We start from the raw sequence: 49,636 nt of genomic DNA on the forward strand, positions 1-49,636 counted from the left end.
CATTTTTAACATCATTAAGTTTATTTTTATATTTATTGTTTGTCACAGGTTTATTCTGAATTATCTTCTGATTATCTATTTCACTTTCATGGTTAAAACTTGTGAATTTAATCCGTTTTACAACTTCATCTTTAAAAAAAGCATTCATTCTATTCATAATTTTTTTTTTTGAATATTCTAACTCAACTTCATGACCTCTTTGTACCATTATTAAGAGAGTGCTTACACTGAACTTGTTAGTATTCTTAAAAGATTTTGGATAACAAACTTTAAATAATTTTTCACCAGCAATGAATTTCCAATTATTGAGTGTTTCGGAATAAATATGACCTCTTTTATTAATAAACTTTTTGATATTTTTTGGCAAAGTGTCATTGAAAGACCTTAATCCTTGAATGCTACCAGTTCTCTGCTTAATATATTTTTTATATTGCATATGAAAGATCAATTTGTAACAAAAAAAATTCTTAATTGGTACGATTTAAATAAAAGATCATTACCATGGCGAAAAAATGTTTCACCCACTAAAAAGCAATATTTTACATTAGTAAGTGAATTTATGTTACAACAAACTCAGGTTGCAACAGTTATTCCTTATTTTAATCGCTTCATTAAAACCATTCCAAATCTCAGTTCACTTGCTAAAACTAGTGACAAAAAACTATATAAACTCTGGGAAGGTCTTGGATATTATTCTAGAGTAAAAAATTTAAGAAAAACTGCTCAAGTTGTTAAAAAAAATTTTCAAGGGAAATTGCCAGATACTTTTGATGATTTAATTTCTTTACCAGGAATTGGAAATTATACCGCAAGTGCAATTTTGGCGATTGCATTTAATAAGTCTTTTATACCGCTAGATGGAAATGTCGAGAGAGTTTTAAAAAGATATCTTTTTCTTAAAAAAGAAAAAGAAATTACCAAGGAAAATCTTCACAAAAAAAAATCAATATTAGGAACATCTCCAAGGTCTAGCGATTATGCGCAGGCTTTGATGGAATTAGGGGCTTTGATTTGTAAACCTACAAATCCCAACTGTTTAAAATGTCCAATTTCAAAAAAATGTAAATCATTTCGTAAAAAAGATTTCAAACTTGTAAAGAATAGTAAAAAAAATATAGATAAGTACTTTATTTTAAATGTTTATAAAAAAAATAAAAAATATCTATTGGTCAAAAATACAAAATTTAAATTTCTCAAAAACTTAAGAATATTTCCAATGCAGGAATTATCTAAACCCAAAAAATTTAATAAAACGATAAATTTTAAAATGTCCAACATGAATATGAATATTAAAATTCAATATCCAAAAAATGTTAGAGAAATATCCACTTCCTGTTGGGTTGATCAAAAAACAATTGGTAATTCTATGCTGCCAACATTTACAAAAAAAGTTGTTAAGTATTTAGAGGGCAACTTATGAAAAAAATAGCCATTATCGGAGCTGGTATTTCGGGATTATTTATTGCTAATTTATTCAAGAAAAACTCAGATTATCAAGTGGTAATTTATGAGAAAAGTAATTCGATTAATCTTGAGGAAGGTTATGGCATTCAATTATCCGTCAATAGTGTGAAGCTTTTAAATGAAATTGGATTTAATAAATTTGAAAATGCAAGAAAGTTTAATCCAAAAAAGATTATTTTTTTTTCATCTAAAAACTCCAAAAAGATATGTGATTTGAATATCTCTGATTTTAATTCAGAGAATTGTCAGTACACTACTTTGAAAAGATCTGATTTAATAAATTTTTTGAAAAAGGATATAGAAAATTTAATTAAATTTAATCATAATGTTTCGAGTATAAATAAAGAAAATCAGAAAATTCAACTTAATTTTGAAAACAATGAAATTTTCAAATGTGATTATTTAATTATTTCAGATGGAGTTTTTTCAAAAAGTAGAAGTTTGATTTCTAACAATAAAAATCAACCAAAATACAACAACACACTAGCGATTAGAGGAAACATAACAAATTCTTCCGAAATCGATAATGAAAATATTTCATTATTTTTAGGCTCTGATTTTCATCAGGTAATTTATCCAGTAAATCAAAATGGAGACCTAAATTTTATAGCAATTATGAAGTATGAACTTACTTTAGAACAACAAAAAAATTATTCTTTATTCAAAGAAAATTCCTTCATTAGAAAAGTTTTAGAAAAGGTTCCAAAAGAAAATAAAGAATTTTTTGATAAAATTAAGGAATTAAAAATATTCCCAGTATTTGTTAGTAAAGACTTTTTTAAAACAAATAATGATAACATTAATTTTATAGGTGATGCTTTTTTTGCTTTTCCTCCTTCATTTGCCCAGGGGGCATCTCAGTCCATAGAAGGTGCTTATGAATTATATAAAAGTATAGAAAATAACTCAGAAGGGAATTTCTTTAAAAATAGAGTTATTAAAACTAAAATGGTCAATAAAAGATCTAAACTAAATCAATTCGCATTTCATTTATCTAATCCTGTAGCTGTTTTTTTTAGAAATATTTTTTTGAAAAAATTTATTAAAAACAAAAAGTTTTTAGACTCTTATTTAGGTAAAATTTATAATAATTAATTTTTTGAAATTAATCTTTGTCTTAAATTATCTATTGGTACTATTTGCCCATTAAGATTATAATGCCAATAAGTCCAACCATTACAACTTTCTGCTCCCAATATTGATGCAGCTACCTTGTGAATAGAGCCTTCTTTTTTTGCATGTTTTATACTTCCATCAGCCATAATTTTTGCACTGATTTTCTTTTTATTATCAAAAATAGTGGTGCCTGGTTTAATTATTCCTAATTCAACCAATGACCCAAAAGGTATTCTTGGCTTAGATCTACCATTTTGCAAAGTATCTAAATAATCATCTTCTATAGGTTTTGTATTTTTTAGTCGTTGTTCAGCTGCCTTATAATAGGTTTTTTCTTTTTCAATTCCGTAATAATTTCTACCCAATTTTTTTGCAACTGTTGCTGTTGTTCCTGATCCTAAAAAAGGATCTAAAACTAAATCATTTTTATTTGAGGTTGCTAACAAAATTCTGTGAAGTAGAGCCTCAGGTTTTTGAGTAGAATGCACTTTTTTACCATTCTTTTTAAGTCTTTCAGAACCATTACAAATCGGCAACTCCCAGTTCGATCTCATTTGAAGATCATCATTTAAACATTTTAAAGATTGATAATTAAAAGTGTATTTTGATTTCTCTGATTTTGATGCCCAAATCAACGTTTCATGTGCATTAGTAAAACGTGTCCCTCTGAAATTTGGCATAGGATTTTTTTTATTCCAGATGACGTCATTTAAAATCCAAAAACCTAAATTTTGAATAGCGGTGCCAACTCTAAAAATGTTATGGTAACTGCCAATCACCCAAATAGCTCCATTTTTTTTCAAAATTCTTTTACATTCTGTTAACCACGAGTAGGTAAATTCATCATACTTTTTCAAATTTTCAAATTGATCCCATTTATCATTGACTGCATTTACCTTAGATCTATCAGGTCTTATAAGCTCATTTTTTAATTGTAAGTTGTAAGGAGGGTCAGCAAAAATTAAATCAAAAGTCTCACTAGGGATTTTTTTAAGTTTCCTTAAACTATCTCCATTTATTAATTTGTTTTTAAAGTCCAAATTCATTTTATAAAAATAAATTAGACTCCAAAAAGATTCTTGGGTCAACCTAGGATTGAATTATTTGGATTCCATTTGTATGATGGTGGTTCGCAACAACTACATCTGGTGTTTCTACGTGAAACCTATTTTAACTTGCTGATCGGTGAAAAGGTTTTTCTATGGTGAGAAGTAATCCCAAATTTTTTTATAGCTTTAAGATGTTGTTTAGTTCCATATCCATAATTTTTACTCCAGTAATAATTTTTAAATTTCTTCCCTAACTTAGAGATCATTTTATCACGTGTAACTTTTGCTATGATAGATGCTGCAGAAATTGATGGTATTTTTTGATCACCTTTAATGACTGATTGAAGTTTATAATTTTTTAAATTTGGTGTTTTATTTCCATCGACTAAAATCAGTTTTGGTTTTTTTTTGAGTTTTTTAATCGCTCTTTCCATAGCTAATAGGCTTGCATGAAGAATATTTATTTTTTCAATTTCTGAGACAGAAGCTTTACCTGTAGCCCAAATAGAGTTTTTTTTAATGTATTTAGCTAAAAATTCTCGCTTATCTTTTTTTAAACTTTTTGAGTCTTTCAATAACTTTTTATTGATGGACTTGTTCAATATTACGGCTGCTGCATAAACAGGTCCAATTAAGCTACCTCTGCCAACTTCATCAACTCCAGCAATAGTTTTCATTAAATCCTAATATTTAAATCTTGAATTTTTTGTTTAATTTTTTTTAGATCTTCCCAAGAAAATTTTTTATTTTCTGGAAATCTAATTAGATAGGAGGGGCTAAAAGAAATCATGATAGGAATAGTTTTGTTTTTTAAAATAATTTCTTTCCACTTACCTCTTTCATTAGATATTTTGCTTAATCCTGTAATTGCCTCCATTGCCGTGCTGCCCATTAAAATTAAAATTTTTGGATTTATAATTGCAATGTGTTCTTTTAAAAATATTGCATAACGTTTTATCTCATGTGTAGTGGGTTTTCTGTCTTCCGGTGGTCTGAAATTAATTGAGTAGGTAGTGTAAATATTTTCTCTTTTTATATTGATTGCTAGTAACATTTTGTTTAAGAGATTACCCACTTCTCCTTGAAAGCATAAACCTGTTTTATCTTCTATTTCGCCTGGGGTTTCTCCAATTAACATCACATCAGCATGAATGTTGCCTTCGCCCAGGACTAAATTCTTAGAATTATTTTTTAAATTACAATTTTCAATTGAATTAATCTTTGTTTTAAGATCATTCAGCAATTTATTTTTTTTTATTGAGGTGTTGTTATTTTCAGTTGAGTCGACTTTAAATCTATTGATTGGTTTATCGCTAAAAATAAAATCAGTTTCAATTGATTTCATGAATTCTTGAGCATATTTAGCATTTTGATTTAAAGTCTTTTTAATCATACAATGTAGTAATGGTTCTTAAAAATATAAAATTTATACTTATTATATTATTATTTTATCAGAACACTTTGTTAACGAAAAGTAATTCTTTTGAAAAAATTGATTCTAAAAATTTATCAAAATATTTTTCAGGTATAGTTGCCTTTGGTAATAAAAAAAATTCTGAAGCTTTAGATTTTTTTAATTCATCTAAAATTTTGATTAATGCTCATGATCCATTTTTAAAAAGGTATGTATCTTCATTAGTATTGGAGAATAAAGTATTGCAAGCAATTCAAATTATTAAACAAAATTATGAAAATGAAAATATAGATTTTTTCGACTCTTATTTATTATTAATAATTGATAGTTTAAAAAAAAATGAGTTAGATATTGCCTATGAATATATTTCTATTGCAAATAATTTTGCAGAACAGGATAGGTTTAATTTAGCAATTTTAGAGAGCTTAAAACAATATGTTTATCTTTTTAAAGAAAAAAAATTTTTAGACGATAAGAAGAACTTTGGAAGATTATCTTATATTTCAGAAACATTTCAAAAGTGTTATTTAGATGATCCTAAAACAGGAAGATATTTCTCAAAATTGATAAATGATCCTGAGTCAGATTTTACTAGATATATTTATTTTTATATAAGTTATCTAGTTGAAAACGATAACTTAAATGAAGCAAAAGTAATTACCGATGAAATAGAATTTTTAAATTCAACATTGCTACTATCACAAGGTAAAAGTTGGATTGACAATGGAAACTTACAAAAATTTCAAGAGGTCTTTTCATGTAAAAATCATAATGATTTAATTGCTGAATTTTTGTTTTTAATATCAAATCTGTATTCTGCACAAGACAATTACGAGATGTCAAATTTTTACTTAAACTTATCAAATTTTCTTAATCCAAGATTTGTATTTAATTTATCACTAGTTGCGGAAAATCATTATTTTAATAAAGATTATGAAAAGGCAAAAAAGGTTCTTAAAAAATTTAAAAAGGATGATGATTTTTACTATTGGTTTAGATTAAAAAAAGAAGCGCAAATAATTTCAGCGCAGAGAAATAATCAAGAGTCTCTTAACTTTATTAAATTTAATTTTGATAAAATTGAAAATCCAAATGAAAAAATATTATTTGATGTTGCTAATTTTTATAAAAAAGCAAAAAATTACGAAGAGGCAATAAGATATTACTCTAAAATTATTGAAAATTTGGATGATAATTCGGATATCAAGTCAGATATTCTTTATCGAAGAGGAGGTACATATGAACGAATTAAAAATTATGAAAAAGCCGATAAAGATTTAATTGATGCACTTCAAATTACACCTGACGATGCTTATATACTAAATTACCTTGCTTATTCATGGCTTGAGAGGGATTATAAAATTAATGAAGCAATCAAAATGCTTGAAACAGCCTATGAACTTGAGAGTGATGATCCATATATAATAGATTCTATTGGTTGGGCTTATTATTTAACTGATGATTATCCAAGAGCTGAAAAATTTTTGAAAAGAGCCGTAGAATTAATGCCGGATGATCCGATAGTGAATGATCATTACGGCGATATTTTGTGGAAACTCAATAGAAAAATTCAGGCTAGATATTTTTGGACCAATGTATTGAAAATGAAAGATACTGAAAAAGAATTAATTGAAAAAATTAATATTAAGATGATCGAAGGTCTTAAAAGCTCTTAAATGTCTTTTTCCAGAATAAAATCACACGCGAAATTAAATTTGGCACTAAATGTTATAAGCAAAAGTAAATCTTTGCACAATATAGAGAGCATAATAAGCTTCGTAGATTTACACGACATAATTTTGATCAAAAAAATTAAATCAAAAAATCATTTAATTTCATTCAATGGAAAATTTTCTCGAAGGATAGGTAAGAAAAATACTGTTTCTAAATTATTTGAGATCTTAGAAAAAAAAAAAATTTTGAAAAACCAAAGATTTCAAATCAAAATCAAAAAATCTATTCCTGATAAAGCTGGTCTTGGCGGTGGCTCAATGAATGCAGCAAGTATACTTAGATATTTGGCTCATAAGAGAATAATTAATATCAAAAATAAGGAAATGTTAAAAATTTCTAAGTTAATTGGCTCAGATGTGATGTTAGGCTTAAATCATAAAAGTAAGATTTTAAATTCAAGAAATAAAATAAAGTATTTCAATAATGTAAAAAAAATTTACCCATTAATCGTAAAACCAAATTTTGGTTGTTCGACTAAGGATATTTATTCAAAGGTTAGAAAGTTTGATAAAGCAAAATTTGGAAAGGGAGCCAAAAAAATGTTTGATATCAATTTTTTAAAAAATATGAAAAATTCCTTAGAAACAATAGCTTTTTTAAAATACCCGAGATTAAAAAATATGAAACTTTATTTAGAGAATTCTCTAAACCCAGTTTTTGTAAGAATGACAGGATCGGGATCAGCTTTAGTTGCATATTTTCAAACAAAAAAAAGATGTGAACGTGCGAAAAAAAGGTTTATTCAAAAATACAAAAATATCTGGTGTATAGCCTCAAAAACTATATAAATTTGATTTTTTTGTGTTATACGAACTTAATATTGGGGCGTAGCCAAGCGGTAAGGCACGGGTTTTTGGTACCTGCATCCTAGGTTCGAATCCTAGCGCCCCAGCCAAGTATGAAAAATTTTTTAGATACAATTTTTTTTAGATCAAATAATTTAAATTATATAAGTCAAAGTATTCGAGATTTAACAAAAAATACTCCAGCAAATAAAATATTTAAAGCCATAAATTCTTATTCATCAGATAGTGAAGTAAGATTTGTAGGAGGTTGCATAAGAAAAATCATTAATAAAGAAATAGTAAATGATATTGATATGGCTACAAATCTTGATCCTCAAAAGGTTTGTGAAGTTTTGAAAGAAAATAAAATTGATTATTACGAAACTGGTATTGAACATGGAACAATTACAGCATTTATAGAAGGGTACAAATTTGAGATTACCTCATTGAGAGAAGATATTTTAACAGATGGAAGACATGCAAAAGTGAAATTTTCAAAAAATTGGAAAGAGGATGCATTAAGAAGGGATTTTACCATCAATTCCATTTACGCGGATGAAGATGGAAACTTGTTTGATCCTTTTGAGGGTAAAAAAGACTTAGAAAACGGTTTCGTAAATTTTATAGGAGACGCTGATAAAAGAATTAAAGAAGATTATTTGAGAATTTTAAGATATTTAAGATTTTTCGCCCATTACTCAAAGCATCCGCATAATCCAGAATTAATCAGAAAACTTAAAATTAATATCGGTGGTATCTCAAAATTATCTAAAGAGAGACTATTAGATGAGTTGAAAAAAATAACTCACTTAGAAATATTAGAAAAATTAGCTGATGATAAATTGAGCTCAGAATTATTTTTAATTGTTTTTCCTGAATTAAATAATTTAAAAACTTTTTCAAAATTAAACTCAAAAAAAAAACAAATAATTAATAAGGCTGATTTTGTCTTTCTATTATCTTTAATGATTATTGATGAAACAGATAATGCGGATTATTTTATGTACAAATTTAATATTTCTAAAAAAGATAAAAAAAGAATTAAAATTATTGATAATTTTTTTAAGGAAAAAATTGGATCAAAAACTTTTAGAGAGGAAAACTTTAATGGGATTTTTTATTATAATGGAAAACAAGCTGTAACTGATATTCTCAATTATTATTTAATAAAATCAAAAAAAAATTCTGAAAATATTCAAAGATTAATTGATTTCTACAAAGATAAAACAATCCCAAAAATGCCTGTGGGTGCGGAATTTTTAATGGAAAAATTCAATATTCCTGAGGGTAAACAATTGGGTGCAAAATTAAAAATAATTGAGGAAGAATGGGTGAAAAATAATTTTCAAATTTCAGATAAACAAGTAAGTCAAATTGTTAACAATTAGATATATTTTACGTCTTTAATTTCAAAATTTTTGACCCCGGCAGGAGTTTTTATTTCAACTAAATCATTTTTATTTTTTCCTATTAAACCTTTACCTATAGGCGATTGAAAATAAATTAATTTTTGTTTGAGGTCAGCTTCATCTTTTCCTACAATTTTATAATTTATTTTTTCTCCAGTATCTAAATTTTCTAAAAACACAGTCGAGCCGAAGATGACTTTTCCATCATTATTTAATTTCGTAACATCAATGACATTTGCTCTAGCAATGATATCATTAATTTCAGTAATCCTTCCCTCATTATGAGACTGCTCTTCTTTTGCTGCGTGGTACTCTGCATTTTCTTTTAGATCACCATGTGACCTCGCTTCAGCAATCGCCGCTACAATCTCAGGTCTTTTTTTTTCTTTCAAAAATATTAATTCATCTTTGAGTTTATTTAAGCCATTTAAAGTAATTGGTTCTTTGTCCATGTTATTTCCATTTTGCTAAAGGAGGTAATGACATTAAAATACCTTCAACATTTCCACCAGTTTGTAAACCAAATTTTGTTCCCCGGTCATAGAGTAAGTTAAATTCTGTATAACGACCTCTTTTTATGAATTGTAATTCTTTATGTTTTTTAGTCCACTTTTTCTTAATTTTTTTTCTAATCATTTTTTCAAAAATGAATTGAAAAGTAATCCCCACATCCCTTACAAATTTAAAATCTTTTTCAAAATTATCTTTTTTATAATCAAAAAAAATTCCACCAATACCTCTCGGTTCTTTTCTATGAGGTAAGTAAAAATATTCATCACACCATTTCTTATATTTTGTATAATATTTCTTATTGTGATGATCACACATTTTTTTTAGGGTTTTATGAAATTCTTTTTTTTCCTTATCATCTTTTATTGACGGGGTTACATCCATACCACCACCAAACCAGTCCTGAGTTGTGCAGATATATCTTGTATTAAAATGCATAGCAGGGATCATGGGATTTTTCATATGCATCACAACGGAAATACCAGAAGCCCAAAAACTGGGATTTTTTTTTGCACCTAAAATATTTTTTTGAAATTGTTTTGGGAATTTTCCATGAACTTTAGAAAAATTAACTCCAACTTTATCAAATATTTTTCCATTTTCTAAAATTCTAAATTCTCCACCTCCTTCATCTCTTTTTTTACTTCTGTTCCAAACAGTGGTTTTGATATCCGCATCTTTTCTTTCAAGGTTAGTTATAGTATGCCAAATAGCTTCTTGTAGCATTTTGAACCAATTACTTGTAATGTCTTTTTTAATTTCTAAATCCATATTAGATTAATTTAGTTTGTTTTAAACTTTCTGCCAATATGATTGCAACAGAAGATGCAATATTAAGTGAGCGTTTATTGTTTTTCATAGGAATTTTGAGTCTATCTTTAATTTTTTTGTGAACCTCATTTGGCACTCCGGCACTTTCTCTGCCAAAAAGAATAGTGTCATTTTTATTAAACTTAAATTTTGTGTAAGAAACAGACGCTTTTGTGGTCATAAGAACTATTCTTTGATCTTTTTTTGATTTAAAAAAATCATCTGAGCTTTGATGGAATTTTATGTCTTTCTCATTCATATAATCCATAACGACTCGCTTAAATCTTCTGTCACTTAGCATAAACCCGCAAGGCTCTATTATTTCAAGTTTTGCACCCAGGCACGCACAGGTTCTGATTATTGCTGCTGTATTTTGAGGTATGTCTGGTTCAAATAAAGCAATTTTAGGGCCATGATTTATCAAATTCTGTGTCATTCTTTCAGTAGTAAATTTATCATTTTATATTATATGAAATCATATATTTAAGTAGAAAAAAGCAATATTGAGTATATTTAACTATTATTGATGTCAGAAAAAAAAACTAATAGACGAGATTTCTTATTCACAGCAACTTATGCAGTTGGTGCGGTTGGTGTGGGTGCAACGATATGGCCAATGATTGATCAGATGAACCCAGATGCGTCAGTCAAAGCTTTAGCGAGCACTGAGGTTGATGTAAGCGCTGTTAATCCAGGTAAAACAATTACAGTTTTATGGAGAGGTAAACCAGTTTTTATTCGTAGAAGAACACAAGATGAGATAGCTGAAGCAAGATCTGTAAAGTTAGAAGATTTAAAACATCCAGAAAAAGATGAGGATCGTGCAGCGAACCCCGAGTGGTTAGTCATGCTTGGAGTGTGCACTCACTTAGGCTGTGTTCCTTTAGATCAAAAAGGTGAATACAATGGATGGTTTTGTCCTTGTCATGGTTCTCACTATGATATCTCTGGAAGAATTAGAAAGGGACCAGCTCCGACTAATATGGAGATCCCTAAATATGAATTTGTTAATGCTAATACAATTAAAATTGGATAATTATTATGAGTGATCACGAATACACACCGAAATCAAAATTTGGAAAATGGTTTAACGATCGTTTACCATTATTAACTCTTGCAAATCACTTAACTGATTATCCAACACCTAAAAATTTAAATTATTGGTGGACGTTTGGTGGAATATTAACTTTTTGTTTGATTACTCAAATTGTAACGGGTTTAGTTCTTGCAATGCATTATATTGCTCATGCTGATATGGCTTTTGATAGTGTCGAGCATATTATGAGAGATGTTAACTATGGTTGGTTAATTAGATACATTCATGCAAATGGTGCTTCAATGTTTTTTTTGGCTGTTTATATTCATATATTTAGATCATTATTTTATGGTTCTTACAAAGCTCCTAGAGAAATAATTTGGATAATAGGTATCATCATTTATTTATTAATGATGGCAGCTGCATTTTTGGGTTATGTACTTCCATGGGGCCAAATGAGTTTCTGGGGTGCAACTGTGATTACAAATCTATTTAGCGCAATTCCATTAGTAGGTGAGGGTATTGTTACTTGGTTATGGGGAGGTTACTCAGTTGATAATCCTACTTTAACAAGATTTTTTACACTTCACTATTTAATACCTTTTTTAATTTTAGGTTTAGTTGTTCTTCACATATGGGCACTTCATGTTCCTGGAAATAATAATCCAGTTGGAATTGACATTAAAAAACCTTCAAAAGATACAGTTCCATTCCATCCATACATTGTAATAAAAGATGGTTTTGCTTTACTAATGTTTATGATTGTTTTTGCATTTTTTGTTTTTTACACACCAAATATTTTAGGTCATGCAGATAATTATATTGAAGCTAATCCATTAGTTACTCCGGCACATATTGTTCCAGAGTGGTATTTATTACCATTCTATGCAATTTTAAGATCAGTCCCAGATAAACTTTTAGGAGTAGTTGCAATGTTATCTGCCATTTTAATTTTAGCAGCTCTTCCATGGCTTGATACTTCAAAAATTAGATCAGCAGTATTTAGACCTTTATATAGACAATTTTATTGGATCCTTGTCGCTGATGTTTTGATCCTGGGATATGTAGGTGCTATGCCAGCAGAGGGATTATATCTGTTAGTTGCTAGAGTAGCTACAGCATATTATTTCTTACATTTTTTAGTGATACTTCCAGTTTTAGGTTGGAAAGAAAAAACCCTTCCAATTCCATTAAGTATTACCGAACCGATACTAGGTGGTTCACCTAATTTAGCCACAGCAAAGAACAAGGAAAGTTTAAATAAATAAGTGAAAAATTTTTTTAAAATATTTTCATTTATTATCTTATTTTCTGGACTTTCATTGAGCACTCAAGCTGCAGAAAAAATTGAATATTTAAAAACCGATTGGAGCTTTAAAGGTCTCTTTGGAAAGTTTGATCGAGCTGCACTTCAAAGGGGTTATCAAGTCTACACAGAGGTATGTTCTTCTTGTCACTCGATGAAATATTTAAGTTATAGAAACTTAGCTGAAAAAGGGGGACCAGAATTTTCTATAGAGCAAGCAAAAGCTATTGCTGCATCTTTTGAGGTCAAAGATGGACCTAATTCAGATGGTGATATGTTTACCCGTCCAGGCAGATTATCAGATAAGTTTGTAATGCCATATGATAACGTTCAAGCTGCTCAAGCAGCAAATGGAGGTGCTTATCCACCAGATATGTCTGTATTAGTTAAAGCAAGAGGAGGTGGGGTAGATTATATTTACTCATTGCTTCAAGGATATGAAGACCCACCAGCTGGTGTTACTTTAGATGATGGTGTGTATTATAATAAATATATGTACGGGAATAAAATAAAAATGGCTAATCAGTTATCAGATGGATTAGTAGAATACTCTGATGGCACAATAGCTTCTGTTGAGCAAATGTCAAAAGATGTGACAACATTCTTGATGTGGTCAGCTGAACCCCATTTAGAGTCAAGACATCAAATGGGTTTTAAAGCTATTGTGTATTTAATTATTTTAACAATCCTAGTTTATTTTAGTATGAAAAGAATATGGTCACGTATTGAAACGGAAGTTTAGAACGTCTCCATCTTTAACTATATAATCTTTCCCCTCTAATCTCATTTTTCCGTTATTTTTTGAATTTACCCAACCATCATTGGATATGAAATCATGGTAAGAAATAGTTTCAGCCCGAATAAATCCTTTTTCAAAATCAGTATGAATTTCACCTGCAGCTTTTGGTGCAGTACAATTTTTTTCAATTGTCCATGCTCGAGTTTCTTCGGGCCCAGATGTAAAGTATGTATCTAGATCAAGAATTTCGTAACCTTTCTTAATTAATTTATTCAATCCTGTTTCTTTTAATCCAATCATTTCCATATAATTTTTTTTCTCATTACTATCCAATTCATTTATTTGATTTTCTATGTCTGCAGAGACTATTAAAGTATTATTGTTTCCATACTTATCAATAAATGATTGAGTGTAATTATTTCCACTCTGAACACTTTGTTCATCAACGTTACAAACAAAAATTTTAGGTTTAAGGGATAATAATCCGGATTGATTAAGTTGTTTTTTATTAAATTGGGTTCTTAAATCGTCAAAACTTTTATTATTATTTATACAATCCATAGCTATTTCAAGAATTTTGATTTGATCCTCATCAACATTTTTTTTATTATTTTTCTCTAACCTTTTTTGAATAGATTCAAGATCTGCAAGCATCATCTCTGTTTCTATAATTTCTATATCTCTAACCGGGTCAACAGAAGGATTTACATTTTGAATATCATTAGAGTCAAAGCACCTGATCATGTGAATAATTGCATCGACTTCTCTAATATGAGAAAGAAATTTATTACCCAAACCTTCACCTTTGGATGCACCTTTTACCAATCCGGCAATATCAACAAAAGAGATAGTGGTATTGATTATTTTTTTTGATTTTGAAATTTTAGCTAAATTGTTTAATCTTTCATCAGGAACTATTACAACTCCAATATTTGGATCAATTGTACAAAAAGGAAAATTAGCAGCTTGTGCCTTACTGGAATTAGTTAGAGCATTGAAAAGAGTTGATTTACCAACATTAGGTAATCCAACGATCCCACATTTAAAACTCATTATTTATTATTAACTGTGCTTGAAAATAAATCTAATTTTTTTTCTACAAGTATCGAAAGTGATTCAGTTATATTTTTGGATATTTTTTCTACACCCAAAATTTCTTCATCATCAAAATTTTGCAAAACATAATCAGATACTTCAATGGGTCCTTTTGGTTTTCCTATACCTATTCTTACTCTTGAGTAATCTTTGCCAATAAATTTATCTATAGAAGATATTCCATTGTGGCCAGCACTTGATCCACCAAATTTCGCTTTTATTTTTCCAAATTCGACATCAAGGTCATCATGAAAAACAATTACATTTTCAGGTTCGATTTTAAAGTATTCAATTAGTTCTCTAATACATATTCCAGAGTTATTCATAAAAGTTAAAGGTTTGATGGCATAAACTTTTTTACTTTCAATATTACCAGTTGTTAACAAACCTTTGAATTTTGGTTTTTGTTTTGTAAGCCCGAACTTTTTATTGATGGAGTCTATAATTTTAAACCCAACATTATGTCTATTATTTTCACTATTTGGAGTTGGATTACCTAAACCTACGAATAAAAGCATAAACTATTAGTATTTCAAATTAAGTGAATTATTTTTTTTCTTCTGGAGCTTTTTTGTCTGCAGGTTTTTTATCGTCACCCTCTTTTTTATCGCCCTCTGCAGCTGGTTTATCTCCTTCAGCTGCTGCTGCTTCTGCTCCTTCAGCACCTTCTTCACCCTCTGCAGCTTCTGCTTCTGCTGGTTTTTCTGGTTCTTTCATTACCGTCGGTGCTGCTAAGGTTGCAATTACGAAATCTCTTCCTTGAATAGTTGGTGTTACTTCTGCATCTAGTTTTACTGAAGAAATTTTAAAACTTGACCCGATATCGATACCATCTAAATCTAAAGTAATACTTTCAGGTATTTTTTCACTTGGACATTTTAATTCGACTTTTCTTCTTACAATGTTAAGTACTCCACCTCTTTTTAGACCTGGAGATTTTTCATGATTAATAAAGTTTACTGGAACTTCAATCTTAATTTTTACTCCAGGAAGAACTCTTAGAAAATCTACATGGGTAGGTTCATCACTTATGATGTGATATTTTACTTCCCTAGGTAATACATTTTGAGATTTTCCATCCACATTTAAAGTAATAATGTTTGATAAAAAGTTTTCTTTCTCAATCAAGGTTTTTAATAATTTCTTTGATATAGAAACTTTTTGATTTTGGTCTTTACCTCCATAGATAATCCCTGGAACACCGCCATCATTCCTGATGGCATTAAGTTGACCTTTAGTCTTGTTATCCCTGATCTTTGCTTCTAAAGAATTCATAAAACACAGGTTTTTAACTCATGTTCATAAATAATCAAGGTAATTATTTGAATAAATCTGAAACTGATGTCGAATTAGAAATTCTTTTTATAGCTTCTCCCATAAGGGCGGAAATTGGTAAAACTTCTATGTTTTTAACATTTTTGGTTTTTTCGTTGTTATCTATTGTGTCTGTTATAACTAAATTTTTAATTACTGAATTTTTAATTTTTTTAACTGCATCCCCACTCAATACCCCATGAGTAATATAAACATAAACCTCTTTTGCACCTCTTTGTTTTAATGCCTTTGCAGCGTTAACAATGGTGCCGCCAGAGTCAATTATATCATCAACCAAGATACATGTTTTGCCTTTCACATCTCCGATAATATTCATTACTTGTGATTGTCCAGGTTTTGGTCTTCTTTTATCAACAATAGCTAAACCAATGTTTAAAATTTTACCAAGTGCTCTCGCTCGTTCCGTACCACCGACATCTGGGGCAACACAGATTATATTTTTACTTTTAATCTTTTTTTTAATGTGTCTTGCAAAGATCGGAGTTGCAAAAAGGTTATCAACAGGAATATCAAAAAAACCTTGAATTTGACCAGCGTGAAGATCAACTGTCACAACTCTATCTGCCCCAGCTTGAGTGATTAAATTTGAAACAAGCTTTGCTGATATAGATGTTCTTGGTACAACTTTTCTATCTTGTCTCGCATAACCAAAATAAGGAATTACAGCAGTTATATTTTTTGCTGATGATCTTTTTAAAGCATCAATACATAATAATAATTCCATTAAATTGTCATTAGCTGGTGAAGAAATAGATTGAATTATAAAAATGCTATTCCCTCTTATATTTTCATTTATTTCAATGTAAATTTCACCATCTGCAAATTTTCTTATACTAGAATTGACAAGTTTAGATTTTAAATATTTAGCGATATTTTTACTTAAGATTTTATTACTATTTCCAGTTAATAATTTCATGAAAAGTTTAATTAATCATAATTATTGAAATATTTCTACCATAATCATTTAGATTTAATTTTAATGATCTTCTTGCACTAAAAAAATTATTTTTTTTATCGAATGTATCAATTTTGATCATATCAATTTTATTGATTTTTTGTGATTTAAGCTGAGATTTTACATAATTTGGTAAATCAAAATAAATTAATTCGTTTTTATTTTTAAAGAAAATTTTGTTTTTTTTGTGTTTTTTAATAAATTTCTTTTTAAAGTCAGCTTTTACCTCGTAGTTTTTTTGAGTAATTGACGGACCAATTGCTCCTATAATATTTTTTGGATTACATCCCTTTTTATGCATAAAATTAATAACATTTTTGATTATCCCTCTATACGCCCCTTTCCAACCAGCATGGATAGCCGCGATAATTTTTTTTTCATAGTCATATAATAAAACTGGTACGCAATCAGCGGTCAATACAGCTATCGGCAGTTTTTTTTGATTAGTTATAATTGCGTCAGCTTTAATTTTTTTTTTTAATTTAGAGTTTTTATTTAGAAAAACCAACTTATTGCTATGTACTTGATGTACTAAATAAATATTTTTTGTTTTTTTCCCTATTTTATCTTTGACAATCTTTAAATTTTTTAAAATGTTGTTTTTGTTATCATGAGAACCGGGACCACAATTTAGACTTTTATATATCCCTTTTGATTTACCTCCATTTTTATTAAAAAAACCATGACTTATATTTTTGTTTTTTAATAATTTTCGAGAGGTGATCAGATCAAAATCCTAAATTAAATTTATTTTTTTGATTTTTTATTAACATAACTTTAAACAATTTTCCCATTTGTTTATCATCTGTTAGCCTTTTTAATCTGTAATAAATATCTGCTTTTTTTAAAAAGTTTTGATTTTTTGCAATCATCTCAGCTCTATCGTGGATACCCATTTTTGTGAGAAATTCTTTTTGTGTTGTTAAACTATGCTTTAATCCACCCAGTTTTTTGATTATTTTTTCAAATAATCGGAAATTAATATTATGTGTGATGTCTGAATTGCCAATTTTAGCTAAAACATCTGAATATTCGTGTTTATATAATGCTTGTAAAGTATTTTTCATTTTATCTTCATTATATCCATAATCTATGATTAAAATTCCTCCAGATCTTACTTTGATTATTTTTGAAATTTGTTTCAGATAATTAATACCAAGCTCTGAATATTCTATAAAACTCTGGTTTTTAGATATTCTAAAATTAATCTTTTTTTCATAATTTTTCATATTAATCTTTTTTTCTGAGAAAGAGGTTATTTTTTTGTTTAAACTAACAAACTTTTCAAACCAAAGATTTCCTTTTTTTTCAAATTGTTTTATTGCAAGTGCATCAAAAAACTCATTTGCAACAAATATACTAGGGATTTTTTCAATTTTTTTTAAGTCGTTTATCCAATTTACATCTGAATTTGATAATTCTTTTTTTTGTATTTTCTTTAAAGTAGGACTAATCTCATAAATTACCAACCTGCAGGATTTGAAAAACGATGGAAATTTTTTAAAACTTTCTATAAGAATTTTCATCATTGCAGCATTTCCTGCTCCAAGTTCGATTAAGTTAAATTCTTTTGGTGACCCTATACTTTTCCAAAAACTTACAACCCAAATAGCAATCATTTCAGAAAATAATCTTGATACGTTAGGAGCTGTAATAAAATCTCCTTTTTTGCCGAATGGATTTTTTTTTATGTAATACCCAGACTTTTTATTATATAGAGAGATATTGATAAACTTGTCTAAGGGTAAATTAACTATTTTGTCTGTTTTCATATTTAGAGATTAATAAATAACATCCGATTATTAAAAAAAAGATACTTATAAGTTGTCCCATAGTTAAATTAAATAATAAATAGCCTAGTTGCTCATCAGGAACTCTTAAAAACTCAATTGCAAATCTAAAAATTGAGTAAAAAACTAAAAATATACCCGAGATAAAACCAGGTCTTTTGGAGAAACTCTTATTTTTTAAATATAATAGAACTAAAAATAGAACTATACCCTCAAAAAATGCTTCATATAACTGAGTAGGATGTCGATATAAATTATCTATTTGTGTAAATCGGACTGCCCAACCTACATTTGTTTCGACACCATAAAGTTCTGAATTTATAAAATTGGCTATTCTGCCAAAAAAAATACCTATGGGTGCAACAAAAGACACAATATCCAAATAACTAAAAGAACTTTGTGAATTTCTTTTCGCGAAAAAGTAACTCACAATTATGATACCTATAACTCCCCCATGAAATGACATACCACCCTGCCAAATTTTAAAGATATCTGATAAATTATTGATGTAAAATTCAAAGTTATAAAATACAACATACCCTAATCTGCCACCAATAATTAAACCTAAAATTACATAAGTTAAGTAATCGTCAAATTTTTCCCTTACTTTCAGATCAGAAATAAAAAATTTTTTACTTAAAAACCACCCTAATAAAATACCAACAATATAAGCTAAAGAATACCATCTAATCTCAAATGAAAAAATTTGAAATGCGACTGGGTCAAAATTATTAATGAACATTTTAATTTTTAAATATAAGTTATAATTATAATAAGTTATTAGATAAATATATGAAAAACTCAAAGTTTGTAATTGAAAAACTTGCTAAATTATTTGAACAAGGCTTAGTATCATCAAAAGATATAGCTAATGAAATTGTGACTATTTTAAAATCTAAAAGAGATGAAATAGTTTTTAAAATGAAGTTAACAAGTAAAGATGAGTTTGAAGTTCTTTCAAAAAGAGTTGAAAATTTAGAAAATAAAATTGAACAATTAAAGTCTACAAAAAAAAAGAAAATTAAAAAGGCAAAAAGATCTTAGCCTCTAAACCACCCATTGGTGACTTAGCTAACTTGATATTTCCCCCGTGTGATCTGATAATGTCAGAAGCTATAGATAATCCAAGTCCAACGCTTGATTTTGTTTCAGCTCGACCTTTATCAATTTTGTAAAAAGGTTTGAAAACATTATCATATTCTGCTTCAGGTATACCTGGTCCGTTGTCTTCAATTTTAATGAATAAGTTGTTACTACTTTTAGTAATATCTACATTTACTTTTTCCGCGTATTTAATTGCATTATCTATTAGATTATTAACACATCTTTTGATTAAGTTTTTTCTACCACTTATATAAATTCTAGGAGTAATTTTGGATGATATATTTTCATTTTCATATTTTTTAACTATTTCATCAACTAATTCGCTAATATTAAATTCTTCATCTTTTTCAAGGTATGACGAGCTCGTAAATTGCAAATATTCATTGAGCATTTTTTCCATTTCATTAATGTCTTCTGATAATTTTTTACTTAATTCTTTATCTTTTATAAATGCTATTTGTAATTTCATTCTTGTTAAAGGAGTTCTTAAGTCGTGGCTAATACCAGATAACATTTCTGATCTTTGATTAAGATGTCTTAAAATTCTTTTTCTCATTCTATCAAATTCATAACCAGCTTGTCTGATTTCTGCTGCACCAGAAGGTTTAAATTCATCAATTTCTTCTCCCCGACCAAATTTTTCAGCTGCTTTTGCAAGATTAGTTATTGGTCTCGTTTGATTTTTTAGAAAAATTAATGAAATTAAAATCATTATGATTGCAGGAACTGTTATCCATAGTGCAAAGATACGAGCTGAGGAAGTCGTCAATCTATCTCTTGGAACTAAAAACTTAAAATAACCAGACTGATATTTTATTCTAATATCAATTAACTCTTTGTATGACGTTGTATCAAACCAATAATTTCCATTCCCAAACTTTGACTTAAGTTCCCTTCTTAAAGTTCTATCTATTGGGCTAAACCATCTTTCATCAACAATATAAGTAAATTTTTTATTATCTATAAAATCTATATTTAAATCTTGGTAAACTGAAAAAACGTTTTTTATTTCATCTTTTTTATAAATTTCATCAGAATAAACTTCTATGAAAGTATTAATTTCATTTACTAATGCTTTAGTCATACCTTTGTTTGTCTTGATCCAAAGGCTATCAAAAAAAACAATAGTAATTACCAATTGTAAAACTATGACTGGAACAGCAACAATTAATAAAGCTCTGTAAAATAATCTTTTAGGAAGTATATTTTTAAAAAATTTACTCAATCCATAGAACATATCCAGCTCCCCTTATTGTTTGTAAAAACTTTGGATTTTTTGGATCAATTTCAATCTTTTTTCTAAGTCTTGTGATGATAACATCTATTGATCTCTCTTTATCAAGCTCAGTTAAAATACCAATATCTTCACGTGAAAAAGTTTTGCCAGGATTATTAATCATTTTTTCTAAAATTTTTTTCTCTGTGTTATTAATTTTGTACTCTGTATTTTTCTTAATTATTAGTTGTTTATTTAAATCAATTTTAATATTCTCAAATTGTATTACTCTTTTTTGATCACTTTTTTTTGTTTTTTGAATTATATTTTGAATCCTCAATATTAGCTCCTTAGGTTCGAAAGGTTTTGGAAGATAGTCATCAGCACCAACTTCTAAACCCTCAACTCTTTCATTTGCCTCACCTTTCGCGGTTAATAAAATCACAGGTGTATCCAATTTTTTTTGATTTTCTTTGAGAAATTCTAAGCCACTTTTTCCAGGCATCATAATATCTAGTATGATAAGATCAAATTTGATTATTTGTATCTTTTCAAAAGCATCTTCTGCACTATTTGCAGTTGTAACCAGGTAATTATTTTCATTTAAATATTTTTTAACAAGAGTTCTGATACCTTCATCATCATCAACAACTAAAATATGAGCTACAAAATTATCCATTAATTATTTTTTTTAAAACGTTGTCAAAGTTAATGACTTCTTCTGAGCTTGAGTTAAGTAACGCGCTATGAATTCTTTTTTTTTGAATTTCAAAAATTTCATTAAATATTTTTTTTCCTTTATCATTAAGAAATACATGTTTTATTCTTGTATCCTGCTCATCTTTTTTAAAAATTATTATGTCTAGTTTAATTAGATCTTTTAAAACTCTATTAAGGCTTTGCTTGGTTACTTTAAGTTTTTTGAGCAATTCTGATATAGTGATCCCTTCATACATGGATAACAAATGAATAACTTTTTGGTGTGCTAGGCCAATTTTATACTTATTTAATATCTTTTTTGAGTCCGAAAATGTTTCTCTGTAACCTATAAAAAGCTTTTCGATCAAATCTTTTAATTGATCATCTTTTAGATATAAAAGTTGTTTCATTATTGGTAAGTTATATTGACATATTACAGATACAAAGATATTTTTTCAGTAAGAATTTTTTATTTCATGATGATACCCTACGATAAAAGATCAGGTAAAATATGGTACAATGGCGAATTAGTTGATTGGTCTGATGTTAAGGTTCATGTTCTCAGCCATGGATTACATTATGCGAGCTGTGTTTTCGAGGGAGAACGTGTGTATGATGGTTCAATTTTTAAATTAGAAGAACATACTTCAAGATTATTTTACTCCGCAAAGAGAATGGGAATTGAAATACCATATAGCGAGGATGAAATTAATAAAGCGAGCAATAAAGTAATTTCTACTCAAAAAGTTGAGAATGGATATGTCAGACCTGTAGTTTGGAGAGGTAGTGAAATGATGGCTATTTCAGCTCAGCAAACAAAAATTCATGTAGCAATTGCAACTTGGGAGTGGGGTTCATATTTTGATCCTAAACTTAAGGTTGAAGGTATTAAATTAAATATTTCAAACTGGCGAAGACCCGCCCCTAATACTATTCCTTGGGACACAAAAGCTTCTGGATTATATATGATTTGCACCCTTTCAAAACACGAAGCTGAAAAGCAAGGTTATACAGACTCACTTATGTTAGATCATGAGGATAATATCGCAGAAGCGACCGGAGCAAATATTTTTTTCAAAGATAAAAATGGTGAGCTACACACTCCAATACCAGATTCTTTTTTAGATGGAATTACTCGAAGAACTGTGATTCAAATTGCAAAATCTAAAAATATCAAAGTACATGAGAGAAAGATAAAACCAGAAGAATTAAAAAATTTCGTTGGATGTTTTTTAACAGGCACTGCAGCGGAAGTAACCCCTGTATCTACAATTGCAGATTATCAATTTAAAGTTTGCGATTTGATAATTGATTTAAATGAGAGCTATTTAGCTTTGGTTAAAAAGAAAAAAGCTGCTTAATCTTTATTGTCTTCTGATATAGCGTGGTCTATTCCTTTACGTATATACTCATAACCTGTGAACAGAGTCAGAGCTGCTGACAGCCATAATAAAATTATACCAATTGTTTGAGCATTATAGTCTTGAAAATTGATAATTTTATTTCCTGTATCTCCAGAAAGTAAAAGACCAATAGAGACCATTTGTAAAACTGTTTTTAATTTTGCTAGATTAGAGACAGGTAGTTTAATTTTACCTTTTGCTAAAAATTCCCTAAGACCAGATATTAAAATTTCTCTTGTTAAAATTATAATTGCAGCAATAACCTCATAATTTTTAATTGTGCCATCCATAACTAATAAAATTAGTGCAGCAGCTACTATAATTTTGTCTGCTATTGGATCTAATAATTCTCCCAATTTAGACTCTTCTCCAAGAAGTCTAGCCAACATTCCATCCAAAAAATCTGTAAACGATGCAATTATAAATAATACTAAAGCAGTTAGATCTCCATAAAATCCAGGTAAATAGAAAGCTAAAACAAAAAAGGGTACAATTAAAATTCTACCTACTGTTAGTATGTTGGGTATTTTTCTTAGCATAATCTCTATTCGTGAAAGAAGTTATATATCTTTTTTGCAACTTTTTCCTCAACACCATCAACTGATTTTATTTCATCTAGACTTGCAGACTCTACTGCTCGAGCTGATCCAAAATGATTTAATAAAGCCCTTTTTCTGATAGATCCAATGCCCTCAATCTGGTCTAACAAAGACTTACTAATACCTCTTTTTCTCTTTGCTCTATGGGCACTAATCGCAAAACGATGAGATTCATCCCTAATTCTTTGAAGAAAAAAAAGCGTAGGGTCATTTTTATTAAATTTATATTCTTTGCCATTATGAAAAAAAATTTCATTACCACTATTTCTAAATTTTCCCTTAGCAATCGCGATAATCGGTATTTCGTGAAGTCCTAATTCATTTAAAGAGTCTCTTGCAACAGAATATTGACCTTTTCCACCATCAACTATTACTAAATCAGGAAAGGAGAGATAATTGTCTTTTTCTTGAATTGCTCTTTTAAACCTCCTATTTAATACTTCTCGCATCATTCCGTAATCATCTTGCTCATTCTTTTTAGATTTAATGTTAAATTTTCGATATCTTTTCTTAATAAAACCTTCTTCACCGAATGCGATTAAGGCCCCGACACTATTTGTTCCCTGAATATGACTATTATCATAAACCTCTACTAAATTTATATTAGTCTCAAGATTAAATTTACTCGAAACAGAGTCAAATAATTCTCTATTATTTTGACTTTCATAAAGTTTTCGATTTAAACTTTCTTTTGCATTTTTGGTTGCTTGATTGATAACTTTTAGTTTTGACCCTTTTTTTGCAACAGACAAGTTTACTTGTTTACCCTCTTTTTTGGATAGAGTTTTTTCAATCAAATTTTTTTCTTTTATTTCTTCGGAAATTATTATCGATGAAGGTACACTTTTATTCTCATAAAATTGTGAAACAAAAGAATTAAGTATATTACTTAAACTTTCATCTGGATCATGTTTTGGAAAAAATGCTTGGTTACCCCAATTTTGCTTTGAACGATAAAAAAAAACTTGAATACAAGTTTTTCCAGACTCTTTATAACCCGCAATCACATCGGCCTCGATTAAATTTGCTTCATTGATTCTTTGAGAGGATTGAATAATGTTTAATGATTTTATTCTATCTCTCAAAATCACAGCTTTCTCAAAATCTAAATCTTCACTAGCTTTTTCCATTTGATCTGAGAGACTTTTTTGAATTTTTCTTGATTTTCCTGAAACGAACTCTATCGCATCATCGACAGTTTTCTTATAGTCCTCTTTTTCGACATATCCAACGCAAGGTCCAGAACATCTTTTAATTTGATAAAGAATGCATGGGCGTTCTCGATTTTTAAAGACTGTATCATCACATACTCTTATATGAAAAATTTTTTGTATCATCTTTATAGTCCAATTTGCTGAACCAGCAGATGCAAATGGCCCAAAATAAAAACCTTCCTTAGTTTTTTTTCCTCTATGTCGTCTTATCTGAGGCCAGACATCTTTATTACCAATAAATATAAAAGGAAATGATTTATCATCTCTAAGTAAAATATTAAATTTTGGTTTGTGCTTTTTAATCAAGTTGGCTTCAAGCAGTAAAGCCTCACTTTCATTCGAGGTAGTTGTAATCTCAAGTTTTTTTGTTTGAGATAACATTCTCTCTGTTCTTATAATATGGTTTTTTTCTGCTATGTAACTTTTAAGTCTATTAGGTAAATTTTTTGCTTTACCAACATAAAGAATTTCTCCTTTGTCGTTAAGCATGCGGTAAACACCAGGTAGCTTAGGTATTAATGGTAGTTCTTTTTTAATTACCTCTTTTCCAATTTCAGAACTTATCATGACTTCTTTTTTTGGTAATTTGTATACCAACTGATGAGCATTGTTTTAAAATTTCTAATTTTTCAATTTTGAGCATTATTTTTGCAATCCTTTTATCCTTAAACAATTCATCAAAAACAGACTCTGCAAGTGTTTCTAAAAAATTATAGTGTTTCTTTTTTACTAGTTTTGTAATTAATTTGACAATTGTGCTGTAGTTAACAATGGATTTAATATCTTTGTCATTTGAAGGCTTTTTATCTTGATAGTCAATTTCAAGGCTAAATTTAACTTTTTGAGGTTTTTCTTTTTCGAAATCGTAATATCCAAGTTTTAAATCTAAAATTAATTCATTGATAAGAATTTTTTTCTCATAGTTAAATAGAGCTTTATTCTTATCTATTTTAATAATTTTAAGATTATTTTTTTTCATATTATTTAATTCTTGAGGCAATATAATCTAGAATAACAGGATTATAATACTGAAAACAAAGGCCCTGATTCATTACATGACCTGCATTTTTACTTTCTGAAACCTCCCATTCTGAGTCAGCTCCTTTTATAACACAAGTTTTTCCATTTATTTTATAATCTTCTGAAATGATTATTCTTTTGACACCCACAACTTCTTCTAACCAATCAGATAACAGACCCTCATACTTATCTTTTGGATGTGTAAAAGCAAGAACAGGCACATTGTTTAATTTTTTTATATTATCAATCTGTCTTTGTCTCAGCTCAGCACCCCCTGGATATTTTTTTGCAAATTTCGCTAGTGCCTTCTCAGAACCAACTTTTTTTACCTTATATTTTGAGGAGAGTTTACCATAACAAGCTTGCATATATGATATACCACCTCCCACTTTTTCAGGATTCTCAGCCATTAACATTAAAGTCAAAAGACCTCCGCAAGAATGACCCGATATAATAATTTGTTTTCTAGGCACACCCATTTTTACAAATTTATCCACTAACTCTAAATTTTTTTCAATTCTTTTATCTAATTTATGTATACCTTTATAAGGTTCTTTAAACTTCCAGTATTTTTTTGGCGACATGTCTCCAGCTAAATCGTTAGTGCAAAAATTATAAACCATAATTTTTTTGTTATTAACTTCCTGATCTACTAGTGAAGCTTGATTTCTTATTTGGTTTACCCAAATGCATTCATTCTTTATTGCTTTATCATTTTTATTTTGTCCATGATTATAAATAATTATAATTTTATTTTTTGGGTCTTTAATATTCATGTTCTCATTTACTGAGGCAGATTTAGTAATAAAGCCACTTTTTAAAATTTTTCCATTCCCAAAGACATTGCCACATGATATCAGGGTAAAAATTATAACCATTAAAATTTTTTTCATTCTTTCCCCCCCATTATATCTGGTGTTTGCCAGTTTAGACTTTGTCCACTATCGATTGCTAAAATTTGACCCGTAATAGAGTTGTTTTTAATAAAAAAGTCAACTGCATCACAAATCTCTTTTAAATCAACTTGTTTTTTTAAAAGTGTTGCTAAATATTGTTTTTTAAAATGTTTTTCAGATTGTCTCTTATTTTTGATTGTGGGTCCTGGCGCTATGCCATTAACTCTTATATTTGGTGAGAGGCTCATAGCGCTAGTTTTGGTCAAAGTGTATAAGCCAGTTTTACTTATTGTGTAAGAAAAAAAAAATGGTGTTAATTTAAACACTCGTTGATCAATAATGTTAATAATATTATTATTTTTTCCCCTTATATTTTTTGAGAATTCTTTTGATAAAAGGGCAGGGGCCTTAAGATTTGTTGAAATGTGATTTTCCCAACTTTTAGAACTAAAGTTTTCTAGTTTATCATTTTCGAATAAAGATGCATTGTTGATTAGACAATCAAAATATTTTAATTTTGATTTAGCAAACTTTATAATTTTCATAACATCTTTTTCTTTACTTAGATTTCCTTTTACCAAATAAATTTTAGACCCATAATTTTGAAGTTTCTTTTTTAAATTTTCAGCTTTAGCTTTTGATTTATTATAATGAATTATAATTTGTTTATTCGGTCCTGATAATTTTTCAGCTATTGCAGCACCTATTCTAGTTGCTCCACCAGTAATTATTATCCTCTGTGCTTCCATTTTTTATCTTTTTTTTTAGTAACCTTAGTTCCTGGCATTCCCATTGTCGATCTACCTTTCGGATAAAGTTTATTTTTTACATCATATTGTCTTATTTTTGGATTTAGCGTGATCTCTAGTTCTGTACTTTCTAATTTCCTAATTTCATCTCTAATTTTAGCTGCTTCTTCAAATTCTAAATTTGACGCTGCTTCCTTCATTTTTTTGTCTAAAGCTTTTAAATGTTTTTTAAGATTCCCTCCAACATTTGAACCTTCGCTAATTTTAACGTAGTCTTTTTCATAAACACTTTCTAAAATATCATTAATTTCCTTTTTTACAGTTTTTGCATTAATTTTATTTTTTTTATTATAATCTAATTGAATTTTTCTTCTTCTTTCAGTTTCCTGAATTGCTTTTTTTATACTTTTAGTCTCTTTATCTGCATAAAGAATTACTTTGCCATCAACGTTTCTAGCGGCCCTACCTATAGTTTGAATTAATGAAGTTTCTGATCTTAAAAAACCCTCTTTATCTGCATCTAAAATTCCAACTAAAGCACATTCTGGAATATCTAAACCTTCTCTTAATAAGTTAATTCCTACGAGAACATCAAAAACTCCCATTCTTAGATCTCTCATGATCTCTATTCTTTCAAGAGTATCAATATCAGAGTGGAGATATCTCACTTTTACACCATTTTCATGAAGATACTCTGTTAAATCTTCAGCCATTTTTTTTGTAAGAGTTGTCACCAAAACTCTATGATTATTTTCAATCACTTTTTTGCACTCATGCATTAAATCATCAATTTGGTTTTTTGCAGGCCTTATTTCTACAGGTGGATCAATCAAGCCTGTTGGTCTTATGACTTGGTCGATAAATTTACCTTTCGTTTGTTCTAATTCCCAAGGTCCTGGTGTTGCAGAAACAAATACAGTTTGTGTTCTCATTAAATCCCATTCTTCAAATTTAAGAGGCCTATTATCCATACATGATGGAAGTCTAAAACCATATTCTGCTAAAGTGCTTTTTCTTGATCTATCTCCTTTATACATTCCATTTAGTTGCGGAACAGTTACGTGACACTCATCGACAAAAATTAAAGTATTGTCTGGAAAGTATTCAAAGAGTGTAGGGGGTGGTTCCCCTGGTTTTCTCCCTGATAAAAATCTAGAATAATTTTCTATTCCTGCACATGACCCAGTTGCTTCAATCATTTCTAGGTCAAATTTGGTTCTTTCCTCTAATCTTTGTGCCTCTAGTAATTTATTTTCAGCTTTATGTTTTTTTAGAGTTAAATCTAATTCTTTTTTTATATTTATTATCGCTTGTTCAATAGTGGGTTTTGGAGTGATATAATGACTATTAGCGTAAACTTTTACGAGACTTAAGTCCCTAACTTTATCTCCAGTTAATGGATCGAATTCTTCAATTTGTTCAAGTTTATCTCCAAATAAGCTTAATCTCCATGCTCGATCCTCTAGATGGGATGGAAAAATTTCTAAATACTCACCACGAGCTCTAAAGGTACCTCTATAAAAATTTTGATCATTTCTTTTATATTGTAATGCAACTAAAGATTTAATTATTTGTTCTCTGTTGTAATCATAATTTTTTTGAAGTGTTAAAGTCATTTTACTATAAGCTTCAACGGATCCTAACCCATAAATACATGACACACTGGCTACAATTAAAACATCATCTCTCTCCAAAAGAGATCTTGTTGCGGAATGTCTCATCCTGTCTATTTGCTCATTTATCGATGCTTCTTTTTCAATGTATGTATCTGATCTTGGAACATAAGCTTCTGGGGTGTAGTAATCGTAATAAGATACAAAATATTCTACAGCATTATCAGGAAAAAAAGTTTTCATTTCACCATATAGCTGTGCAGCAAGTGTTTTATTAGGAGCTAAAATTAAGGCTGGTCTATTAGTGGCCTCAATTACTTTGGCCATTGTAAATGTTTTGCCCGAACCGGTCACACCGAGTAATACTTGGTTAAATTCCTCTTTATTTGCCCCATTAACTAATTTTTTAATTGCCTCTGGTTGATCGCCTGCAGGTTTAAAATCAGATTTAATTTTAAATTTTTTACCACCTTCAAGTTTTCCACTGATTTTTGGGTTTTTACTCTGAATATCCGTAATTAAATCTTGATATGTATTTTCCATATATTAAAGAACGTAGTAGAATTAATTTATATTTCAATGAGCATAATATCAGAAAGTTTAAAAAGAATTAAGCCATCACCAACAATTGCCGTTACTCAGAAAGCAAGAGAATTAAGAGCAGCTGGAAAAGATGTTATTGGTCTTGGTGCTGGGGAGCCAGATTTCGATACTCCAGTAAATATAAAAAATGCAGCAATCAAAGCTATCAAAAGAGGGGACACAAAGTACACTGCTGTTGATGGCACACCTGAACTTAAAAAAGCTATTATCAAAAAATTTAAAAGAGAAAATAAATTGAACTTCACCTTAGATCAAATAACTGTTGGCACAGGCGGTAAACAAGTTCTTTATAATGCTTTTATGGCAACTCTAAATAAAGGTGACGAGGTAATTATACCGGCACCTTTTTGGGTATCATATCCTGATATGGTTTTATTAGCTGGCGGAAAACCAAAAATAGTAAAATGTACGGCATCAGAGGGCTTTAAATTAACTCCAAAAAAATTAAAAAAAGCAATATCTAAAAAAACTAAATGGATAATTCTTAATTCTCCATCTAATCCAACAGGAGCAGGGTATTCAAAAAAAGAAATTTATGATTTAGCTAAGATTTTAATTCGAAATAAGAAAATTTTTATTTTAAGTGACGATATTTATGAGCATGTTAGATATGACAACTTTAATTTTTTCACGATAGCTCAAGTTTCAAAATTGAAAGATAGGACACTTACCATGAATGGAGTAAGTAAATCATACGCAATGACGGGATGGAGAATAGGTTATGCCGCTGGTCCTAAAGAAATAATTAAAGCAATTGGAAAAATTCAATCTCAATCTACTTCAAATCCATCTTCAATAAGTCAGGCAGCAGCAGTTGAGGCATTGAATGGAAAGCAGGGTTTTATAAAAACTAGAGCAAACGCATTTAAAGAGAGGAGAAATTTTGTTGTTAAAAGTCTTAATAATATAAAAGGAATTAATTGTTTGACTCCTAATGGTGCATTTTACGTGTTCCCAAGTTGTAAAGGATTATTAAATAAAAAAACAAAATTAAAAACAGACACTCATTTTGTTCAAAAATTACTTGAAAAAGAGAATGTCGCTGTAGTTCAAGGATCAGCTTTTGGCTTAGACGGTTATTTTAGAATTTCATATGCTACGTCAATGAATAATTTAAAAAAAGCCATGTTGAGAATTAAATCTTTCTGTGAAGGGTTAAATAAATAATTATTTTTGACTCAAAATCTTTTTTGCTGGAATTGTTTTTTTTATCCAAGAATTCGGAATTGAATTAAATCCTTTTAATGCAGCGAAGTATGCTCCAGTGAAATTTGCTCTAGAGCAATTGCAACCACCTGCCTTTATTGTTTTTAATATAGCATCTTTATAATTTCTTGAATTAATTATTGTGTATATCGAACTATTAAAAGTTCCTGGATAACTACATGCCATACCAAGCTTTTTAATAGTGATAGGATGAAATTTTGAATTTAATCTTCTTATTTTTTTAATATCATTAACAATAAATTTAAATGATGTGTTTTTTTTAAATCTTTTAATAAATTCATGAACTGGATCTTTGACTCCTTTAAGAGCAAAATCAATTATATAAAATTTTGCTAATGCATATTTTAAACTAATTTTTGAAGCAGTCACAATTCTTATAATTTTTTCTAGACTTTTGAAATCATAACCATAAAGAAAGTATGGAAGTGCAGCACAAAACCCATCAGACTCATTAACTTTTACACCACCCGAAATTTTCTTATTTGATTTAATATTTTTTACAGTTTCTATAATATTTTGGTGTATCCATGGTCCTTTGATCATACCACGCCAATCTTTTACTTTTTTATATTTTGATCTGAGATTTAAATTTTTCCAATATTTGCTTCCAGGACCAAAATTCTTCAGAATATTTTTTTTAAATCCTTTCTCTATATCTTCATAATTTTCTAGAAGTGTTTGAAACATAACTTGTCCAATTTCATTATAACCTGATACTTTTCCAGTTTTTATATTGTAAAAAGGACTTTTATTTTTTTTTAAAAAAGTAAAGTCTTTTTTACCTTTAATATATGAATTAAGTTTTTTTTGATTGTAGACCCAATGTAATGGTCTTGCAGCTGCATCAGCAACTGTTGCTCCTAAAAATACATGAAGGTTATTTTTCACTTTAATGTGATAAAAACTTTTCAGCCTCTAGTGCTGCCATACAACCCATACCAGCAGCAGTCACTGCCTGTCTGAATGTTTTATCTTTTACATCTCCAGCCGCATAAACGCCTGGTACATTAGTCTCCGTTGAATCTGGTTTAGTTATCAAATAACCTTCTTTGTCCATGCTTAGTTGATTTTTAAATAATTGTGTAGCTGGATCATGTCCAATAGCGATGAAAACACCATCTAATTTAATTTCGTCAATTTTATTTGTTTTAACGTTTTTAATTTTAATTCCTTTAACATTTTTGGGATCTTTATCACCAATTACATCTTCAACAACGCTATCCCAAATAATTTCAATTTTTTTATTCTCCATAAGTTTTTTTTGAAGCATTTTTTCAGCTCTTAAATTATCTCTTCTATGAATTAATTTTACTTTTGATGCAAATTTCGTAAGAAACATCGCTTCTTCAACAGCTGCATTGCCCCCACCAACAACCGCAACTTCTTTGTCTTTAAAGAAAAAACCATCACATGTTGCACATGCAGATACTCCAAACCCTCTGAACTCTTGTTCAGATTTTAAATTTAACCATCTTGCTTGTGCACCTGTTGAAATTATAACGCTATCAGCAGTATATTTTTGTCCAGTATCCCCAACGGCTTCAAAAGGTGTTTTTTTTAAATCGACAGAACTTATGTGATCTTCAATCATTTCTGTTCCAACCGCTTTTGCTTGCTCTTTCATTTGATCCATAAGCCATGGACCTTGAATAACATCGGCAAATCCTGGAAAATTTTCAACATCGGTTGTTGTTGTTAATTGCCCTCCTGGCTCTGAACCATAAACTAAAATTGGATTTAACATTGCTCTTGCTGCATAGACAGCTGCAGTGTATCCAGCTGGACCAGACCCAATTATTAACACTTTTGTGTGTTTAGTTGGATTTTGACTCATATGAAAGCTATATAGTGATTAATGACTAAATTAAAAGGTTTATTATTGACCGAGGGCATGCATGGCATGATTAGCCAAGTTGAAGGACTTGCAAAAGCTTTAGGTTTAGATTTTATACACGAGAAAATTGAACTGAATAATTTTTGGAAAATGATTCCCCCAAAAATCACTCCAATTAAAAGATTTGTTTTTAAAAATGATATTTTAGAAAAATTTAATGTTGTAATCTCTTGTGGTAGAAAAAGTGTAATTCCCTCAATTTTCCTAAAAAAAAAGTTTGGAAATAAAATCATGAATATTCATATCCAAGATCCGAAGGTATCTTTAAATAATTTCGACTTTGTTATTGCTCCAGAACACGATGATCTAAAAGGTGAAAATGTATTATCAACTAAAGGGGCTATCCATTATCTTAGAGAAAGTGAATTAAACGAAAATTTAAATTATTTAAAACCAAAAATTCAAAAAGAAAAAGTAGTTGTACTTGTAGTAGGTGGTCCAAATAAATATTATAATTTTAGTGATGATTTAATTGAAGAAATCTTCTATAAAATTAAAAAAATTTTTCTTGATAATGGCTACCAATTAATTTTTATCCCTTCAATGAGAACACCTCAAAGAATTATTGATAGAGCTAAAAATTTTTACAATGGGGACCAAATTATTATTTCAAATGTTGATAAAAAAGCTTATTTATCATCACTTAAGTTAGCAGACCATATAGTGGTAACTTGTGACTCAACGTCCATGATATCTGAAGCCGCAATAACGGGTAAACCTATATATGTAGCTGATATGCCAGCTATTAAGAACAATTATCGCTTCAAAAAATTTTTTGAGTTGTTCAAATCTTTAGATATTATTAGAAATCTAGACTCTTCTGTTGAGAGTTGGGATTATAAAAAACTTAATGAAACTGATAGAATAGCAGGTTATATAGAAAAAAGATTTCAAAATTATGACTTTTCTTAATTCAATTTTAAATAACTCAAAAAAATATGAATCACCTTTTAATCATTGGGAATATAATAATGCTTTAAGCGATGAAGCAATTAAAGAAATTGAAAATGCAGACATCCCTGACATCAGTAAACATAATCTTAATTATGATGGAACAAGAGCTATTGATGATGGTGCGGCAGAATTTAGAGAAGGAATAGCATCTGGAGGAAAAGCAATTAAGTTTAGATGTTTTGTCACAAAAGAAAATGCTTTACAATTTCCAAATTTAGTAAAATTTATTACTGAGCTTCAGTCAAAGGAAACTTGTAACGCAATTTCAAAAATGATTGATAAAGATTTATCTAATTCATATGTTAGAGTAGAAATTATATGTGATCGTGAAGGTTTTTGGCTTAAGCCGCATTGCGATATTAAAGAAAAATTAATGTCAGGATTAATTTTTGTTAATAATGCAAAAGAGTCGGAGGATCTAGGCACTGATTTTTATAATGAAAAATTAGAAAAGGTTAAAACAGTTCCTTATAAACATAATTATGGATATTTATTTACTAGCGGACCTAACACTTGGCATGGTATGGAAAAGAAGAAGATTATTAAGGAAAGAAGATGTATTCAAGTGAATTATGTCACTTTCCCTACGGATTGGAAAGTTGAGTAACTAATTTAATAAACTCGAATATAAACCAATAAAACTAAATACGCCCAAAACTAAACAGATCCCTGTTACTGCTTTCAACTGGTCACCATCTTCATGAATATTTGTTTTGTCATAAAGTTTCCAATAAGCACATTTATCTAGATTACTGGTCTTTTTTTTTTTAATAGGAAGTTTTAATAGTTGAGCACTAAAAATTTCACTTTTTTTAGATGCGTCTTCGACAATATATTGACGAACTTCCGAACTCATATGAGTAAATTTTAAAAAATAAATTTGATGAATACAACCTAACGATTATTCATTTTGGGTAATTATAACTTAGAAAAAAAAAAATATACAACTTTTAATTGTAAATATTATTTTAGTTCTTGCAGTGCAATGACATCAAGTTTTTTTGTTTTAAGAGATTTTATTGCTTCCAAACATGCTTGAGCAGTTGACATATTTGTACAATATGGAACTTTATTTTTTAATGTTGCTCTTCTTAGTGCAATAGCATCGTTTATTCGATGCTCACTATTTCCACCACCAGTATTGATTACAAGTGCTATTCTTTTTGAGTCTAAAATATCTACTATGTGAGGTGTTCCACTGCTGACTTTATTTATAATTTTACATTTCATTCCATGTTTCCGAATGTACTCTGCAGTGCCTTTTGTTGCACTTAACTTAAAATTTAATTTAATTAAATCTTTAGCCAGATCTATCCCCTCATCTTTATGAGAGTTTTTCAAAGATATAAATGCAAGACCGTTTTTTGGAAGTGAATTCGCAGCAGCAATTTGACTTTTTGCAAATGCCATGCCAAAGTTTTTATCAAACCCCATTACCTCACCAGTTGATTTCATTTCTGGACCAAGAAGTAAGTCACTGTTTGGAAATTTATTAAAAGGAAATACCGCTTCTTTAACTGCATACATTCCTTTTGATTTTTCCTTCAAATTGAATTTCAATAATTTCTCTCCAGCCATTACTCTTGATGCAATTTTTGCTAACGGTAAACCTTTTGCTTTAGATACAAAGGGAACAGTTCTACTAGCTCGAGGATTTACTTCAATCACATAAATTTCATCTTTTTTTATTGCAAATTGGATATTCATGAAACCTTTGACCTTTAAAGCTAACGCAAGTTTTTTAGTTTGATTTTCAATTTCCTTTACTAAAAATGGTTTAATAGATATTGGAGGTAAACTACAAGCAGAGTCCCCAGAATGAATACCAGCTTCTTCAATATGCTGCATAATACCGGCTACATATACTTCTTTACCATCAGATATTGCATCAACATCAACTTCCATTGCATGATCAATAAATTTGTCAATTAAAATTGGATTTTTTTCTGCAGCTTTAAAGGCTTCTTCAATAAAATTTTTTAATTGTCCTTTTTCATAAACTATTTCCATTGCTCTTCCGCCCAAAACATATGAAGGTCTTACCATTAAAGGTAATCCAATTTTATCAGCAATCTTGATCGCTTCTTTATAAGTTTTGGCAATTCCACTTTCTGCTTGTTTTAATTTTAATTTATTCAATAAATTTCTAAATCTATCTCTATCCTCTGCTAAATCTATAGAGCTGTATTGAGTTCCTAAAATAGGTAATTTGTTTTGATGTAAAAATTTAGCAAGTTTGATTGGAGTTTGTCCTCCAAACTGGGCAATTATACCAATTAAGTTTCCATTCATTTGCTCTTTTTTGATGATATTAAAAACGAATTCTTCTTTTAAAGGCTCAAAATAAAGTCGATCACTAGTATCGTAATCGGTAGAGACTGTCTCAGGATTACAATTTATCATAATTGTTTCGAAACCAGCGTCTTTTAAAGAAAAGCTTGCTTGACAGCAACAATAATCAAATTCTATTCCTTGACCAATTCTATTCGGTCCACCTCCTAGAATAATTATCTTTTTTTTACTAGTCGGCTCTGCCTCACATTCTGAAACTATTGAAAAGTTTCTTTGATAAGTTGAGTACATATATGGAGTGAAAGATTTAAATTCAGCAGCACAAGTGTCAACTTTTTTATAAACAGGTAATATTTTTAGTGCTATCCTTTTTTTTCTAACAACGTCCTCAGAAAGATTTGTTAATTCCGATAATTTTTTATCTGAGAAACCTATAGATTTAATCCAATTAAATTCTGTAAAATTTCTTGGTAATCCTTTTCTTTTTAAATTTATTTCACAATCAACAATTTCTTTAATTTGGCTTAGAAACCATGGGTCAATTTTAGATAATTTAAAAATTCTATCTAAACTAATTTTTTTTCTAAATCCTTCAGCAACTAGTAAAATTTTGTTTGGAATATTTTCTTTTAGTTTTTTTTCAATTTGTCGTTTTGATAAATTAAATATTCTATCAAGACCCGAGAAACCAGTTTCTAATGATATCAAAGCTTTTTGAAGAGACTCTTTAAAATTTCTCCCTATGGCCATAGCCTCACCAACAGATTTCATTGAAGTACCAAGAGTGGCTGGAGAGGTTGAAAATTTTTCAAAAGTAAATCTTGGTATTTTAGTTACTACATAATCGATACTTGGTTCAAATGATGCTGGAGTAACTTTAGTGATTTCATTTTTGAGTTCATCTAAAGTATATCCGACAGCTAATTTTGCTGCTATTTTTGCAATTGGAAATCCAGTTGCTTTAGATGCCAAAGCTGATGATCTTGATACACGTGGGTTCATCTCAATTATAACCATTCGACCATTTTTAGGATTAATTGCGAATTGAACATTAGATCCACCTGTTTCAACTCCAATCTTTCTTAAACATGCGATAGATGCATTTCTCATAACCTGGTATTCTTTATCTGTTAAAGTAAGTGCTGGCGCAACTGTTACAGAGTCACCTGTGTGTATTCCCATTGGATCAATATTCTCAATGGAACAAATAATGATACAATTATCCTTCTTATCTCTAACGACTTCCATCTCGAATTCTTTCCAGCCCTCTAAGCATTCTTCAACCAAAACTTGGCTAACAGGTGACTCATGTAGTCCGTTTTTTACAATTTTAAGATAGTCCCTTTTAGTTTTTGCTATGCCTCCACCAAGCCCACCAAGTGTGAAAGCAGGTCTTATGATTGCGGGCAAACCAATTTTTTTTAGAACTCTGGTAGCTTGATTATTGTTGTTTACGATTTCAGATTTAGGTAAATCTAAACCAATTTCTATCATATTTTTTCTAAACTTTTTTCTGTCTTCGGCGTTTGAAATTGCCTTTGAATTTGCTCCAATAAGTTCAATTTTATATTTTTTCAAAATCCCTTTTTTTTCAGCATCAATTGCAAGATTAAGTGCAGTTTGACCACCCATTGTAGGAAGAATTGCATCAGGTCTTTCTTTTTTAAGAATTTTTTCTAAAACATCTAAAGTTATTGGTTCAACATAGGTTTTGTCTGCAACATCTGGATCTGTCATTATGGTAGCAGGATTTGAATTTATCAAAATTACTTTAAAACCTTCATCCTTAAGAGCTTTGCAAGCTTGTGTTCCGGAGTAATCAAATTCACATGCTTGTCCGATGATGATTGGGCCAGCTCCAACAACTAATATTTTTTTAATGTCTTTTCTTTTTGGCATTTCTTTTTATGTTATGAATAAATTCTTGAAATAAATAAACACTATCTTGTGGCCCAGGATTGGACTCTGGATGATATTGAACAGAAAATACTGGTTGATTTTTTAACCTTATGCCTTCAATACTGCCATCGAATAAAGACTTATGAGTAACCTCAATATTTTTTGGCAATGTTTCTTTAACTACTTCAAAACCATGATTTTGACTAGTGATTTCAACATTATCATGAATTAAATTTTTTACTGGATGATTTGCTCCTCTGTGACCTAATTTCATTTTTTTTGTTTTACCCCCAAGAGCCAGTGCAAGAATTTGATGACCTAAACAAATACCAAATATTGGTAAATTTTTTTTAATAAGGTCTTTGATAATATTGATCGCATATTTGCCAGTTGCTGCTGGATCTCCAGGCCCATTAGATAAAAAAATTCCATTTGGCTTAAGACTCATTATTTTTTCTGCAGAAGTCTTGCAAGGAACAACAGTAACTTTACAATTAAAGTTCGAAAAATATCTTAAAATATTTTTTTTTATTCCATAGTCAATTGCAACAACATGCAAAGACTTTTTTTTATTTTTCTCAAAACCAGTTCCTTTTTTCCAAGTTTTAAGCCCCTTCCAAATATAATTTTTTCTGGTGGATACGACCTCGGCAAGATCTAAATTTTTTAAACCACTCCATTTTATTGTTGTATTTGTGAGTTTGTTAATACTGAATTTTCCTTTATTTGAATAACAAATGGTACCTTTAGGGGCCCCTTTATCTCTAATGAAATTTGTAAGGTTTCTAGTATCTAATCCAGTGATACCAATAATTTTGTTTTTTTTAAGCCAATAATCTAAATGTAAAAATGATCTATAATTTGAGGGATTAGTTATTTCAGAATTAAAAATTACTCCTCTAGTCCAGATTTTATCTGACTCATGATCCTCATGATTTGTTCCAACATTTCCAATGTGAGGAAAAGTAAAATTAATAATTTGACCTGCATAAGAAGGGTCAGATATGATCTCTTGATAGCCAGTTAATGACGTATTAAAGCACACCTCTCCAGTTGCAACGCCTTCATAACCAATTCCAATACCTTTAAAAACTTTCTTATTTTCTAGAACTAAAATACCTGTATGAGTTTGGGAAATTTTTGAGCTACTATTTTTTGCTTTTTTGATCAATTACAACTCATGAGTTAAAGGTTAATACAATAAAAGGTTTATTATCGCAACAGAGATGTATTATAAAATTGTAAAAAAACAATTTTTCTTTTGAAGAATTTTTTCTTTAAAGTAGATTAAAAATTATGTCCTTAAAAGAGACCATAGAAACTGAATATAAAAAGTCGCTTAAATCAAAAGATAAAACTAAAATCTCAACTTATAGGTTAATTCTATCCTCCATCAAGGATTTGGATATCTTAAATAGATCTGGTCCAAATAAAAAAGAGACTGATGATGACGATATAAAAAAATTATTTAGAAAGATGATAAAACAAAGAGCCGAATCAATTGAAATTTACAAAAAAAATAATCGGTCTGATCTTTTGGAAGTTGAGCAGAATGAATATGATATTTTATCAAGTTTTTTACCAAAACAATTAAATGAGGAAGATACAAAAAAAATGTGTGAAGAGATAATATCTAAAGTAGGTGCTAGTTCAGTAAAAGATATGGGTAAAGTTATGGGAGAATTAAAAAAACAACGTGCTGATGAGATTGATTTCTCCAAAGCAGGGGCGCTAATTAAACAATTACTTAATAAGTAGTCATGAAATACCCAAAGGAATATTTAGAGGAAATTAAAACAAGATTAAAAGTATCAACAGTAGTTTCGAAATATGTCAGTTTGAAAAAAAGAGGTAAAGAATATGTTGGACTTTCACCATTTAAAAATGAGAAAACTCCATCATTCACTGTTAATGATGAAAAAGAATTTTATCATTGTTTTGCAACATCCGAACATGGAAATATTTTTGACTTTGTAATGAAAACTCAAAATTTCAAATTTGGTGAGGCTGTAAAGCATTTGGCAAATTTAGCTGGTATGCAACCCTATATTTTTTCAAAACAAGATGAAGAAAGAGAAAAAAAGTGGAAAATATACTCATCTATTTTCTTAGATTATGTGGACTTTTATCATAATCAACTTTTGAAGAATGAAAAATATTCTAAAGCAAGAGATTATCTTAAAAAAAGATCACTTGATAAAGATCAAGTTAAAAAATTTAAAATTGGTTTTGTAGAAAAAAATCCAAATTTATTTGAAGAATTTAAAAAAAATTATCAAATTGATGATTTGCTAGAATCAGGATTATTTTATTTAGATGAAAAGAAAAATATTTATGTTGAAAGGTTTAAAGGAAGATTAATTTTTCCGATCAATAATATTTCAGGACAACCAATTGCTTTGGGGGGGAGAATAATTGAAAAAAGCGATTTTCTTGCGAAGTATGTAAATTCCCCAGAAACATTATTTTTCAAAAAAGGATCCAACTTATACAATTTAGATTTAGCAAGAAAATTGTCTAATAGTTTTGACAATATTTTTTTAGTTGAGGGCTACATGGATGTGGTTGGTTTAAGTAAAAACGGAATAGAAAATGTTGTCGCTAATTTAGGTACCTCTCTAACAGATAAACAGATATTTACTCTTAATCAGTTTTTTAATAATATTATTATTTGTTTTGATGGTGATGAGAGTGGTTACAAGGCAGCTTTAAGGGCCGCAGAAAATTCCATAAAAGATATGAAACCTGAAAAACAAATATCATTTTTATTTTTACCAGATCAAGAAGATCCAGATAGTTTTGTGAATAAAAATGGTAAAGATTATTTTTTTGATTACTCAAAACAAAACAAAGTTTCAATACATAAATTTATATTTAATCATTATAAAAAAAATACCCAAAATAACCCTTCCTCTATGGCAATTTTTGAAAAAAAACTTAGATCTATAGCTAATACAATAAAAGATAATTATATAAAAAAATACGTTTTAGAATATTTTATAGAAAAAATTTCCGGGTTAACTCCATATACAAGCCAAAATCGAAAAAACTTTCATACAAAAAAAACTAGATCTTTAGACAAGACCAAAAAACATTTTAATGAAAGTCAATCATTATCAGGCGTAGAATTAAAAGAATTTTCATTAATTTATCTTGTTGTTAATAACTTGAATTTGATGCGGGATCACATTCACTTACTAAAAGATATAAAATTATTTTCTGAGGTAAATAAACAAATTTTTGAAAAAATTGTATTCAAATTAAACCTAGAAAATAATTTGACTATTGATCATTTAGATATTGACACTCAATTAATTGATAAAATTACAAAGTTTGCTCCAATCAAACATATTCTACAAAAAAAAAATGATCAAGATCACGAAGTTCTTGAATTACTAGAGGATATAATCCGTGATTTAAATAATTATGATTTAGAATTTAGGATACAAGAATTAGAATCGAAGTTCTCAAAAGATTTGAGTGAGACAACTTTTAATGAGCTAAAAGAGTTGAAAAAAAAGCAAAATATCAATTAATACTCACAAATTAGTAATGGATTTTTTTGAATTTGCTATTATATACATCACTTCAAATATATTAGTGTGGAAAGAATAATTACAAAATCATTTGCTCGTTTAATGGGACGTGGTACCCACAGGGGATTTATCACTTATGAGGAATTAAGTAAGTCACTTGGAAAAAGGAACCTTTCTGACCACAACTTAGCTCAAGCTTTTATTCATATTTTAGACGAAAAAATTTCTTTAGTTGAAAAAAAATCAGATTTTAAAGTTTTAAGAAAAAAAGAAGGCTCTTCAAAAGATGAGGGAAAAACTATTGAAAAAAGTGATGACCCTATTCGAATGTATCTTCGTGAAATGGGTGGAGTTGAACTTTTATCTAGAGAAGGTGAGATTGCTATTGCAAAAAGAATTGAGGCTGGAAAGGATGTAATGTTAATTGCACTGTCTCAAAGCCCAATAACTGCTCAACAATTCTTTGAGTGGAATGAAAAACTTCAAAAAGATGAGATTTTGGTCAGAGAAATTATTGATATTGACACAAATTACATGGAAGATGAAACAACTGGTCCAAGTGCTAAACAAAAAAATTCAGGAGAAGCCGAGAGTGATGAGAATTCTGTTGAGGATGGTGATGAGGATTTTAATCCAACCTTAGCAGCAATGGAAACTGAAATTAAACCAAAGGTTTTAAAAACTGTTCATAATTTAACAAAGGACTATAATAAATTAATAAAATACCAAAAAGAAAAATTGGATTGTATTCTGACTTCGAAAATATTCTCTCCTGCAAAAGAAAAAAGTTATGAAAAAATCGTAAAAGAAATTTTAGAGGATATTAAATCTCTCCAATTATCTCCATCTGTTTTAGAGGAATTAGTGCAAAAACATTACGTTGAAAATAAAAGAATAATTTCTTTAGAGGGGAATCTTCTGCGTTTAGCTATGGATCATAAAATTCCTAGAAATGAATTTTTAAAATTTTATGTTGGGAATGAAATTAACCCAAATCTTAAAAAATTTTTAGACACTAACTCAATGTGGAAACAGTTCTTCTCAAAAAATAAAGAAAAATTTAAAGATATTAAGGAAAGATTAATTGAATTTAGTAATAAAATAGGGATGTCTGTAACAGATTTTAAAAAACTTGTAAGCAGAGTACAAAAAGGTGAAAAAGAATCAAGAATAGCAAAAAAAGAGATGGTTGAGGCAAATTTAAGATTAGTTATCTCTATTGCAAAAAAATATACAAATAGAGGATTGCAATTTTTAGATTTAATTCAAGAGGGAAATATTGGATTGATGAAAGCAGTTGATAAATTTGAGTATAGAAGAGGTTATAAGTTTTCTACATATGCTACCTGGTGGATCAGACAGGCTATAACAAGATCCATTGCTGACCAAGCTAGAACAATAAGAATTCCAGTTCACATGATTGAAACTATTAACAAAATTGTAAGAACCCAAAGATTAATTTTAAGTGAATTTGGCAGAGAAGCTACTCCAGAAGAACTAGCCAAAAAACTCAGAATGCCTTTGGATAAAGTCAGAAAAGTTTTAAAAATTTCTAAAGAACCTGTTTCATTAGAAAAACCTGTCGGTGATGAGGAAGATAGTAGTTTAGGAGATTTTATTGAAGATACAAAAGCTCTTGCTCCCCTTGAACAAGCTATCAAATCTAACTTAGGTGAGGCAACAACAAAGATCTTGTCCACTTTAACACCAAGAGAGGAAAGAGTTTTGAGAATGAGATTTGGTGTTGGAATGAACACTGATCATACTTTGGAAGAAGTTGGGTTACAATTTTCCGTCACAAGAGAAAGAATTCGACAAATTGAGGCAAAAGCCCTTAGAAAACTAAAACATCCAAGTAGATCTAAACAATTGAAAAGTTTTTTAGAGAGCTAATATTGTTTGGGCCGTTAGCTCAATAGTAGAGTACTGCATTGACATTGCAGGGGTAGTTGGAGCGTAACCAACACGGCCCACCAAAAAAAATTTGTTTATTGATTATAACTATAAAACAAAGTAGAAAAGATCATTCATTCGGGCCTGTAGCTCAGTTGGTTAGAGCAGTACACTCATAATGTATTGGTCCCAGGTTCGAGTCCTGGCGGGCCCACCAAATCACCTTTTTAATTATTCGAGAATTCTTCTAGAGTTTTAAATAAAGAACTAATTTCATTATTATTTGAACTCAAGATCGAAGCAAATTCCTCTTTTTGAGTTCTGGCTAAACTTAAACCCTCAATAATCAAATCTCTAATTAAAGGGTTTTCTGAATTTTTAGTATAAACTCTCCAATCAATTTTGACCTCCGGTCTCTCTGCTGTACCTTTTAAAAGACTATTTACAATAGTGTAGTTATCGCTTAAAACTTCCTTGGATAAAACGTCTATTTCAGGATTTGTATATTCTGATAATCTACTAGAAAAACTCTTAAGAAAATATTCTCTAAATAATTTAGAATATTTTTCTTTTTGATTATTATCTAAGCTTTTTCTAATGGATCCTAGAGTGTAAAAACCAATTCCTTTAATATCAACTGTTTCTTCAGCAATTATTTTGAGTTTATTAATTTTTTCATCTTTAGACAAATTTTCTGAGAGTATTTTTGAGGCTCTATTAACTGTTGATTGAATGAATACATCTGCCTCAAGTGCAAAGGAGTTGCCCAACGTTAAAAAATAAAAAAAAATTATTAGAATAATTTTTTTGATCTTCATTTTATCAAATTATTATTGGCTTATCTCTTCCCAATCGCTATCATCTTGGGTATTGATTATTTTCCTAGAATTAAGAATTTTTTGTTGTCGATCTTGTAAGTATAGACTTTTAACTGACGCATAAAAATCTAATGAATTTTTTTCTAAATTTTCTATCGAATCATAGTTTTTTGCCCTGAAATCTACTCCAGAGGCACCTTTTGAAAAATAATAATCTGAATTTTTAAAATACTGAGTGTCATTATTTATTGTCACATTGTACCAAGGGTCACCACCTAAGTAATTAAATGTTGATGCAAGCGTATCTCTAACTGTACTTGGACCCAAAACTGGTAAAACAATATAACATCCCGGACCAACTCCTAATTTTGCTAAAGATTGACCATAATCTTCTTTTTCATAATTAGTTAGACCCAAATATTGAGCAACATCAAAAATTCCTAAAATACCTAATGTTGTATTTATAATAAATCTTCCAGTATTAATTCCAGCTTGCTTGAAATCACCTTGCAAAACATTGTTCGGTATTGTCAATAAATGTGAAACATTTTCTAGAGAATTACTAACCCCAGTTTTAGCTGGTGAAGGTAGTTTTCTATATAATGATGCAACCGGTTTAAAAATCACTCCATCTAAAGTTTGATTAAATGCAAAAGTCACTCTATTTATTTTTTCAAAGCAATCCCTTACTTCTGTTGGATCATTCTTTTTTAATAATAATTCTCCATCTGATCCAGCGTTGACATTTAGAGTTAACGCAAGGGTTGTAAATGTAATAATTAAGAATTTTTTAATCATAAAGAATTTATATTATACTGGAACATAAAGTAAATTAAGTATTAATTAAATATAAAAATGTATCAAAAAATAGGCCTAAAAATGGCCAGAAGTTATTCTCCTAATTTTAATTTACCTAAAAGGGCAAAAAACAAAATCAAATTTATTATAATTCATTACACAGGTATGAAAAAAGAATCTGCAGCAATTAAAAGACTGCAAGACCCAAAATCAAAAGTTAGTTCACATTATTTGATTAAAAAAAATGGCGAAATAATAAATTTAGTTCCAGATCTTTATGAAGCTTGGCATGCTGGAGTCTCGAGTTGGAAACATTTTAAATCTCTTAATAAAAATTCAATAGGTATTGAGATAACTAATCCAGGCCATCAACATGGTTATAAAAGATTTTCAAAAAAGCAAATATTTTCACTTCAAAAATTACTTAATATTTTAATAATAAAATATAAAATTAAAAAAGAATATATTCTTGGTCATTCCGATATATCTCCTGGAAGAAAAAAAGATCCAGGTGAAAAATTTCCATGGAAAGTTTTAGAAAAAAACAAATTAAGCCTTTGGCATAATCTTAATCAAAAAAAAATTAAAAAGTTTAGAAAAATAAAACTTATCACCAAAATTGATGAAAATTTATTTTTAAAAAATCTGTATAAAATTGGCTATAATGATATAGAAAGATTTAAATCTCATAAAAACATCAAGCACCTTACACTGGCTTTCCAAAGACGCTTTAGACAAAGTCTTGTTAATGGTAGGATAGATAAAGAGTGCCTATTAATTAGTAAAAATCTTCTTAATCAATAAAAATTTAGCTTGAAATATCAAATTTTAGCAATAAATTGAAATCGCCAGATGAACGACTTATCACTTTAAAATTCTAAAGAGGAAAGTCCGGACTCTACAAAGATGCAGTGCCAGGTAATACCTGGCAGGGGCAACCCTAGGGATAGTGCCACAGAAAATAAACCGCCTTAACAAGGCAAGGGTGAAAAGGTGTGGTAAGAGCACACCGGTTCTATTGGTAACAATGAACGCTGGAAAACCCCACTGGGAGCAAGACTAAGTAGAGATGACATTGTTGAAAAACTAAAAGCTATCTTTGGCTCGTCATCAGGGTTAGTTGCTTGAGCTCAAGAGTGATTTTGAGCCTAGACAAATGATAAGTTTAAATGACAGAACCCGGCTTATAGTTCATCTGGCTATTCATTAAAAATAAATATTTATTAAATGTTCACGTTTTGATTCACTATCATCCTTAATTGGCCTATTTCAATTATAAATAGTATTTGTTGACTCATTTCAAAAAAACCCATAATATCCCATATATTCCCAAATAAGGGATTTATAGGACTTTATGGTTTATGTTTTTATCGACCTACGAAAACAAATTGGACAAAAAAGGAAGAGTGTCAGTGCCTGCAAGCTATAGATCATATTTGTCTAACTTAGGTTATAACGGTGTAATCTGTTATCCGTCATTTAATAATCAATCAATAGAAGCATGGCCTCAAGACAGAGTAGAAAAAATTTCAAATTCTATAGACACTTTAAATCCTTTTGAGGAAAAAAGAGATTTTTTTGCAACATCAATTTTATCTGAAAGCACAAATTTACAATTTGATAGTGAAGGAAGAATTTCACTTACTTCAAAATTATTAAAACATGCAAAAATTAAAAATAGCATGGTCTTTGTTGGTCAGGGTAAAACGTTCCAAATATGGGAACCAACAATATTCGAAAAATTTAAGGTCAATGCAAGAAAAAAAGCTAATTTAAATCGAGCCAGCCTTAAATGGGAGCATCAACTAAACAAATAACGGGGGATAACAAAATGACAATTAATTTTAAGGTACCAGAAATTAAAGAGCTTCAACCAAGACTATTGGTTATGGGAATAGGTGGAGCGGGAGGAAATGCGATAAATGAAATGATTGATAATGGAATGCAAGGTGTTGAATTTATTGCAGTTAATACTGATGCTCAAGATTTAAAACATAGCAAAGCAAAATCTAAAATTCAAATTGGTTTGAATTTAACAAAAGGTTTAGGAGCTGGAGCAAAACTTGATATTGGTCAAGCCGCTGCTGACGAGTCTTTAAATGATATAGTAAATATTCTACAAGGTGCAAATATGGTTTTCATAGCTGCTGGAATGGGCGGTGGAACAGGTACGGGTGCTGCACATGTTATTGCAAGGGCTGCTAAGGAATTAAACATTTTAACAGTTGGAGTGGTTACATTACCATTTTTATATGAAGGTCCCTCAAGAATGAGAAGAGCTCAACAAGGTTTGGAGGAACTAAGAAGACATGTTGATACAATTATAGTTATCCCAAATCAAAATTTATTTAAGATAGCTAATGAGCAAACCACATTTGAGGAGTCATTTAATCTTTCAAATAATGTATTAATGCATGGTGTTCAGAGTATCACTGACTTGATGGTTAGACCAGGATTGATCAATCTTGATTTTGCCGATGTAGAGTCTGTTATGGCTTCAATGGGTAAAGCTATGATGGGAACTGGTGAGGCTGAGGGAGAAGGAAGAGCTATGAAAGCAGCTGATATGGCTATTAGTAATCCTTTAATTGATGATTATACATTAAAAGGAGCAAAAGGATTATTAGTTAATATTACTGGTGGTAAAGATCTTAAATTATTTGAAGTCGATGAAGCAGTTAATAAGGTTAGAGCGGAAGTAGATCCTGAGGCTGAATTAATTATTGGCGCTATCACAGATCCAGAACTTGATGGAAAAATGAGAGTTTCAATTGTAGCTACATCTTTAGATGGTCAACAACCAGAAACAAAATCAGTTATTAATATGGTTCATCGAATTCAAAATCGAAATCCTGGCTATTCTGATTTTGGAACAACCGCAGGTACAACTTCTTTTAATTTCCAGAATACAAACTCCAACCCTATCTCAGATGGTGCAACTGCACTTAAACTTGAAAATGAGATAGTATCAGAGAGTATTCAGAGTCAATCAATTGATGAAGTAAACAATCAGTATCATGAGGAATTGCTAAGAAATCAAGAAGCTGAAAATATTGTAGAAAACATTTCAGAGGATAATGACACTTCTTTTTCACAAGAAGCATTAAGCTCGTCTAATACTGAAGAAGAATCCTCAAATGATTTAAAGGAATTTGGTGTGGATACAGATGAACCAGATCTATTTAATACAGAAAATCAAGCCTCAACATCTGAAGATTTACTTGGATCATCAGATGAAGATCAAGAAGAGGATGATTTAGAAATACCTGCATTTTTACGAAGACAAAAAAATTAATGGTCTTCGAAAAAATAAATGGAAGCCACCATGGTATCGGATGCTCCAAAACATTATCCGGTATTGCTTAATGAAATAATTAGCATTATTACCCCTCAACATGGTGGCACATTTATTGATTGTACTTTTGGTCAAGGCGGTTACACCAAAAAAATTTTAAGTTATAAAGATACTCAAGTAATTGCACTTGATAGAGATATAGAAAGTAAAAAAATTGCAGATAAAATTTCTGAAAAGTTTCCAAACAGATTTATTTTCAAGCATAAAAAGTTTAGTCAATTAGACAACCTCAAACTTAAAAATGAAAAAATCAAAGGAATACTTTTGGATTTAGGTTATTCTTTTACTCAAATTAAAGATCCAAAAAAAGGTTTATCATTTAATTCTGTTGGAGATCTAAATATGCAAATGGGTTTAAACAATTTTTCTGCAAGTGACGCAATAAATAATCTGGATGTTCATGAATTAGAGAAAATTTTTAAATTTTTTGGTGAAGAATTAGATGCCAAAAGAATTGCTTTTAATATTGTTAAAGAAAGAAAGACAAAAAAAATTGATACAAAAAAATTAGTCGAATTGGTGGAAAAATCAAAAAAAAGAAAAAGTTTTAAGACAAACAACTCCACAAAAACTTTTCAAGCTCTTAGAATTTTTGTTAACAAAGAAATTAGTGAATTAATACATGGTTTAATTGCAGCCACAAAGGTATTAAAAAAAAATGGTATACTGGCAGTTGTAACTTTCCATTCACTAGAGGATAAAATTGTAAAATATTTTTTTAAAAGTTTATCTGAAAAAAAAAGTATATCCCGGTACATGCCAAATATAAATCAACCTGAAACATTATTTAGTATGGTTGAAAAAAAACCAATTACACCATCAGCTAAAGAATTAAGAGAAAATATTTCATCAAGATCAGCGAAACTCAGATACGTAATAAAGAAAAATGATTTTTATAATTTTGAGACAGATATAGCTCAAAAATTCAAAACACTTTTAGATATTGAGAACTTTGGTGAAAAATTATGAAAAAATTTTTTGTTACACTCTTTGTATTTTCTTTAATTTTCTCAACGGCAATTGTTAAAAATTCAACAAAAAGGATTGATGACGAAATATTTGTCTTAAAAGAAAACATCAGAGATTTAAAAAAAAATTTTGAAAATACTAGATTGGAATTTGATTATTTGAGTTCTACTGAAAAATTACTTCAGTTTCAAAATCTTTACTTTGACAATGAATTAATAAAATTTGATATCCAAGAAATTCAAACAATTACTAGAAAAAATAATGAAATCGAAATAGGTCAATTAAGTTTTAATAAAAATGAATAATAAAAATTCACAAATTATTTTAGAGGATAATCG

51 protein-coding genes, 3 tRNA genes and 1 other RNA gene are annotated in these 49,636 nt (G+C 29.2%); 25 read left to right on the forward strand and 30 right to left on the reverse strand.

Annotation, left to right across the window (positions count from 1 at the left end; all coding sequences use genetic code 11):
• The coding region (locus ACTT83_RS01035) for a DUF721 domain-containing protein (protein WP_440918381.1) at positions 1–436 on the reverse strand (436 nt) is incomplete at its 3' end.
• Here ACTT83_RS01035 and ACTT83_RS01040 point away from each other — a divergent pair.
• Together ACTT83_RS01040 and ACTT83_RS01045 are read left to right on the forward strand one after the other, a co-directional pair.
• A complete protein-coding gene (locus ACTT83_RS01040) occupies positions 437–1,420 on the forward strand; it encodes an A/G-specific adenine glycosylase (protein WP_440918382.1) in 984 nt (327 codons plus the stop codon). It begins immediately after the preceding gene.
• Positions 1,417–2,559 carry an FAD-dependent monooxygenase gene (locus ACTT83_RS01045; protein ID WP_440918383.1) on the forward strand — a complete coding sequence of 381 codons (1,143 nt, stop codon included), beginning with the start codon at positions 1,417–1,419 and terminating at the stop codon, positions 2,557–2,559. The genes ACTT83_RS01040 and ACTT83_RS01045 overlap by 4 nt, the downstream gene beginning before the upstream one ends.
• Here ACTT83_RS01045 and ACTT83_RS01050 read toward each other — a convergent pair.
• The 3 genes from ACTT83_RS01050 to ACTT83_RS01060 form a co-directional block, all read right to left on the reverse strand.
• Positions 2,556–3,626 (reverse strand): site-specific DNA-methyltransferase, encoded by a 1,071-nt coding sequence (locus ACTT83_RS01050; RefSeq protein WP_440918384.1) that lies wholly within the window; start codon positions 3,624–3,626, stop codon positions 2,556–2,558. The two genes, ACTT83_RS01045 and ACTT83_RS01050, sit on opposite strands and share 4 nt — an antisense overlap.
• Positions 3,627–3,745: 119 nt before the next feature.
• Positions 3,746–4,306 carry a ribonuclease HII gene (locus tag ACTT83_RS01055; RefSeq protein WP_440918385.1) on the reverse strand — a complete coding sequence of 187 codons (561 nt, stop codon included), beginning with the start codon at positions 4,304–4,306 and terminating at the stop codon, positions 3,746–3,748.
• Positions 4,306–5,022 carry a uracil-DNA glycosylase gene (locus ACTT83_RS01060; RefSeq protein ID WP_440918386.1) on the reverse strand — a complete coding sequence of 239 codons (717 nt, stop codon included), beginning with the start codon at positions 5,020–5,022 and terminating at the stop codon, positions 4,306–4,308. Before ACTT83_RS01060 ends, ACTT83_RS01055 begins: the two co-directional genes overlap by 1 nt.
• Positions 5,023–5,090: 68 nt before the next feature.
• On the opposite strand from ACTT83_RS01060, the gene ACTT83_RS01065 reads away from it, so the two are divergent.
• From ACTT83_RS01065 to ACTT83_RS01080, 4 genes are all read left to right on the forward strand, one after another.
• On the forward strand, positions 5,091–6,719 hold the full coding sequence (locus ACTT83_RS01065) for a tetratricopeptide repeat protein (protein ID WP_440918387.1): 1,629 nt from the start codon (positions 5,091–5,093) through the stop codon (positions 6,717–6,719).
• Positions 6,720–7,565 (forward strand): 4-(cytidine 5'-diphospho)-2-C-methyl-D-erythritol kinase, encoded by an 846-nt coding sequence (locus ACTT83_RS01070; protein WP_440918388.1) that lies wholly within the window; start codon positions 6,720–6,722, stop codon positions 7,563–7,565. It begins immediately after the preceding gene.
• A 33-nt stretch (positions 7,566–7,598) separates the two neighbouring features.
• Positions 7,599–7,672: transfer RNA gene (locus ACTT83_RS01075), tRNA-Gln, on the forward strand.
• A 3-nt stretch (positions 7,673–7,675) separates the two neighbouring features.
• On the forward strand, positions 7,676–8,950 hold the full coding sequence (locus ACTT83_RS01080; RefSeq protein ID WP_440918389.1) for a CCA tRNA nucleotidyltransferase: 1,275 nt from the start codon (positions 7,676–7,678) through the stop codon (positions 8,948–8,950).
• On the opposite strand, the gene greA is transcribed toward ACTT83_RS01080, so the two are convergent.
• The 3 genes from greA to ACTT83_RS01095 are packed head-to-tail and all read right to left on the reverse strand — an operon-like array spanning position 8,947 to position 10,727.
• Positions 8,947–9,423 (reverse strand): transcription elongation factor GreA, encoded by a 477-nt coding sequence (gene greA, locus ACTT83_RS01085; RefSeq protein WP_440918390.1) that lies wholly within the window; start codon positions 9,421–9,423, stop codon positions 8,947–8,949. The two genes, ACTT83_RS01080 and greA, sit on opposite strands and share 4 nt — an antisense overlap.
• Before the next feature lies 1 nt (position 9,424).
• Positions 9,425–10,252 (reverse strand): oxygen-dependent coproporphyrinogen oxidase, encoded by an 828-nt coding sequence (hemF, locus tag ACTT83_RS01090; protein ID WP_440918391.1) that lies wholly within the window; start codon positions 10,250–10,252, stop codon positions 9,425–9,427.
• A gap of 1 nt (position 10,253) precedes the next feature.
• Positions 10,254–10,727 carry a tRNA (cytidine(34)-2'-O)-methyltransferase gene (locus tag ACTT83_RS01095; RefSeq protein WP_440917405.1) on the reverse strand — a complete coding sequence of 158 codons (474 nt, stop codon included), beginning with the start codon at positions 10,725–10,727 and terminating at the stop codon, positions 10,254–10,256.
• A gap of 90 nt (positions 10,728–10,817) precedes the next feature.
• On the opposite strand from ACTT83_RS01095, the gene petA reads away from it, so the two are divergent.
• From petA to ACTT83_RS01110, 3 genes are read left to right on the forward strand one after another with little or no spacing between them, the layout of a single operon-like run.
• Complete coding sequence (gene petA / locus ACTT83_RS01100; protein WP_440915863.1) at positions 10,818–11,327, forward strand: ubiquinol-cytochrome c reductase iron-sulfur subunit; 510 nt, start codon at positions 10,818–10,820, stop codon at positions 11,325–11,327.
• Positions 11,328–11,332: 5 nt separating this feature from the next.
• On the forward strand, positions 11,333–12,595 hold the full coding sequence (locus tag ACTT83_RS01105) for a cytochrome b (RefSeq protein ID WP_440917404.1): 1,263 nt from the start codon (positions 11,333–11,335) through the stop codon (positions 12,593–12,595).
• Positions 12,596–13,375 (forward strand): cytochrome c1, encoded by a 780-nt coding sequence (locus ACTT83_RS01110; RefSeq protein ID WP_440918392.1) that lies wholly within the window; start codon positions 12,596–12,598, stop codon positions 13,373–13,375.
• On the opposite strand, the gene ychF is transcribed toward ACTT83_RS01110, so the two are convergent.
• The 7 genes from ychF to lgt are packed head-to-tail and all read right to left on the reverse strand — an operon-like array spanning position 13,352 to position 19,289.
• The gene (gene ychF / locus ACTT83_RS01115; protein ID WP_440918393.1) at positions 13,352–14,425 is read right to left on the reverse strand and encodes a redox-regulated ATPase YchF; all 1,074 of its coding nucleotides are present in this window, start codon (positions 14,423–14,425) and stop codon (positions 13,352–13,354) included. The genes ACTT83_RS01110 and ychF overlap by 24 nt on opposite strands.
• Positions 14,425–14,985 carry an aminoacyl-tRNA hydrolase gene (gene pth, locus ACTT83_RS01120; RefSeq protein WP_440918394.1) on the reverse strand — a complete coding sequence of 187 codons (561 nt, stop codon included), beginning with the start codon at positions 14,983–14,985 and terminating at the stop codon, positions 14,425–14,427. The genes ychF and pth overlap by 1 nt, the downstream gene beginning before the upstream one ends.
• 28 nt (positions 14,986–15,013) lie before the next feature.
• Positions 15,014–15,742: a 50S ribosomal protein L25/general stress protein Ctc gene (locus ACTT83_RS01125; RefSeq protein WP_440917400.1), complete on the reverse strand. Its 729-nt coding sequence runs from the start codon at positions 15,740–15,742 to the stop codon at positions 15,014–15,016.
• Positions 15,743–15,785: 43 nt separating this feature from the next.
• Positions 15,786–16,718 carry a ribose-phosphate pyrophosphokinase gene (locus tag ACTT83_RS01130; RefSeq protein ID WP_440918395.1) on the reverse strand — a complete coding sequence of 311 codons (933 nt, stop codon included), beginning with the start codon at positions 16,716–16,718 and terminating at the stop codon, positions 15,786–15,788.
• Positions 16,719–16,725: 7 nt separating this feature from the next.
• A complete protein-coding gene (gene pgeF, locus ACTT83_RS01135) occupies positions 16,726–17,484 on the reverse strand; it encodes a peptidoglycan editing factor PgeF (RefSeq protein WP_440918423.1) in 759 nt (252 codons plus the stop codon).
• 1 nt (position 17,485) lies between these two features.
• The gene (locus ACTT83_RS01140; RefSeq protein WP_440918396.1) at positions 17,486–18,529 is read right to left on the reverse strand and encodes an SAM-dependent methyltransferase; all 1,044 of its coding nucleotides are present in this window, start codon (positions 18,527–18,529) and stop codon (positions 17,486–17,488) included.
• Positions 18,507–19,289: a prolipoprotein diacylglyceryl transferase gene (gene lgt, locus ACTT83_RS01145; protein ID WP_440918397.1), complete on the reverse strand. Its 783-nt coding sequence runs from the start codon at positions 19,287–19,289 to the stop codon at positions 18,507–18,509. Before lgt ends, ACTT83_RS01140 begins: the two co-directional genes overlap by 23 nt.
• A 50-nt stretch (positions 19,290–19,339) precedes the next feature.
• Here lgt and ACTT83_RS01150 point away from each other — a divergent pair, with 50 nt between their 5' ends.
• On the forward strand, positions 19,340–19,591 hold the full coding sequence (locus ACTT83_RS01150; protein WP_440918398.1) for a hypothetical protein: 252 nt from the start codon (positions 19,340–19,342) through the stop codon (positions 19,589–19,591).
• Here the strand turns inward: ACTT83_RS01150 and ACTT83_RS01155 are convergent.
• The 3 genes from ACTT83_RS01155 to ACTT83_RS01165 are packed head-to-tail and all read right to left on the reverse strand — an operon-like array spanning position 19,569 to position 21,976.
• A complete protein-coding gene (locus ACTT83_RS01155; protein WP_440918399.1) occupies positions 19,569–20,888 on the reverse strand; it encodes an ATP-binding protein in 1,320 nt (439 codons plus the stop codon). The genes ACTT83_RS01150 and ACTT83_RS01155 overlap by 23 nt on opposite strands.
• On the reverse strand, positions 20,869–21,546 hold the full coding sequence (locus tag ACTT83_RS01160) for a response regulator transcription factor (RefSeq protein ID WP_440918400.1): 678 nt from the start codon (positions 21,544–21,546) through the stop codon (positions 20,869–20,871). Before ACTT83_RS01160 ends, ACTT83_RS01155 begins: the two co-directional genes overlap by 20 nt.
• Positions 21,539–21,976: a MarR family winged helix-turn-helix transcriptional regulator gene (locus ACTT83_RS01165; RefSeq protein ID WP_440918401.1), complete on the reverse strand. Its 438-nt coding sequence runs from the start codon at positions 21,974–21,976 to the stop codon at positions 21,539–21,541. The genes ACTT83_RS01160 and ACTT83_RS01165 overlap by 8 nt, the downstream gene beginning before the upstream one ends.
• 69 nt (positions 21,977–22,045) lie before the next feature.
• Between ACTT83_RS01165 and ACTT83_RS01170 the strand changes: the two genes are divergently transcribed.
• Entirely contained in the window at positions 22,046–22,927 is an 882-nt protein-coding gene (locus tag ACTT83_RS01170; RefSeq protein ID WP_440918424.1) for a branched-chain amino acid aminotransferase, read from the forward strand.
• Here the strand turns inward: ACTT83_RS01170 and pgsA are convergent.
• Genes pgsA through uvrB form a run of 6 tightly spaced genes read right to left on the reverse strand, consistent with a single transcriptional unit; the run spans position 22,924 to position 29,603 of the window.
• On the reverse strand, positions 22,924–23,508 hold the full coding sequence (gene pgsA / locus ACTT83_RS01175; RefSeq protein ID WP_440918402.1) for a CDP-diacylglycerol--glycerol-3-phosphate 3-phosphatidyltransferase: 585 nt from the start codon (positions 23,506–23,508) through the stop codon (positions 22,924–22,926). The two genes, ACTT83_RS01170 and pgsA, sit on opposite strands and share 4 nt — an antisense overlap.
• A 5-nt stretch (positions 23,509–23,513) precedes the next feature.
• On the reverse strand, positions 23,514–25,349 hold the full coding sequence (gene uvrC, locus ACTT83_RS01180; protein ID WP_440918403.1) for an excinuclease ABC subunit UvrC: 1,836 nt from the start codon (positions 25,347–25,349) through the stop codon (positions 23,514–23,516).
• Positions 25,336–25,761 (reverse strand): dihydroneopterin aldolase, encoded by a 426-nt coding sequence (locus ACTT83_RS01185; protein ID WP_440915879.1) that lies wholly within the window; start codon positions 25,759–25,761, stop codon positions 25,336–25,338. The genes uvrC and ACTT83_RS01185 overlap by 14 nt, the downstream gene beginning before the upstream one ends.
• Before the next feature lies 1 nt (position 25,762).
• Positions 25,763–26,695 (reverse strand): alpha/beta hydrolase family protein, encoded by a 933-nt coding sequence (locus ACTT83_RS01190; RefSeq protein ID WP_440918404.1) that lies wholly within the window; start codon positions 26,693–26,695, stop codon positions 25,763–25,765.
• Positions 26,692–27,447, reverse strand: a complete 756-nt coding sequence (locus tag ACTT83_RS01195; protein WP_440918405.1) for an SDR family oxidoreductase — start codon at positions 27,445–27,447, stop codon at positions 26,692–26,694. The genes ACTT83_RS01190 and ACTT83_RS01195 overlap by 4 nt, the downstream gene beginning before the upstream one ends.
• The gene (gene uvrB / locus ACTT83_RS01200) at positions 27,429–29,603 is read right to left on the reverse strand and encodes an excinuclease ABC subunit UvrB (protein ID WP_440918406.1); all 2,175 of its coding nucleotides are present in this window, start codon (positions 29,601–29,603) and stop codon (positions 27,429–27,431) included. The genes ACTT83_RS01195 and uvrB overlap by 19 nt, the downstream gene beginning before the upstream one ends.
• Before the next feature lie 36 nt (positions 29,604–29,639).
• On the opposite strand from uvrB, the gene ACTT83_RS01205 reads away from it, so the two are divergent.
• On the forward strand, positions 29,640–30,830 hold the full coding sequence (locus ACTT83_RS01205; protein WP_440918407.1) for a pyridoxal phosphate-dependent aminotransferase: 1,191 nt from the start codon (positions 29,640–29,642) through the stop codon (positions 30,828–30,830).
• Here the strand turns inward: ACTT83_RS01205 and ACTT83_RS01210 are convergent, their stop codons facing one another.
• Complete coding sequence (locus tag ACTT83_RS01210; RefSeq protein WP_440918408.1) at positions 30,831–31,778, reverse strand: ADP-ribosylglycohydrolase family protein; 948 nt, start codon at positions 31,776–31,778, stop codon at positions 30,831–30,833.
• Between the two features lies 1 nt (position 31,779).
• A complete protein-coding gene (gene trxB, locus ACTT83_RS01215) occupies positions 31,780–32,724 on the reverse strand; it encodes a thioredoxin-disulfide reductase (protein WP_440918409.1) in 945 nt (314 codons plus the stop codon).
• A 21-nt stretch (positions 32,725–32,745) separates the two neighbouring features.
• On the opposite strand from trxB, the gene ACTT83_RS01220 reads away from it, so the two are divergent.
• Both ACTT83_RS01220 and ACTT83_RS01225 read left to right on the forward strand, forming a co-directional pair.
• Entirely contained in the window at positions 32,746–33,696 is a 951-nt protein-coding gene (locus ACTT83_RS01220) for a mitochondrial fission ELM1 family protein (RefSeq protein ID WP_440918410.1), read from the forward strand.
• Positions 33,683–34,345 carry a hypothetical protein gene (locus ACTT83_RS01225; protein WP_440918411.1) on the forward strand — a complete coding sequence of 221 codons (663 nt, stop codon included), beginning with the start codon at positions 33,683–33,685 and terminating at the stop codon, positions 34,343–34,345. The genes ACTT83_RS01220 and ACTT83_RS01225 overlap by 14 nt, the downstream gene beginning before the upstream one ends.
• On the opposite strand, the gene ACTT83_RS01230 is transcribed toward ACTT83_RS01225, so the two are convergent.
• The 3 genes from ACTT83_RS01230 to carA form a co-directional block, all read right to left on the reverse strand.
• Complete coding sequence (locus ACTT83_RS01230) at positions 34,346–34,594, reverse strand: hypothetical protein (RefSeq protein ID WP_440918412.1); 249 nt, start codon at positions 34,592–34,594, stop codon at positions 34,346–34,348.
• Between the two features lie 107 nt (positions 34,595–34,701).
• On the reverse strand, positions 34,702–37,929 hold the full coding sequence (gene carB / locus ACTT83_RS01235; RefSeq protein WP_440918413.1) for a carbamoyl-phosphate synthase large subunit: 3,228 nt from the start codon (positions 37,927–37,929) through the stop codon (positions 34,702–34,704).
• Positions 37,907–39,100 (reverse strand): glutamine-hydrolyzing carbamoyl-phosphate synthase small subunit, encoded by a 1,194-nt coding sequence (gene carA / locus ACTT83_RS01240; RefSeq protein ID WP_440918414.1) that lies wholly within the window; start codon positions 39,098–39,100, stop codon positions 37,907–37,909. The genes carB and carA overlap by 23 nt, the downstream gene beginning before the upstream one ends.
• A gap of 125 nt (positions 39,101–39,225) precedes the next feature.
• Here carA and ACTT83_RS01245 point away from each other — a divergent pair, with 125 nt between their 5' ends.
• The 5 genes from ACTT83_RS01245 to ACTT83_RS01265 all read left to right on the forward strand — a co-directional run bounded on the left by ACTT83_RS01245 (position 39,226) and on the right by ACTT83_RS01265 (position 43,575).
• Positions 39,226–39,687 (forward strand): GatB/YqeY domain-containing protein, encoded by a 462-nt coding sequence (locus ACTT83_RS01245; protein WP_440918415.1) that lies wholly within the window; start codon positions 39,226–39,228, stop codon positions 39,685–39,687.
• 2 nt (positions 39,688–39,689) lie between these two features.
• Positions 39,690–41,465, forward strand: a complete 1,776-nt coding sequence (dnaG, locus tag ACTT83_RS01250; RefSeq protein ID WP_440918416.1) for a DNA primase — start codon at positions 39,690–39,692, stop codon at positions 41,463–41,465.
• A gap of 66 nt (positions 41,466–41,531) precedes the next feature.
• A complete protein-coding gene (gene rpoD, locus ACTT83_RS01255; RefSeq protein ID WP_440918417.1) occupies positions 41,532–43,358 on the forward strand; it encodes an RNA polymerase sigma factor RpoD in 1,827 nt (608 codons plus the stop codon).
• An 8-nt stretch (positions 43,359–43,366) separates the two neighbouring features.
• Positions 43,367–43,441, forward strand: a tRNA-Val gene (locus ACTT83_RS01260).
• Positions 43,442–43,498: 57 nt separating this feature from the next.
• Positions 43,499–43,575 (forward strand) — tRNA-Ile (locus ACTT83_RS01265).
• A 10-nt stretch (positions 43,576–43,585) separates the two neighbouring features.
• On the opposite strand, the gene ACTT83_RS01270 is transcribed toward ACTT83_RS01265, so the two are convergent.
• Positions 43,586–44,176, reverse strand: coding sequence for an MlaC/ttg2D family ABC transporter substrate-binding protein (locus ACTT83_RS01270; protein ID WP_440915894.1), 591 nt, complete (start codon positions 44,174–44,176; stop codon positions 43,586–43,588).
• Between the two features lie 12 nt (positions 44,177–44,188).
• Entirely contained in the window at positions 44,189–44,974 is a 786-nt protein-coding gene (locus tag ACTT83_RS01275) for an MlaA family lipoprotein (protein WP_440918418.1), read from the reverse strand.
• Positions 44,975–45,055: 81 nt separating this feature from the next.
• Between ACTT83_RS01275 and ACTT83_RS01280 the strand changes: the two genes are divergently transcribed.
• From ACTT83_RS01280 to ACTT83_RS01305, 6 genes are all read left to right on the forward strand, one after another.
• Positions 45,056–45,778 carry an N-acetylmuramoyl-L-alanine amidase gene (locus tag ACTT83_RS01280; protein ID WP_440918419.1) on the forward strand — a complete coding sequence of 241 codons (723 nt, stop codon included), beginning with the start codon at positions 45,056–45,058 and terminating at the stop codon, positions 45,776–45,778.
• A gap of 44 nt (positions 45,779–45,822) precedes the next feature.
• An RNA gene (gene rnpB, locus ACTT83_RS01285) (RNase P RNA component class A) lies at positions 45,823–46,177 on the forward strand.
• Between the two features lie 158 nt (positions 46,178–46,335).
• Positions 46,336–46,791: a division/cell wall cluster transcriptional repressor MraZ gene (gene mraZ, locus ACTT83_RS01290; RefSeq protein WP_440918420.1), complete on the forward strand. Its 456-nt coding sequence runs from the start codon at positions 46,336–46,338 to the stop codon at positions 46,789–46,791.
• Between the two features lie 14 nt (positions 46,792–46,805).
• Positions 46,806–48,269: a cell division protein FtsZ gene (ftsZ, locus tag ACTT83_RS01295; RefSeq protein WP_440918421.1), complete on the forward strand. Its 1,464-nt coding sequence runs from the start codon at positions 46,806–46,808 to the stop codon at positions 48,267–48,269.
• Positions 48,270–48,287: 18 nt separating this feature from the next.
• Complete coding sequence (rsmH, locus tag ACTT83_RS01300) at positions 48,288–49,298, forward strand: 16S rRNA (cytosine(1402)-N(4))-methyltransferase RsmH (protein ID WP_440918422.1); 1,011 nt, start codon at positions 48,288–48,290, stop codon at positions 49,296–49,298.
• Entirely contained in the window at positions 49,295–49,603 is a 309-nt protein-coding gene (locus tag ACTT83_RS01305) for a cell division protein FtsL (RefSeq protein ID WP_440915900.1), read from the forward strand. Before rsmH ends, ACTT83_RS01305 begins: the two co-directional genes overlap by 4 nt.
• Positions 49,604–49,636: the final 33 nt, after the last annotated feature.

The organism is Candidatus Pelagibacter sp. (assembly GCF_052049775.1).
GTDB lineage: Bacteria > Pseudomonadota > Alphaproteobacteria > Pelagibacterales > Pelagibacteraceae > Pelagibacter.

Excerpts from the sequence above, each read along its gene's own strand:
- ACTT83_RS01130 (WP_440918395.1), bottom strand. The coding sequence starts at position 16,718 with ATGAAATTATTAACTGGAAATAGTAATAAAATCTTAAGTAAAAATATC.
- ychF (WP_440918393.1), bottom strand. The coding sequence starts at position 14,425 with ATGAGTTTTAAATGTGGGATCGTTGGATTACCTAATGTTGGTAAATCA.
- ACTT83_RS01280 (WP_440918419.1), top strand. The coding sequence starts at position 45,056 with ATGGCCAGAAGTTATTCTCCTAATTTTAATTTACCTAAAAGGGCAAAA.
- uvrB (WP_440918406.1), bottom strand. The coding sequence starts at position 29,603 with ATGGAAAATACATATCAAGATTTAATTACGGATATTCAGAGTAAAAAC.
- pgsA (WP_440918402.1), bottom strand. The coding sequence starts at position 23,508 with ATGCTAAGAAAAATACCCAACATACTAACAGTAGGTAGAATTTTAATT.
- ACTT83_RS01185 (WP_440915879.1), bottom strand. The coding sequence starts at position 25,761 with ATGAAAAAAAATAATCTTAAAATTATTAAAATAGATAAGAATAAAGCT.
- ACTT83_RS01070 (WP_440918388.1), top strand. The coding sequence starts at position 6,720 with ATGTCTTTTTCCAGAATAAAATCACACGCGAAATTAAATTTGGCACTA.
- ACTT83_RS01060 (WP_440918386.1), bottom strand. The coding sequence starts at position 5,022 with ATGATTAAAAAGACTTTAAATCAAAATGCTAAATATGCTCAAGAATTC.
- rsmH (WP_440918422.1), top strand. The coding sequence starts at position 48,288 with ATGGAAGCCACCATGGTATCGGATGCTCCAAAACATTATCCGGTATTG.
- carB (WP_440918413.1), bottom strand. The coding sequence starts at position 37,929 with ATGCCAAAAAGAAAAGACATTAAAAAAATATTAGTTGTTGGAGCTGGC.
- ACTT83_RS01140 (WP_440918396.1), bottom strand. The coding sequence starts at position 18,529 with ATGAAAACAGACAAAATAGTTAATTTACCCTTAGACAAGTTTATCAAT.
- ACTT83_RS01225 (WP_440918411.1), top strand. The coding sequence starts at position 33,683 with ATGACTTTTCTTAATTCAATTTTAAATAACTCAAAAAAATATGAATCA.
- ACTT83_RS01230 (WP_440918412.1), bottom strand. The coding sequence starts at position 34,594 with ATGAGTTCGGAAGTTCGTCAATATATTGTCGAAGACGCATCTAAAAAA.
- ACTT83_RS01055 (WP_440918385.1), bottom strand. The coding sequence starts at position 4,306 with ATGAAAACTATTGCTGGAGTTGATGAAGTTGGCAGAGGTAGCTTAATT.
- ACTT83_RS01045 (WP_440918383.1), top strand. The coding sequence starts at position 1,417 with ATGAAAAAAATAGCCATTATCGGAGCTGGTATTTCGGGATTATTTATT.
- lgt (WP_440918397.1), bottom strand. The coding sequence starts at position 19,289 with ATGTTCATTAATAATTTTGACCCAGTCGCATTTCAAATTTTTTCATTT.
- mraZ (WP_440918420.1), top strand. The coding sequence starts at position 46,336 with ATGTTTTTATCGACCTACGAAAACAAATTGGACAAAAAAGGAAGAGTG.
- ACTT83_RS01155 (WP_440918399.1), bottom strand. The coding sequence starts at position 20,888 with ATGTTCTATGGATTGAGTAAATTTTTTAAAAATATACTTCCTAAAAGA.
- ACTT83_RS01205 (WP_440918407.1), top strand. The coding sequence starts at position 29,640 with ATGAGCATAATATCAGAAAGTTTAAAAAGAATTAAGCCATCACCAACA.
- greA (WP_440918390.1), bottom strand. The coding sequence starts at position 9,423 with ATGGACAAAGAACCAATTACTTTAAATGGCTTAAATAAACTCAAAGAT.
- ACTT83_RS01125 (WP_440917400.1), bottom strand. The coding sequence starts at position 15,742 with ATGAATTCTTTAGAAGCAAAGATCAGGGATAACAAGACTAAAGGTCAA.
- ACTT83_RS01195 (WP_440918405.1), bottom strand. The coding sequence starts at position 27,447 with ATGGAAGCACAGAGGATAATAATTACTGGTGGAGCAACTAGAATAGGT.
- hemF (WP_440918391.1), bottom strand. The coding sequence starts at position 10,252 with ATGGATTTAGAAATTAAAAAAGACATTACAAGTAATTGGTTCAAAATG.
- ACTT83_RS01165 (WP_440918401.1), bottom strand. The coding sequence starts at position 21,976 with ATGAAACAACTTTTATATCTAAAAGATGATCAATTAAAAGATTTGATC.
- ACTT83_RS01270 (WP_440915894.1), bottom strand. The coding sequence starts at position 44,176 with ATGAAGATCAAAAAAATTATTCTAATAATTTTTTTTTATTTTTTAACG.
- petA (WP_440915863.1), top strand. The coding sequence starts at position 10,818 with ATGTCAGAAAAAAAAACTAATAGACGAGATTTCTTATTCACAGCAACT.
- ACTT83_RS01170 (WP_440918424.1), top strand. The coding sequence starts at position 22,046 with ATGATACCCTACGATAAAAGATCAGGTAAAATATGGTACAATGGCGAA.
- ACTT83_RS01080 (WP_440918389.1), top strand. The coding sequence starts at position 7,676 with ATGAAAAATTTTTTAGATACAATTTTTTTTAGATCAAATAATTTAAAT.
- ACTT83_RS01160 (WP_440918400.1), bottom strand. The coding sequence starts at position 21,546 with ATGGATAATTTTGTAGCTCATATTTTAGTTGTTGATGATGATGAAGGT.
- ACTT83_RS01040 (WP_440918382.1), top strand. The coding sequence starts at position 437 with ATGAAAGATCAATTTGTAACAAAAAAAATTCTTAATTGGTACGATTTA.
- ACTT83_RS01150 (WP_440918398.1), top strand. The coding sequence starts at position 19,340 with ATGAAAAACTCAAAGTTTGTAATTGAAAAACTTGCTAAATTATTTGAA.
- dnaG (WP_440918416.1), top strand. The coding sequence starts at position 39,690 with ATGAAATACCCAAAGGAATATTTAGAGGAAATTAAAACAAGATTAAAA.
- ACTT83_RS01275 (WP_440918418.1), bottom strand. The coding sequence starts at position 44,974 with ATGATTAAAAAATTCTTAATTATTACATTTACAACCCTTGCGTTAACT.
- ACTT83_RS01050 (WP_440918384.1), bottom strand. The coding sequence starts at position 3,626 with ATGAATTTGGACTTTAAAAACAAATTAATAAATGGAGATAGTTTAAGG.
- pth (WP_440918394.1), bottom strand. The coding sequence starts at position 14,985 with ATGCTTTTATTCGTAGGTTTAGGTAATCCAACTCCAAATAGTGAAAAT.
- uvrC (WP_440918403.1), bottom strand. The coding sequence starts at position 25,349 with ATGATAAGTTCTGAAATTGGAAAAGAGGTAATTAAAAAAGAACTACCA.
- ACTT83_RS01190 (WP_440918404.1), bottom strand. The coding sequence starts at position 26,695 with ATGAAAAAAATTTTAATGGTTATAATTTTTACCCTGATATCATGTGGC.
- ACTT83_RS01105 (WP_440917404.1), top strand. The coding sequence starts at position 11,333 with ATGAGTGATCACGAATACACACCGAAATCAAAATTTGGAAAATGGTTT.
- ACTT83_RS01245 (WP_440918415.1), top strand. The coding sequence starts at position 39,226 with ATGTCCTTAAAAGAGACCATAGAAACTGAATATAAAAAGTCGCTTAAA.
- ACTT83_RS01095 (WP_440917405.1), bottom strand. The coding sequence starts at position 10,727 with ATGACACAGAATTTGATAAATCATGGCCCTAAAATTGCTTTATTTGAA.
- trxB (WP_440918409.1), bottom strand. The coding sequence starts at position 32,724 with ATGAGTCAAAATCCAACTAAACACACAAAAGTGTTAATAATTGGGTCT.
- ftsZ (WP_440918421.1), top strand. The coding sequence starts at position 46,806 with ATGACAATTAATTTTAAGGTACCAGAAATTAAAGAGCTTCAACCAAGA.
- ACTT83_RS01305 (WP_440915900.1), top strand. The coding sequence starts at position 49,295 with ATGAAAAAATTTTTTGTTACACTCTTTGTATTTTCTTTAATTTTCTCA.
- ACTT83_RS01220 (WP_440918410.1), top strand. The coding sequence starts at position 32,746 with ATGACTAAATTAAAAGGTTTATTATTGACCGAGGGCATGCATGGCATG.